This is a genomic window from Gardnerella swidsinskii (genome assembly GCF_003397705.1).
Lineage (GTDB): Bacteria > Actinomycetota > Actinomycetes > Actinomycetales > Bifidobacteriaceae > Bifidobacterium > Bifidobacterium swidsinskii.
In genome coordinates, this window is sequence record NZ_QJVB01000006.1 from 1 (window position 1) to 57,671 (window position 57,671).

Sequence of the window (57,671 nt, forward strand, 5' to 3'; positions counted from 1 at the left end):
CGATATTAGTGAGTATGATGAGAAGCTGGTAAGAAAGTACATCAAGAAAATAAAAGTTTACGAGGACAGGTTCAGCGTAACTTTTAAATCAGAGATTAGTGTTGATGTTGAAAGGGCATCGTAAAAGTCAAAAGAATGTGAGCGTTTGAAATGTTACAAAAGTCAGCCTAGGGGGAATCATCTCTAGGCTGTTTTTTTGTTTTTATGCTAAAATCAAGTTATTAAGCCAATCTTAAACCTTTTAACGATAGCCTCCTCCTATCGTTAAAAAGTGCACCCACTATCAATGGTGTTCACTCAAAAAAGTGTAGATATACTACCCGTTCTCTCAATCCACGTCGAGACTGTCGTATTGATGTCAAAGGCTGATTAGGTGGGTGCAAATTTGCCTTTGTGTAGCAAGGCTTAGCGAGGTCTATCGTTAAAAGGTTTAATGCGTGGCGGCTTTAAGCTGGGTTCTTGTGGTTTTTGAGTGTGATTTTGCTGTTTGAGGAAACATGTCTACACTCTAGGGTTGAGTGCACAGGATGTTAACGTTAAAAAGTGCACCCACCCTGCACCCACCCTGCACCCACCTTGTGGAGTGGGAAAATAAGGTTTAGGCTAATTATCATGGAGGAGAAATCTAAGTTTCGTTAGTCTAAAAATAAGGAGAGATGGCTATGGATAAGATAGATGAGCTAAATAAAGATGTGATAGTCATCAAACCTAAGCGGGTTGTTAAGGATTATGCTGTGGGTATTTATGCTCGTGTGAGTACGAATCGTAAAGAGCAGCTGGATAGTCTTTCTACTCAAGTGTCTGGTCTTACTCGTCTTGCTGCTTCTCACATGACTTGGTTTGTTGCTGATATTTTTCTTGATGTTGCTTCAGCTAAGGTTGGATCTTCAAGAAACGAGTTTAATCGAATGATTGATGAGTGCGAGAAAGGTAATCTTGATATTATTCTTACTAAAAGTGTGAGCCGTTTTGGTCGTGATACGAAAGAAGGCTTAGAGGCTATTAGAAAGCTTAAAGCTTGTGGCACGAGAATTATTTTTGAGGCTGATAAGATTGATACGGAAACGCTTGATGATGAACTTTTAATTAGCGTGGTTCAGGCTTGTAGTCAAGCAGAGAATGATTGGCGAAGTGAAAATATACGCTTTGGCTTAAAACATAGAGCTGAAGATGGCACATTAGGTCTTTATAGCAGAGTTTGTTATGGTTATAAAAAAGATAAACATGGCATGCTGATTATTGATGAAGAGCAAGCGAAGGTAGTGAGAGCTATCTTTGATTGGTATCTAGAAGGTTTAAGCGTTGTTGGAATTATTGAAAGATTAAAAAGTAAAGGTGTTAAGTCTCCAAAGGGGAAAGACAGTTGGAGTAAACGGGCTGTTGAGAGCACTTTGACTAGGCGTAAATATACAGGCGATGTGGCTATAGCTGATTCAGGCGGTTCTGACAGGCAATATTTGTATTCGGATCATCATTCCGGAATTATTTCTAAAGAGAAGTTTGAAGCCGTTGAGCTTGAGATGGCGGCTCGGAGTAATGTGGAAGTTGGAGAGGACGGGACTATTGTTAGAAAGAAGAAAAAATATAGCTCGAAGAAATAGGAAGGAGTCGAGATATGGATTGCAGAGGACATGCAACAAGAGAAAAGATTGCTCAAGATTACGAAATTCATCCTAGAGCACATATAAAACTATTAAAAAATCAAAGTAAACATAGTGATGCAGGGCCTATTATTCAAAATGAATACTATATTTTTAATGCTAAGAGAAGAAATGATGGGGAGCTAGAAATAATTCAGTGTGGTATGGGTGCAGCAAGAGATTTTCTTGAATTAATTAAGCATCAAGGGCTACCAATTTTTAATCCCCTAAAAGTTAATTACAGAGATTCAAACGGTGATGAAAGTAATACTACTGGTACTAATAGCTTAAAAAATGTGACCTGGAATGAAACTGCAAAACAACTGTATAACGCAATCATGTGGCTAATTGTATTATGGGATGCCAAACCTGATACGCCTCTCTTTGATTTTATGGATGAAGTAATCAAATACAAAAAATGTGAGCCTTTTGATAGAAAAATCAGAAGAGTAAATACTGCTATACAACATGGAGGCAAAGGTAGGACTTTAACAGAGATGATTGATGATTATAGAAAGTACAATGATTTTAAGAATGATATTTGCAATTTTGAACTTCTTAGCGACAAAATTAATAATATGAGGGACAAAGACGGAAGTAAAATAAAATCCTATTTTTAAGGCTCGCTAGATGGAATAGAAATTATATGCTTGAAATAGCCTAATCAAGGATAGAAAGAGCTGAATGAAACAACCTCCTCTAATAGACGCAGCAACACAGGAAAAACAAGTACCTTAGCCAATTTCCAAATTTAACCTAACAATCTCACGTCGAGACTGTCGTATTGATGTCAAGGGCTTAATAGGTGGGTGCAATTTTGCCCTTGTGTAGCAAGGCTTAGCGAGTGCTATCGTTAAAAGGTTTAATGCGAAGCGGCTTTAAGCTGGGTTCTCGCGGTTTTTGAGCGTGATTTGGCTGTATGAGGAAACATGTCTACGGTCTGGGGTCGAGTGCACAGGATGTTAACGTTAAAAAGTGCACCCACTTTGCACCCACCTTGTGAAGTGGGGAAATGTTAATTAAGCACGATTCATGCACAGTATGATTAAATAATAGTTGAATCGTATGTGTCAACAAGGCACGCAACTTTAGAACAATTTTGATTTGCTTCGGAAAAGAAACGAGTTCATCTGCGTTTATATTCATTCATACTCCCTTTTGGTGAGGTCATAGTATGTGGTTCAAGATAAATAAATTCTATGCATTTCGAGAGCTAACTTTACATATGAATCAATCTTGTGCAACATGCATGTATGAGTTCACTATCGTGAGTTACTACAACAATTGTTGTATTCATTGACTTAAGTTTTGATAGTAGCTGTGCTAGTTCTTGCATATGCGCATAGTCTAATCCGCTCGTCGGTTCGTCTAACGTTAGAATTTTTCTACCTGTTGCCAGCGCGCATGCAATTGCTAATCGCTGTTTTTGCCCACCCGATAGACTCTGCGGATGACGGTGTGCCAAAAAGTCCAAATCAAATTGTCGTAATATATTCATCGCAACATCGTTCTTATTTTTGCTGCGCTTAGGCAAACTAATTAAAACTTCATCTAAAACGCTTTCTGTAAACAGCTGGTTGCCTGTATTTTGCATCACCATAAAACATAATTTTTTACGTTCTCGATTACTTACAATTCTATCCTCGTATTTAAAAATACCTTTGCAACTTTTTTCTAAACCGCAAAAACAATTGAGAAAACTGGTTTTGCCAGCTCCATTTTTTCCTACAATTGCTGTAATTTGATTACGCGCAATAGCGAGCGATTTAATATTGACTATTTTCTTCTTTACGTCATGATACGCAAAGTTGAAATTTTTTAATGCGATTATCTGATCGTCTTGTGTGACAGATGGCATTTTATTAATTTGTATGGGTGATTCCATAAGTCGCGTTCTCAGTCCCATTTTTTGCAAATCTAGGTCATTGAGCGTATTTTTTTGTTCGGATTTAATATCTTTAACGATCTCACCTTGTTTCATAACCACTAGGCGATCCATAATGTCCCAAAGATAAGCTATTCGATGCTCAGCTACAACAATTGTTCTTCCTTGTTTTTTCCAATGCAAAATCAACTTTTTAAGCATCAACGTTGAGTCGTAATCTAAATTTGCTGAAGGTTCATCTAACAAAATTATGTTTAATCCTGCTACTTCAATTGACGCACAAGCTATTTTTTGCTTTTCGCCGTCAGATAGATGAAAAATATTGCGATCCATCAAATTTTCCATGTGCAAATCAGCAACTGTTGTATCAATACGCTGATAAATATCAGATTTTGGTAGTCCTTGATTTTCACACGCAAACGCTAGTTCACTCGTTGTATCAACATTATAAAATTGTGACTTAGGATTTTGAAAAACTGTGCCTACAACACGTGCTAAATCATATAATTCATTATTCTTAAAAGATCGACCGTTTAATAATATATCGCCTTTTACATTTCCTTGATAGAAGCGTGGAATTAAACCATTTATCAGCCGTAACAGCGTTGTTTTACCACAACCCGAAGGCCCGGTTATCAAAATTAATTCGCCATCTTCTATGCGCAAGTTAATATCATTTAATTCACTTGTATGCTGGTCATCTTCAGTTCCATAATGGAAATAAACATGCCTAAATTCGATCATACGATTACTCCTAAGCTAAACAACAACCAAAAACATATGACCGACAAAGAAATGAGTAATAAAAACCAATCTTGTATTCGAAAACCAATTTGGCAAATATTGGTTCGCTTGATAGGGGAGCCTAATCCTCGAATTAACGCTGCTGCCGATAGTTCTTCGCCAATACGTACACTCGAACTAATCATAGGAATTAATTGGTACTCTAATATTTTTCCAATACCAACTGCTCCTATATGAATTTCACGCATATTCATAGCGCGACAAATTGATTTCCATTCTGTTGCAATCGTTGGAAACATTCTAAGCATAACTGACATTGGCACAATAATGGCTTGCGGCATATGTATTTTTTCCATTGCTGCAATAAATTCACTCACTGAAGTTGTTGCTATTACATATTCACCCATTGCAACTGTTACAACAAGACGAGTAAAAATATATCCGCACATTAAAGCGATAGGTTTTAGCATACTAGGTAGATATGGTATTGCTAAAAGACAGCTATATCCAATTACAAGCATCATGCTTACATGGAAAAATTTTTTCCATCTTTGTTCGATCAAAAGCAGCGCAAAGGGAATAATTGATAATGCAAATCTTACATAATGCAAACGCATACCACCCACGCCACCCATTACGAATATTGCTAATAGCAAAACAAGGACTATTTTTACGCGTGGATCTAGAAAACTGCGTTTGTTCTTTTGCGCTGCTAGAGATGAATATGCCATTAAACAAGACCAGCTTTTTCAAAATGCTTTTTCAAAACTTTCTGACCAAACAGGCCGCCTAAAATACCGCAGATAAAGCATGCAATTAGCAGAACGAACGCCATCCAATTTGGTAGGAGCTGAGCAACAGCCTCGGCATAAGCTTTACCAAAGCTTGCACGTTGTGCAAAATATTGTTCGCGATCAAGAAACAGTGACATATAGTTGCCATACATCCACAGGCTAAAAAATCCATATGTCAAAACAGCTTTTTTAGCACTGGCATAGTTGCCACTTTTGAACACAATTTCTGCAATCAAACCTGCAATCGCACTTGTTAACAACGACCACATTCCCATGCCCGTGAGCACCATCAATAGACCCATAATGATTGCCATAATAAAAATCATTCCTGGCTTTTTAACTTTGGTCAAAAAGAGCATAAAAGGAATACCGCCTATAATTGGCACTAATACCGCAAGGAGCGGCAAAAAGACGGGTACTATCCCAAGCATTGATATTACACATACAATAACAAAATAAATGGCTCCAAATATACCAATGTTTATCAGGTCATGACCACTTAATTTAGTTGCGCGTTCCATAACAAATTCCTCCTTTTTCTATCATGTGCGTTCTACACGCGCTCAAACTAATACGAAAACTCCTCTGCTGCACACGTTTTATCAATAAGATTTTGATAAGTAGGGCTTATCTGGATAAGCTCGGCATGTGTACCGCATGCTTCAACGTGACCATCTTTTAACACAACTATTCGATCAACATTTTCAATTGACTTCATGCGGTGAGAAATAATAATCACAGTTTTATTTTTTACCAATTCGGTAAGCGATTGTTGAATTTTAATCTCGTTGTCAACGTCTAAACTTGAAGCAATTTCATCAAGAATAAGAATTGGTGCGTTTTTCAAAAATGCGCGCGCTATTGATATACGCTGACGCTCGCCTCCAGAAAGCTGCTGTCCATTTTCGCCGATAATGGTGTTGATCCCATCGGGGAGTGCGTCAATAAAGTCACAGTGTGCAAGCTGAGCAGCGTGTTTTACTTCTTCGTCCGTTGCATCCTCGCGTCCAATGCGAATGTTTTCCAGAATGGTTGTGTTAAAAAGCGTAACATCTTGGAACACAATGGATATATTGCGATAAAGACTTTCGGTAGACACGCTTCTGATATCTTTGCCACCAATACGAATACTGCCCGACGTAAAATCATACAGTCGCGCTATAAGTCGAAGCAGAGTTGTTTTTCCGCAGCCTGACTGCCCAACAAGTGCGCAAACTGTTCCATGCGGCACAGTAAAACTTACGTCGTTTAGCACAGGAGTAGTGTCATCGTAAGAAAAGCTGAGCTTGTTTATCTCTATATCAAAATTAGCAAATTGAGTAGCGCGTTTATCTGTAGCGCGTACGTCTGTAGCAGCTTCCGTCTGCACATCTAATACCTTTGCGTCGCGAATTTCACGAATACGCTTCACAGCCGAATTGATATAGAAAACTTCCATAAGGAATTCCATATTCGAGTCCACAAATTCTTTGAGCTTCATGGCAGCAAGCACGTAGCCTAGCAGATATAGCACAGAAATTTCGCCAGTTTGCATAAGAAAAATGCCACCGATAATCGTGAATGCCAACGAAAAATGCGAGAAAATATCGGCAAATATCAGCAAGAACCCAGCGTTGCGTTCACTTTTCCAGTGGACGCGCAATGTGTCATCAAGCTTGGCATAAAGCTTTGTTTTTACGCTTTCTGCAAGATTAAAAGCTGTAATTTCTTTAGAAAGCTCAATGCGATCCTGGAAAGCTTGCGAGTTTTCGCGTAATCGTAGGTAATGTTTGTTGTGCTGCGCACGTACATAGCGCTTTGATACTACAATCAGCAAAAACGAAAGAAGCGTAGGGCCAACGGCACAAATCGCCATTTTCCAGTTTCCTATGAACATTAATACAGAAAGAAATGGTAAGAATAAACAAAACGCGAGCAGTTTCGGAACTGCGTGACTTTCTGCATGTTCAAGCGATGCTACGTCTGCCATAATACTTTGAGCGAGATCGGTAAGATCGTGTTTTGCGAAGTAAGACATTTCTAGTCGCGAAAGTTTCTCTGCGATATTAAGGCGCAAATGAGCTGCTTCTTTATATGTTTCGTTATATTGTGCTTCGTATTCAAAACTCAATAGCACTGCCATTACCACCAAGGTCACAATAGAACACACAAGATAGATGGCTGTACTATGTACATGGCATAGTAACAGATGATCTACCAACAATAGCAGCAACATTGAAGGAACCATATTGATAACAAATACCAAAAAACTAAGTACACTCGATTTAAAAGTGCCTCGTACACCTTGATCGGTAAGAGCAAACGTATTTTTTAAAAACTTAATCATTAACAACCCTCCACTCATTAGCTTTGGTGTAAATTGTGTACAAATGTGTATATTGGCCATTTTGCGCCATAAGCTGAGCATGTGAACCGCGCTCAACAATGTGTCCGTGGTCAACAAGCAAAATCTCATCCACACCCGTAATGGACGTCAGACGATGTGCAATCATAATAACCGTTTTTCCGCGCATCAGTCGCCTGAAGGCTTTTTGCAGCTCATACTCATTATCGGGGTCAATAGAAGCAGACGCTTCGTCCATAATTACGATGGGAGAATTTTTTAAAATTGCACGAGCAATCGCAACGCGTTGAGTTTCGCCACCTGAAAGATACACGCCTTTTGTTCCAATTATTGTGTTTTCTCGTTTATCTAATTTATCTAATACCGAATCAAGTCCTGCTGCAGAAATCGCAGACATTACTTCCTCGTGGCTTGCGTCATGTTTTACGCAGCTAACATTGTTATATAGTGTGTTACTAAACAACTTAGAATCTTGAAAAACAAAGGAAATTTCTTGCATGAGCGCTTCTTGAGAATATGTGTTAAGAGGTTTATTGCCAATTAAAATTTCTCCAGAACTTATGTTGTAATATGCGCACATCAGTTTAGCAATTGTAGATTTACCTGATCCAGATTTTCCTACTAGAGCATATATCTTATTTTCGGCTAAATTGAAGGACAGATTTTTCAAAACTTCTTTTTTGTCATACGAGAACGAAACGTTACGAAACTCAATGTTGTGATTTGCAAAATGATCTTCATTGCCAAAATGTATTTCTTCTTTCGACATTTGCGCATAAAGCTTCTCAAGCGAATCAACCGCATGATTACCCTGGAATGAGTACATGCCAATGTACATAACGCGCATAAATGCTGCAAACATTAATCCCGATACGAAAAACGTCATAATTAAATCGAGAGCCAAACGTTTGGGACTGCCCAAATCGTCAATAAAAAATACCAGCGGCAGTGTAAGTATTGCAATAATACCAAAGAAAAGGCATTCATACACAACGTATCCTGCTTTGCAATGCTTTGAATATTGGTAAGCGTATGTTGAATAATTGTGAATAAATTTGGAGAGCTTTTTCATGGAGCGAACCGAAACGCCAAAAATTTTAATGACCGCAATACCGCGAATATATTCGACTGTTTCTGCTGATAGATTATCAAGCGCATCTTGGTACATTTTCATGAATTGCTTGCCACCCATCATGCCGGCCATGATAGCGCCACCGATAAGTGTAAGTGCCAACATGCATACACCCACGCGCCAACTACTACAAAAGCTGAGCACAATAATAAAAATCGGCATAAGGATTGCGCGCGTAGCGTCTGGAATCATGTGTGCGACAATCGTGTGAGTGAGCGCCGCATTGTCGTCAATAGTTTTACGAATAGCTCCAGATGAATGTGTGTCAAAGAATGTAAAACTTGCATGATTTAAGCCTTCGACACCGCGTTTGCGCAACACGTTTTCTAAGTTGAATCCCACGTAATGTGCCATAAGCCCAGACGCTCCAAGACATAGACTTCCAGCAAGCAAAAGCAGTGCAATAACAAACGCAAGGCTTTGTGCGCGGGGCATATTTTGGTCCGCTATAAGCGCGTACAAAAAACAATTTATGGCATAATAGCCGCAGGTAGTAAGCACCGCCGATAAACCCGAGACAAGAACTGCCCCAAGAGCCAAAGCCCTAAACTGCGGAATATACGCAAACAGTTTGCGGTATGTATTGTATGTATTCATGAGCGCTCCTTTCCTGGTAAAGAAGTTGAAGATGCTGGAACAGACCCTTGCATGCTGCCGAACTGATTGCTTCCCTCGTCGCTGGTGCGAGCAGTGCCGTGGCTGTTACCCTCATTGTTGGGTTGAGCGCCATAGCTGTTATCCTCATCGAGGGTGTGAGCATTACCCTGCTTCAAAATATTCAAGAGCAGCTGCTTAATAAGCGCCTGATTATCTTGTACAAGTTTGTGTTCGTTGAGCACGCTCGCAGAAAGAATGATCGCGTTTACAAAAAAAGCCATAAGTTCAAAATTTGAAGGCTTAACAGAAAGCGTTTCGGCATCGATGTTATGTGCCCTAAACGTATCAAAAGCAGTGTGTTCAAGCTGTCTATACAGCTGTTCAAGCTGAGGGTTTCTCTTCTTAGCCAACAAAAGCTCTACGTAGACGGGCATAAGCGCATTGCTATCAACTACTTTTCTGGCCATTTCATCAGCAAGAAGATCAATGCTCCATTGCTTGCCATCCTCTATAGATTTCATCATGATGGTGTTGCGGTATGCAATGCCGTCGAGCATAATGTCGTGGAGTATGTCGGTTGTATTTTTATAGTAGTGATAAAACCCACCCTTTGATAAGCCCGTTTCTTTTACCAGGTCTTCCATGGTTGTGTTCTCAAAGCCTTGTTCGACAAAAATACGTATAGCAGCATGCTTTATTGCTTGCTTGCGTTCATCAAAACTAAGCCGCTTATTACGAGTCATGCAATTCACCTCACAATCTTGCAAAGGGTTAACGCGCCAAATGGTTGTCATGAGTCAACGCGTAAAAAGTCTTCGCGCCTTGGCTACATCTAAGGGGTCGTCATCCTATCGACGGATTCGTCGATACATGCAGTATAAGTTAGATAGTGTTTACTGTCAAGCTCTTGCTTGAAAGTAAAAATATTTGTCGATGCTGGTTAGAAGAGTGCCTGCTTGTGCTAATAAAATTTATAAGAAACTAGGCAATAGTTCAGCAAATCCATAAACACATACCGTATTTATAGTTTGCATATATGTACCACAGTACAAAAAAGTTCAATCGTTCGTGTATTTTGGGCTATATTGAGTGAATGAAAAGTTTTTAGTTGCACATAATTATTCCTTTACGATTTCAGCAATATCACTGATGTCACAATCTAAAACACCACATATTTTTACCAGTATTTCAGTAGTTACGTTTCCACCATTGCTAAGTTTTGCCATGGAAGAGGAACTTATTTTTGCCTCTTCACGGAGTTTGGATTTAGTCCAACCCTTGTCGATTAGTAATTTCCATAATTTGTTATAACTAAATTTCATTTTTATCACCTTTAATTTCTCTGTTCCAAGATTGTCCATATAGCTCGCCTCCGCCACTGTATAGTTGAAGGACTTTGTTGTCTTGTAGAATTTCATATGTTTCGTTACTGTATGAGCTTTGCTTATCAAATGCAATGAAGATTTGTTTATTCAAATTTGCTGTATCTTTGTATATTTTCATAATTCCGTCAATACCCTCGTCGTCAATATTCTTAAAGAATAATGAGTCATGCACCAAAGCTGGTAATGCCGAGGTGTAAAGTATAGCAAGATCTAGTAGGATTAAACCTTTGAAGTTTGTACCAGTCCCAGTATCTTTTGGCGTGGAGAATCTATAACTGTTATAGTTTCTTAGTTCTATCTTTGGTGAATTACGTTTTTCAACGTATAGTCTATCGTTAAATTCATGCATCTTTGTATTGAGGTTGTATTCTATTTCAGAAAGTATATGTTCGACATTTTTCTCTAAGTTTTGTGTAGCTGATTGCTTTGCCTCTTGTAGTTGTGTTTCTTCAAGATAGGCTTTGTTTTGTTCTTCTAGGGCTTCTATTTTTTTGTTAAGCTCAGAGTGTTTGTCAAGAAAATCTTTAGAAATAGAGTTAGTAATATTTAATTCTGACATTTGTTGTTCTACTTGTTCTATAGAATCTTTTATTTCAGCAGTCTTTGTATCAAGTGATTCTTTTTCTGATTTGAACTGATCTTCTAATATGGCTGAAAGTTTTTTATGGAACTGCTCGATTTCATAAATTTTCTTTAAGTTGATATCAGGGAAAAACTCGGCTAACGATTCAATGTCAGCTTCTGTCGGTAATAATCCAAACTCTATACTGATTTCTAATAGTTTAGATTGTCGTTGAAGTCGTTCAAGTTGGGTGTCTAAACTTAATTTGTTAGCTTTCAAATTTTCTCGAGCTTTATTGCTTTCGATTTCTTCACTGCTTGCATTTACCTCATAATTAAGTGTTAACGCATTAAGTTCAGCCCGTAGATTGGAAAGGGTTTTAATGTTTTCTTCATACTGTGTTTTGCCACCAACCAGATTGGATATGAAACTATATTTTCTAGCGTTTTTAAATGTTTTGAGCTTGTCTATTTGTACGTCTAATTGATTGTGATATGGTTCTATATCTTTGTAGAAATCAAATAAGCTCATGAGAATTTTGATGGATTCTTTTGTTGGTTGATTTCTATATCCTTGCAGAGGATAATTTTCATCGTGATTATTCTTTCCATAGATTCTAAAAAATGTACTGGTTAATTGTCTAAAGGAAAGATTGGTTTTATTGCTGACGTATCTTTCTTTCAACCACTCGATGAATTCTTTTCTGGACAGTGTTTTGTCTGTGGTTTTATATTTTTCATTACATACAGTAATCGTATCTGCATTAGCTGTGCTTCTACTAAAAAAGTATTTCTTGTCAAACTTGAAACAAAAATATATAACGTGGTTGCCTACGTATTTCACGCCATCGCTATCAAGGTAGGAGTTGCCACCGAAAGCAAAATCTATTGCTAATAGAGCAGATGATTTGCCTATTGAGTTGGATCCTGTTTGTGTCCCTTGAATAACATTAAGACCTTTTTTAAATTGAATGACTGGTCTAATATTGTTATTTTCTTTAAAGGCAGGAGAATAAATTTCTATAAGCATAGTTTCACCTCACCCTCATCTGTCATATCAATTGCATTAAGAGCGTAAAGACAGTCCATAACGGATAAAAAGTCTGTAGGTTCGTCTAAAGAGTTCAAAGTAGACTGAAAAATATCTTTTACATTCGTTTTTCCGCTTTTTATTATTTTTAGCACTACTGGTAGTGTTGCCAGAGTGCTTTTTTCATATGGGTATAGCTTATTTGGTAATTGCATCGAACACCTCGCACTTCTGCACAAAGTAGCTCACAACGATTTGACAATAAATCAATTGCTGAAGAGTTAGTTTATGCAGTTTCTCAGAAATTTCTTCAAAAATCTCCATGTCACTCCGTTCGGCTTTTTTAAGCTTTTTATAAATGGATCGCATTTGAGCTTGTAAATCTTCATAATCGATAACATTACTTTTATCTAAGTTAACAAGGATTTCTTGGACTTTCACGAAGTAACTAGTAACTTGTTGTTTTACTGTTAGATAAAGATGGAAATCATTGTTAGGATCTATTTTTTCCTTTAATTCTTTTGGATCTAGAGAAGAGCCAAATAAATCTTTTTGATTAAGTTTAGTAATTTTGTAAATAACGTCTGTAAGTCCCTTTTCCAGCTGTGAGGAACTAAGTAAGCCTATGTTTGCCATGTGGTTAGCTAGGGCTTTTTTTCTTTTGAACAAAAGACTTGTAACTTTTTTAGTGTTATCCATCTGATATGTTGCAAAACATTGAGGGCAAAGAGCTACAAGATTATCGATAGTTGGCTCCTTAGTCTTATCAATGCGACTTATTTCATAGACTTCTGAAACATTGGAATCATTAGAAAGTACGAGTGTTTTAGAACAACCGTTCATTACACAATGGTTTTCACATTCTTGCAATAAATATTTTCCGTATCTGGTTTTTAAATCAGAAGAGGATTGTAGTTGCTTTTTCTTTTCCAATACATCAGGTGCGATTATTCCTGCTGTTTCTCTAATAATATTGACGAATATATCAGCAAGTTTTTCAGCAACATTAGCAGTAGTAACATTCGGATCATACGGACGTAAATCTTGAGCTAATAATTTCAAAACTTCTGAAGGTCTTGAGTTCAGGCTTTCTATAAAAATTTCAGGGGTAAGCCTATAGCAAATTGCTCGAGCAACTTTTTTTGAAATACCTCTTTTAGCAAAATTACGATATGTATTCGTGCTTACGGATTCAGAGGGATCTTTTTTTGTGCCCCATTCACCTTCAGGCACGCTTGTAATCATGACAATTAAATCTTTCACAAATTGAGGAACATCATAATCGTCACTGATACGTTTGTATAGCATTGCACAAAACATTTTAAAGTCCAAAGATACCCCTCCTTTCTTTTTGAACCACATTGAACCACATTGATCCAAACAAGAACCAAATAAAAAATCCGATTTAATACAATCAAATCATCAAAGAAACAACTTTGCTGATGTGTAAATTATATCACGCAAAGATACCTTTGAGCAAAGCAAATATTCGATAAAAGGACAGTAGCTTTGCAAAGAGGCATATGCCTCAGCCTCTATGCGGAAATATCCCTTAGCTAAGGATTATTCGGAGTCCACATAGAACAACTAAATAAGTACAGCAGTCTTACCGAATAAGGCAGCTGCAAGTAAAGATGAAGGAATTCTTCATTCTAGCTTGTGGTGTTTTGTCATGCCTTATTTGAGCTGAATTCAAGGAAGTCCTTCATCAGAAATCAGATGGAGGATTTTTTATGAGAATTCAATTACGCTGTGACAATCATTTTACAACATTCGACCTCAAGCTTGATGAGGTTAAGGGCTGGCTTAATATCGACCTTCTTCCCGATGAAAGCGAAGAAGAGTTTGAGAAAAGAGCACAAGAAAAGGTAGATGCTGAGTTTAACCGTCCCGAGTATAACTCTCTGCATAAATATGAGAGACATAAAGGCTTTACTAGACCTTACAGCGGTGAAGACGGTGAGGAAACTGATGATTATGAGTCTTGCATGAGTGATGTTAGAGACTCTGGCATCTTTTTCAAAACAGTAAATCAGATTAAAGATTCAGAAGAATATAGGGCAGTTGAATCGTTTGTTTACTCGATTTTAAAGCCGGATGTGGCGGATCTTTTTATGGCTGTTCGTATTAGGAAGATGGCGATTAACGAAAAGGCTGCATCTATGCTTAGCCGTGATGCTTTTGAAACGGATGCTGATTATAAAAAAGCAGTGGATCGCTTGGCTAACAATATTACACATAAGCTGAAGCGGGCTGAGAAAAAATTAGTAAAGAATATTAAAAAAGCGTCAGATTTTGGCCTCTGCCGTGGCTACTTCATAGGAGGAGCCAGTTCCTCCAATAAAAATTAGGAGGTAGCTACTATGAAAGAGCTAATTACAGTAAACCAAGATAGTAAGAATTTAACGGTAAGTGGCAGAGACTTGCATACAGCACTTCAAATTAAAACCGCCTATAAGGACTGGTTTCCAAGGATGTGTGATTACGGTTTTATTGAAGGTAGGGACTTTTGCTCAATTTTGAGCGAAAGTACGGGAGGTCGTCCATTAACCAATCATCAGCTTACTATTGATATGGCAAAACAGCTATGTATGATTCAGCGTACAGAACTTGGCAGAAAATTCCGAGAATACTTTATTTCTGTTGAAGAGAAGTGGAACTCGCCTGATGCGGTAATGGCACGTGCGTTGCAAATAGCCAATAGGAAATTGAGCCTACTTGAATCACAAAATCTGAAACTTACCAATACTGTAGCGTTGCAAACACAGCAGATAGCAGAGCTTAAACCGAAAGCCAGCTATTACGATGTGGTGCTTAAATGCAAAGACATAATCTCCATGCGCGTGATTGCAAAAGATTATGGTAAATCGGCACAGTGGATGAACAACTATTTACATGAACTTGGTGTCCAATTTAAGCAATCTGATACTTGGCTTTTATATCAAAAATATGCTGAGAAAGGCTATACCAGCACAAAAACGCATGCTTATGAAGACGCTAAGGGTATTACTCATTCAAAGGTTCACACTTATTGGACTCAGAAAGGCAGGCTTTTCATCTATCACCTCATAACACAACACGGGATCTACCCATTGATTGAACAGGAGGCTAAAGATGAGTAAGACTTATAAAAAACATTTAGAAACAACACCGAACTTTAAGCCTATCGTCTACATCTGTGCTCCATACCGTGGAGATAAGGAGAAAAACGTGCAACATGCTATCCGGTGTGCGGCTTACGCGTATTTACACGGAGCAATCCCCATCACTCCACACCTGCTTTTCCCGTTTATGGATGATGAGAATCAAAAGCATAGAGGGGATGCGATGTTTATGGACATTATCCTCTTAGGTAAGTGCAACGAGCTGTGGGTGTTCGGAGAAAAAATCACAGGCGGCATGCAAGTAGAAATCAATCTGGCAGAGAAACGTAGGCAGCCGATTAAGTATTTTACGGATAAGGATTTGGAGGTGAATGTTGATGCGTAGTTTAGCTATCGCTTACGGTAACAACAGGCAGGCAAAGACGTGGGTTAATAAGACCATCACTTATGATGAGCTGAAAGACCGTCTTAAAGTGACGATTCGCACCTCAGAGTCAGCGGAAGAGTATGCAAAAATGAAAAAAGCAGACCGTGATCTTGCAAAAGACCACGGTGGTTTCGTTGCAGGAGCGTTGGCTTACGGTAGACGAAAAGTCGACAGTGTTGAATTTCGCTCCATGCTCGCCTTAGACGGGGATCATGTTGCTAAAGACTTTATTGCACTCTATGAGAGTGTTGCGCCTTACACGTCTTTTCTGTACACGACACACAGTCACACGCCTGATAATCCGAGGGTGAGAATTGTTTTTCCTTTAACGAGGAATGTAACACCTGACGAGTTTGTAGCAGTATCAAGGTATTTGGCTGACATGCTGGGTATTGACCAGTTTGATGAGTGCTCTTACTTGCCTAACCAGCTCATGTACTGGCCGTCCACGCCACGAAACGGCGTGTATGAGTATAAAGAGGTTGAAAAAGACTGGCTTAATCCAGATGATATTTTATTCGCTCACCCTGAGTGGACAGATCCAACCAGGCTTCCGACCTCATCTCGTGAGAGTAAAGCGAATCAGGTGCAAAAGCAGAAAGTGCAAGATCCACTCGCGAAAAATGGTGTAGTTGGATTGTTTAACCGAGTATTTAACCCAGTAACTCTTGCTTTAGAAAAGTTTTTAAGCGACATATATGAGCCGACGGATAACGAAAACCGCTGGCATCTTATAGCCTCACACAGTATGGCAGGAGTTGAGATTATCGAAGACAAGTTCGTTTACTCTCATCATGCTAAAGACCCGGCGTATTTGAAACTGTGTAATGCTTTTGATATTGTTCGCACGCACAAATTCGCTAGCTTGGACGAGAAAGAGTCGTTTAAGAAAATGAGCGAGTTTGCGATGAGCCTTGATGAAGTAAAACTTCAAGCGGCAAACGAGAGACTCTTGGAAGCAAAAGATGATTTTGTTGATAGTGAGGATTGGAAGAAAAAACTACGCTACACGTCTAAAGGCGCGGTTTTAGAAAACTCGCTTTATAATGCGAAACTCATTATTAAACATGATCCTTTGCTTAAAGGAATCGTTTTTAACCAGCTGGCTGATGGTCTTGAAATTAAAGGCGACGTGCCTTGGCAGCATCCTGCGAAGTTTTGGAGGGACGCGGACGACGCGCAGCTTATCTGCTACGTGGACGACCATTATGGCTCGTTTTCACAGAGAAACTATGATATTGCTGTCACGAAAGTATCAGATGATAGAAGTTATCATCCGATAAGACGCTATTTTGAGAGTCTTCCTCAATGGGATGGGGTTAAACGTGTAGACACGCTTTTTATCGACTATCTTGGTGCTGAAGACAACGCGTATATTCGTGCAGTGTGTAGAAAAACACTGTGTGCAGCATACATGCGTATCTACCATCCCGGTATTAAATTTGACTACCTTCCTGTTTTTAACGGTGCGCAAGGTATCGGCAAGTCAACGTTTATATCAAACCTTGGCATGGAATGGTTTTCAGACAGTCTCACGCTTTCAGACATGAACGATAAGACGGCGGCTGAAAAACTCCAAGGATATTGGATTCATGAAATCAGCGAGCTTGCGGGCATGAAAAAAGCTGATCTTGATAAGGTAAAGGCTTTTGTTTCAAGACGTGACGATAAGTATCGTGCTTCTTTTGGAAAACGTGTAGCACCACACCCGAGGCAGTGCGTGTTCTTCGGTACAACGAATAGTGAAAACGGTTATTTAAGGGATGTTACTGGTAACCGGCGTTTTTGGAATGTGAAAGTGTCGGGAAACGGTAAGTATAAGCCTTGGGAAATGACGCGAGAACTAGTTGACCAAATATGGGCGGAAACCATGGTTATTTCCAAGGCGGGTGAAGAACTGTTCCTTGACAAGAGCTTGGAGGCTTTCGCTCAAGAAGAACAGCGTGAAGCCATGCAGCAAGACGACCGTGAAGGCATTGTCAGAGAGTATCTTAACATGCTTCTACCCGATACTTGGGGTGAAATGGATATTTACAGGCGGCGAGATTACTTCCGTGACATGGAGGATCCGACACGACCTAAAGGCTCGATTAAACGCATGGAAGTATCCAACATTGAAATATGGTGCGAATGCTTCGGGAAAGCCAAAGAAGATATTAAGCCTATCGACAGTTACGCAATATCGGCGATTATGAAACGTTTGAAAGACTGGCAAAAAACAGGCACGCGAAAGCATGTGGGAATTTATGGTTTACAACGAGTCTATGAAAGACAAGATGTGTGACAACTTAGGTTGTTTAGTGACAAGCTGTTAAGGCTTGTCACATCATCTGATAGTTGTCACGCCTGATGTTACTGAGTTTAGACAACTTGTGACGGACAAGAGATGAAATTCTATATTAAATAAAATCTTTATTTATACTTATAGCGTACACGTAACACGTGTATTCGCGCGTAAAGGGATTTTTAGTCACTTGTCCGTCCTTGTCACAGCATAAAGGATAAGAAGCAGTGATAAGAAAACAAAAAATAATAGTAAGAGAACGAGAGGTTGAGCGAAAACTCGTCCGTGAAGTTAAAGCAATGGGAGGACTTTGTTTAAAGCTTACGAGTCCTTCCGTTGACGGGCTTCCTGACAGGCTGGTTTTACTTCATGGGGGCAAGATTGGTTTTGTAGAGCTTAAAGCACCAGGTAAAAAGCCTAGAGTCTTACAGGTGAAACGGATGAAAGACTTACAGGCTTTAGGTTTTAAGGTTTTCGTGGTTGATGACAAGAGTCAGATTGGAGGTGTGATTGATGCGATACGAGCCACATGAGTATCAAAAGTATGCGACTGATTTTATTATCACACACCCGGTTTCAGCGGTCTTGCTTGAAATGGGACTTGGTAAGAGTGTGATAAGTCTTACAGCAATTAACGACCTGATGCTTGACTCGTTTGATGTTTCCAGAACTCTTGTTATAGCTCCTCTTAGGGTTGCAAACACTACGTGGCCTTTAGAGTTAGAAAAGTGGGAGCATTTAAAACACCTGACTTATTCTGTGGTAACAGGCACTGAGAAGGAGCGGATTCAAGCACTAAAAACGCCTGCTCACGTTTATATTATTAACCGTGAAAACGTGGAGTGGCTGATAATGAAAAGCGGCCTGCCGTTTAATTTTGACATGGTTGTGATAGATGAGCTTTCAAGTTTTAAATCGTATCAGGCGAAACGTTTTAAAGCATTACTGAAGGCTAGGCCGAAAGTTAAAAGGATTGTTGGTCTTACAGGAACGCCTTCTTCTAACGGGCTTATGGATTTGTGGGCTGAGTTTAGGCTGCTTGATATGGGTGAAAGGCTTGGCCGCTATATTACGTATTATCGGCAGAACTTTTTTAATCCTGATAAGCGTAACCAGCACATGGTTTTTTCCTACAAGCCTAAAGAAGGTGCTGAAAGCTTAATCTATAAGCAGATAGCTGATATTACGATTTCGATGAAGTCAAAAGACTATTTGAAAATGCCAGCGTGTGTGATAAACGAGGTGAAAGTAGAGTTATCCGGTAAGGAGCGAAAACTCTACGATGAGCTGAAACAGGATATGGTGGTGTCGTTGGAGGGTAAAGAGATTGATGCGATTAACGCAGCGTCTCTTTCAAATAAGCTTCTTCAAATGGCAGGCGGCGCGGTTTATAACGAGAAAAAAGAAAGCGTTCATATTCATGATCGTAAGCTTGATGCTTTAGAGGATTTAATCGAGGCTGCTAACGGTAAACCGGTTCTTGTAGCTTACTGGTTTAAGCATGATCTTGAGCGGATTAAGAATCGTTTTAATGTGCGTGAGATTAAAACGAGTGCTGATATTGCTGACTGGAATGCCGGCATGATTCCTGTAGCGTTGATTCACCCGGCTTCTGCAGGTCATGGTCTTAACTTACAGGCTGGCGGTTCTACTCTTATCTGGTTTTCCCTGACTTGGAGTTTGGAACTTTACCAGCAGACGAACGCTAGGCTTAACCGTCAGGGTCAAACCGATACGGTTGTAATCCATCACATTATCACTAAGGACACGATTGATGAGGATGTGATGAGGGCTTTAAGCATGAAGGCTAAAGTGCAGGATGCTTTAATCGAGTCGGTTAAAGCAAGACTATCAATTAACGAAGTGAGGGAAAGGGGTTCTAGAGAGAACTTACCTCAAAATGGAGGTAAGAATGAACAAAAAAGAATACTTACGGCAAGCCTATCTTCTTGATAAGCGGATTAAGGCTGACATGGATGAAGTAGTAAGACTGCGTGAGCTTGCTACAAGTGTTTCATCATTAAGATACGACAGAGAGTATGTGCAGACGACTCGAAGCGTGGAAGCTCCGTTTGTGAAAGCTCTTATAAGGGTTATGGATTTAGAAGCAAAGATTAACATGGAGATTACGATGCTTACCAGTTTGAAAGAGCAGATTTTGGATGTGATTTCTAAACTTGAAAGCGTGGATGAGCAGATGATTTTACGTTACCGTTACATGAGTAACATGACGTGGGAGGATATTGGGAAAGAACTCCATGCTAGCAGAATGACGATTATAAGATGGCATGGTAAAGCGTTAGAGCACATGGTTTTACCAGATAATCTAATCCAAATCTGAAAAAATGGTACGGTTTGGTACGCTCTGATACGAGACGTTACAGCCTTCTATATGGTATTATAAACTTAGCAAAATTATAAATACTAAGCCTTGGAAGAGTAATCTTTCAGGGCTTTTTTCATGCCTAAAAGGAGGCACAACATGGATCAGATGGTATTGCAAACACAACAATGGTTAAACAAAACCTATGGTGATAAGCCTGGGTTTGGTTCAGTTATTACTGATGGGAATACTGGTTGGGATACAATCAATGGGCTTATTAGAGCTTTGCAGATTGAGCTTGGTATAACAGCAACAGCAAATAATTTTGGTGCTGGTACAACACGTAAATTTAATCAACGTTATCCGCACGGTGTTAAACAACAAGATGATAGTGATGAGTCGAAAAGTAATGTTTACTCTATTATTCAGGGTGCTTTATGGTGTAAGGGTTATTCGACAAGTAATAATATTACGCAACACTTTTATAGTGGAACGGGGCGTGCTGTTAAAGAGTTGAAGAATGATATGGGTATTGGTGGTGATTCTACAGTCACAATTGATATAATGAAAGCTCTTCTTTCTATGCAACAGTTTGTTTTACTAAATCGTTACGGTGGTACTGGCGTTGTTAGGATTATTCAACAAACTGTTAATCGAACCTATAAGGATTATACTGGTATCATTCCTTGTGACGGCTTGTATGGTCGAGAAATGAACACTGCACTTATTCAGATTTTACAGTCGTTAGAGGGTTATTCGCCTGATGATGCCACGGGCAATTTTGGACATGGTACACGACGTAATTTGAAAACTATTAGCAGGCAAAACGCTTCTTCCTATGGTAAGTGGGTGTGGTTAGCAAAAGCTGTACTTAATTGCATTAGATATGATTGTCTTCAAAATGAGAATTGGGATGATGATTTTGCTGAGCAACTCACTAAATTCCAAAAAGACTATAAGCTTCCAGTCAGCGGAGCACTTGATGTTAACACGTGGATGTCGTTGTTAACTAGTAAAGGCAATCCAGACAGAAAAGCAAAAGCATGCGACACACGTTTTGAAATTACTTCGGAATTACTCAATACTCTTAAACGCGACGGATATGAAATTGTTGGACGTTATTTAACAGGTGGCTCGTTTAAAGAAATCCGTGAAGGCGAGCTGAAACGTATTGTTGACGGAGGCTTGAAATATTTCCCTATTTTCCAAGAAAATGGTCGTAGCCTTAGCGACTTTACGTATCAAAAAGGTCTTGAACACGGTACGAAAGCTAGTGAAGCAGCATTATCTAAAGGTGTACCAGCAACAGTAATCTATTTTGCGGTAGACATGGATATTTATGATTATCAGATTGATAGTAACATTATTCCTTATTTTAAAGGTATTAATGAAACTATTGATTCTCGTTACTCAGTGGGCATTTATGCGTCGCGTAATGTGTGTACAAGGATATCTAATGTAGGGTTGTCTGTTTCTAGTTTCGTATCAGATATGTCTACTGCTTTTAGTGGCAATCTGGGATTCCCAATTCCTAAAAACTGGAACTATGATCAATTCCATGGAATCCCTGGCTATAAAGGTAAAGTGGACTTAGATAAGGTTGCTTACAATGGGAAGATACCAGCCTGTAATAGTGTTCTATCATCTCAGAAATATCAGCAAGATGAAACTCAATTTATTAAATGGGTGACTACAACAGAAAAAGAGTGTCTTAAAGCGTTTGAAGGTATTTTCAACCCATTGATTGCATATCGATTTGCAGTTGGCCAATATATTCTTGAATACCTGCGAAAACCAGAATATTGGGGTGACAAATACTTTGGATTGTGGAGGCTTTACACTCCAGAACCTAATATCGACAAAAACGATAGGGAGGCTCGGTCTGTATGTCATGCTGTATGTTCAAAACAGCCTTCTATTAGGGACAAAGTATCAACTATAGATATTGCTCATATGGCTGCTACTGCCTTAGGCTATATTTGCTGGGGAATACCAGAAAATAAAGGTGATTACAGCTTAGGTGATTTAGGTGGATGGTCGTTAGATTTACTACAAATGTTTGGAAATTATAGGAGGGTTGCCAAAGATCAAGATTTATCGGAGTGGTTAAAGGAGCATTTGGGTAGTAAAACTGATGGACAAGGATTTGGTTACGATGACGTGGTTGCAGACGCAGATGCCTATCTCATTGTTTCTTCCATGAAGAAAGATAATAGTGATACAAGGTTTTCAAAATCTATATCACAACTATATCAGCATAGTAAGCGTGAAAGAATCAAGATGTTTTATCAAGAACGATTTAATTCGTCTAAAGATAATGTCATTAGTGCCTTCAAGAAACTAGCTGATGGTATAGATTTTGGCCCGTTAAAAAATGTAAATAAAGACCTTTTGAAACAAGCTGCTAAAACTGATGTTTTGCCTACGGTGACGGAAGCCAAGATATTAGGTCAAATGTATGCGGAGTTTATGGCAAGCTAATTATCATATTTCTATAGTCAGAAGGAGTTCATAATATTTTAATGCTGTGAACTCCTTCTTATTTTGAGTTACTTATTGCGGAGTATTAAAATCAACAACTAAACCTAGGAAGGAAAAGAAAGCAAATAATAAGGATAAGGCAATTATGAGTAGTGTGAAAATGACTGCTACTACTTTTAACGAGATAAGTATGATCTTTATATATATTGGTTTGTCAGTTTGAGGTAGTTTCTTTGTTGATGTAGCAGTAATGATTTTAAGAACTAGAGAGATAGCCAGCAGAAGATAACCTGTACAGCAAATCGATATTGTTAATATGTCAGACAAATATATTTGGACTGTGGTTGTAGGTGTATGCGGGTCTAAATATATGGGAAGAAAATGCGTAATGTTTCTTTCTTCTAAAATCACTAAAAGTAATAAGAAAACGCCTAATGCCCAAAGGATATTTGCTACGGTTTTACATTTTTTCATAACAACTACCTGTAAACTATTTTATTTTAACAATTGTATCACAAGTGTAAGCTTCCCGAGGGAGGATGAGTCTTGCCAAGAAAACCTAAAAGACCGTGTTCTTATCAAGGCTGTCCGAACCTAACTGACGGCAGGTTTTGTGAGGAACACTTAAAACAAGAGAACCGGCGCTACGAAAAATACGAGCGTCCTTATGATGCTCACAAGCGTTACGGCAGAGCATGGCAGAAAGTGCGGGATTCTTATGTGAAAGAGCATCCTTTCTGTGAGTTTTGCTTTAAGAACCATATGCTTGTACCTGTTGAGCAGGTTCATCATATTAAACCGATTGCTGAAGGTGGAACGCATGAGAGGAATAATCTTATTTCTCTATGTAAATCCTGTCACTCTAAAATTCACGCTAAGCGTGGAGATCGCTGGCATAACAAATAACCCACCCCCTAGGGGGGTTTAAATCTCTACGAGCCTACCCCATGGGGAACGGGCGCAGGGTCTCGCGTGCAAAAACAGCGTATTCAAAAGGGTAATAGGCAAAATCAGACACAAAAATTTTTTAATAGTTAAAACTCGCGTGGGAAGGAGGTGGAAAGTTTGCCTACAAAATCAAATAATATCGGCGGTCGTGGCGGCAGACGCGTGGGTGCCGGGCGTAAAAAGAAAGCGGTTGTTGAAAAAGCGAGTGAAGGAAACCCAGGTGGCAGGCCTTTAAGTGTTCTTGATATTCCGGAGCTTGAAGGCGCTGAAATGCCTCAGCCTCACGAGTTTTTATCTGCCACGCAAAAAGACGGTACTCAGCTTCAGGCTAGAGAAATTTTCGCTGAAACATGGAAGTGGCTAAAAGACATTGGTGTTAGCAGTAAAGTCCCGTCTCCTCTTATTGAACGGTATGCGATGAGTTGTGCTCGTTGGATTCAATGCGAGGAAGTAACTAGTAAACTCGGGTTTCTTTCCAAGCATCCGACTACGGGTAAACCGATACCTTCGCCTTTTATAAATATTGGTATTAACTACATGAATCAGGCGGTCAGGCTTTGGAATGAGATTTTCCAGATTGTGAAAGAAAACTGTTCGACTGAGTTTGATGGTGTTTCACCTCAAAACGATTTAATGGAACGCCTGCTTATTACACGTAAAAACATTTAGGAGAAAAATTATGATAGAAAAAGTAAACCCGTCGCATGTTGACAAGATTGCGGATCGTATTGCTGGAGCAATTGTTGATCTGGCTTACAAGCTGGATGAGAATCCGAAGATTGCTGTTGAAGTGATGCTCGGGCATGGTAAGTGTGCCGTGTGTATTGAAAGCACGGTGATGTTTAAGTTTAAGGATATTAAAAATATTATCCACCGTTTAAGCCCTGGGAAAGTAAAGATTGATATTACGGTTGTGCCGCAGGATAAGCATTTAAGCCGAAACCAGGATGGTATGGTTCGCTGTGGTGATAACGGGATTTTTAAAGGCGTGCCACTAACAGGCGAGCAGAAGAAGCTTTCTACTATTGCTCGAAAGGTTTATGAAAAGTATCCGTATGATGGCAAGTATGTTCTTGATGGTGAAAAGCTTATCATCTGCCAGTCTCACGCTAAACGAGAAGACTTATTGAAAGAGTATCCGAGTGCGTTTGTTAATCCTTTAGGCGACTGGACGGGTGGTATCAGCGTGGATACGGGAGCGGTTAACCGAAAACTTGGGTCAGATATGGCTGATGCTGTTACGGGCGGCGGTCTTCATGGTAAGGATCTTACGAAAGCTGACGTGTCGGTTAACATTTACGCGTTTTTGAAAGCGCAGGAAACTGGTCGTGTGGTTGAGTTTTCTTGTGCTATCGGGGATGAAATGGTTGATGGTAAACCGTATGCGCAGATTGTGAAAATTGCGAAAGATTATATTGACTCGGTGGGTGGTTTTGAAAAGCTGGCTTGCTGGGGTCTTTTCTAATGGGAGGAAAGCTTATGGAAAAAGAAATGCAGTATTATTTGGCTGACGTAAGTGAGCTTATCCCGTATGTGAGAAACGCTCGCACACACTCTGAGGCACAAGTATCTCAGATAGCGGCAAGTATCCGCGAGTTTGGTTTTCTTTCCCCGATTCTAGTGGCGGAGGATAATACGATTCTCGCAGGGCACGGCAGGCTTGCCGCGGCACTAAAACTGGGTCTTAAAAAAGTTCCGTGCGTGAAAGAAAACCATTTAACTGAAACACAAAAGCGTGCGTATATTATTGCGGATAATAAGCTTTCACTTAACGCCGGCTGGGATAGTGAGCTTTTAGCTGTTGAATTGTCGGAGCTTGAAGGAGCTGATTTTAACCTTGATCTTCTCGGATTTGACGAGGCGGAGCTTTCCAGTATTTTTGATGCTGATAAAGACGTAAACGAAGATGATTTTGATGTTGAAAAAGAATTGGAAGAACCGTGTTTTTCTAAAACAGGTGACATATGGATGCTTGGTAAGCATCGTATTATTTGCGGTGATTCAACCGATTCTTCTACGTTTGAAAAACTACTCGGTGAAACAAAGGTAAATCTTGTTTGCACAGACGCACCTTATTTCGTAAACCTTGAAAACGCGTCAGGGAAAATTAAAAATGATGATTTAAGCGATAAAGAAGGCTACGAGTTTTTAATGAAAGTTTTTACCAACTTCAAAAACTCTATGGCAGCTGACGCGTCTATTTACGAGTTTTACGCAACGATGAAAGCGCGTGTTTTCTACGATGCTTTTGAGGACGCGGGGTTTAAGGTGGCAGCCGGTTTAATTTGGAAAAAGCCGAGAGCACCGCTGATGCGAACGGACTGGAAGTTTAATATGGAGCCGATTATTTACGGTTGGCGTAAAGACGGTAAACATAAGTGGTATGGTGATCAGAAACAGACAGCCGTGTTTGAATTTGACGGGATTAAAAACTCGAAGGAAGAAGGCTGTGGGCATCCTTCCAGTAAGCCCGTGGCACTGATTGCTTATCTTATTAAACAAAGCACGCAAACAAACAGTCTTGTGTTAGACGGGTTTTTAGGCTCGGCATCAACGCTTATAGCCTGTGAGCAGATTGGCAGAGTCTGCTTTGGAGTGGAGCTTGAACCTAAATTTATTGATGTTGCGGTTAAACGGTATATGAAGTTTCACGATGATAAAACAGAAGACGTGCTTCTTATACGAGATGGAAAACAGTATAGCTACGAGCAGGCAATTGAAATGATGAAAGAGGCTGACGATGAGTAAAACACTTACACTCGCCAGCCTTTTTGATGGCTCGGGCGGTTTTCCTTTAGCAGCTACGCTTACAGGGATTAAACCTTTATGGGCAAGTGAAATCGAGCCGTTTCCTATAAGAGTTACCACTAAAAGATTACCTGATGTTAAGCACTTAGGTGATGTATCAAAGATTAAAGGCGATACTGTGGAAGCGGTTGATATTATCACGTTTGGAAGCCCATGTCAGGACATGTCGATTGCAGGTAAACGGGCAGGTCTTAGCGGTTCTCGCTCGAACCTGTTTTTTGAAGCGATTCGGATTATTAAAGAGATGAGGAGGAAAACAGGTGGACAAAAACCAAGATATATCGTTTGGGAGAACGTTCCGGGAGCGTTTTCCTCAAATAAAGGAGAAGACTTCGAGAAAGTTATCAAAGAAATCTGTGCTGTCAAAGGACATACGTTTAATGCTCCTAGACCTGAAAAATGGAGCAGTGCAGGACTTGTCATGGCAGAAGATTTCTCACTCGCATGGAGGGTACTTGATGCTTCATACTTCGGAGTACCCCAGAGAAGAAAACGTATCTTTCTTGTCGCAGATTTTGATGGACAAAGTGCCGGAAAAATATTATTTGAGCAAGAAAGCATGCCTTGGGATTCTACGGCGAGCAGAAAGCCGTGGCAAGAAACTACCGGACATTTTGAAACAGGCACTGGTGATGCAATCGAAAGATACTGTTTAAACGATCAGGGCGGAAACAGAATGGACGTGTTTGAAAACAAAAGCGGCACGCTTACAGCAAGCGTGGGAAACCATCCACCACTCGTGTTTGAAAATCACGGACAGGACTCACGATATAAAGGGCCTATTAGCGTGTCTCAAACCGTGCTTTCCACGTTTGGAACAGGTGGGAATAATCAGCCTTTTGTGGTTTGTGATAAAACCTGTTTTGACGTTCGTTTAACATCACTCAACACGAAAAACAAGCGTGCTAAAGTGTATGAAACAAAACTGGCAAGAACAATTAACACAGGGCTAAACTCGCCTGAAGCTAATCAAGGCGGTCTTGCAATAGTGTATTCTACGAGTAAAAACTCGCATCACACGAATGCTCGGGCTGAAATGACAGACACGCTTGTGGCAAGTGACTATAAAGATCCTCCTGTCATAAACGATATGAATGAGGATAAACACTATGTGGTTAGACGTTTAACACCGAAAGAATGTGCAAGACTGCAGGGCTTTCCTGACTGTTGGTGTGATAATCTTCAAACAGAAAATCCAAGCGATGAAGAGCTTATCTTTTGGCAGGATGTGTTTGAAACACATCGAAAACTAGTCACGAACGCCTGTAAGTCAAAAAGTAAAAACCAGATAATCAAATGGCTTAAAAATCCTCACACTGATTCAGCGGAATACAAGATGTGGGGCAACGGCGTGGCGCTTCCCTGCGTGTATTTCGTTCTCAAAAATATCGCTTATTTTCAGGGAAAAGAAAGCACATAAGACTTGCTAAATATCTTCTTTAGAGTGATGTATATACACAAGGAAAAACCTAAAGGAGGTATTAAAATGAGCTTAGAATATGGTTTAAAAGGTTCTAAAAGAAAACCACTCATACAAGCAATAGAAAACTTAACAGGTCTTAAAGCCGTGTATCTTAAAACTCCCAGCATGGCTTACAAGATAGGCCCTTTCACAGTCGGTAAAACCGGAACAGTAACATCTGCGGATGATGAAGACCTAAAGGATCTAAAACAAATACTTGAGGGCGATTATGGTATACGCCTTCCGGAAAACCAGAGTGAAAGCACACGCATGCTTACAGTCGAGTTTCCAAAAGATAAGCTGGATGTGACTAAGCTTAGAAAAATCATCAAAAACAAGGGTGATTTAATTAAAAAAGCACTCGATGTGACAAGCATTGAAATAGAGGAAAACGATGAAACAGTTAGTTTTCCCTGGTTTAAAGATGTAAGCCAAGATCATATGGATACTTACATGAAGCTTATTTCTGCTCTTTGCAAAATGAGCTTGGAAGTAAAACATGTGAATGAAACTAAGCATAAGCCGGTTAACGATAAGTATGCCTTCAGATGTTTTCTTCTTAGACTCGGCTTTATAGGCGATGAGTTTAAAAAGGATAGAAAGATTCTGCTTTCCCATTTAGAAGGCTCATGTGCTTTTAGAAACGAAAGAGGTGAATGATGAGAGCATTCAGTAGAGAACAGGTTGAAAAGCTTAGAAAAACTTATCCTAAAGGTTGTTTGGTAGAGCTTATCTTAATGGATGATGTTCAGGCACCTCCTATCGGCACTAAAGGCAGAGTACGAGGTGTTGATGATATGGGTTCAATCATGGTTTCTTGGGAAACAGGAAGCGGGCTAAGCATTGTTTATGGCGTGGATAAGTGCCGAAAAATTAGCGACTTGTAAGAACAATAATTAGTGGAAATACCAGCGGTTTTATCCCGTTTATTGCTTGATAATATGTGCTTTTAGAGTGATATATAGTATCAGCAAAAGCACGTGCGCAAAGGAGAAGAACCTATGAAAAAAGAAACCTTACAAAGACTTACGAGCGAAGTTAAAGCCTGCAGACGCTACGCTCTAAACGCAATCAAAAAAGCTGAAGAAGGAAAAATCAGCTCGGCTATCAGCATGCTCGACATTGCACAAACAGCAAAAACCTGCGCCATGAAAGCCCACGAGGAGCTTTGGAAGGTAAGTGAAGGAAAACTAAACGATACGGAGTTTGAACTGTTTGCGGATGCTGAAACCTTGGACAAGGATATTCAGAAAGCCTACCAAGCGATTAAACAAGCAAGAAACTAAAAAGAAAAATTGGTTAAACCTAAAGAAAAATCGTGGAATTACCTGCGATTTTTTCTCATTTATGACTTGCTATTCTGTGCCTTTAGAGTGATATATAGTACTAACAAAAAGCATAGAAAAAGGAGCAAAACCATGTGGGAACAAGGCACGCTTAGAGTAGAAGATCAGGTTGTAAGCTACAGTATGAAGGTTTTTGAAGAGCCAAGCGAATATGGGATTAACCAGGGAAGAATTTCCAAGCTTACTTTGAAAAACAATAACAAGGTTATCGCAAACTACGATAGAGGCTGGGACATGATGCCAACAGATAAGCTTGCAAACGAGGCTTTAGAAATGATCCTTGACACCAGAAACTAGAAACTAAAGTTTTATTAAAAACAGCAGGGCTTTTAAGGCCCTGTTTCTCGTAAAAAAGAAAAACCAAGAAATGACGTGGACGCTGAAGGCGTCTTTTTTTATGCCTAAAGAAAGGAGGAGCTTAAGTTGCAAGCGTACGAGGTCACTAAGTTTAAAAAAGAAGATTCAACCTATAGTAAGGATTTAGCGGATTATGCTGTAAGTTTTATCGAATGTTTAACACACACGAAAGGCACGTGGGCTGGTAAGCCTTTTAAGCTCCTAGCCTGGCAGGAGCAGATTATCAGGGACTTGTTTGGCGTGGTTAAACCGAATGGTTACCGTCAGTTTAATACCGCTTATATTGAAATACCTAAGAAAATGGGTAAAAGTGAGCTTGCCGCTGCAGTAGCTTTGCTTTTATGCTGTGGGGATAATGAGGAGCGTGCCGAGGTTTATGGTTGTGCGGCGGACCGTCAACAGGCAACAATCGTGTTTGACGTGGCGGCGGACATGGTTAGAATGTGTCCGGCTCTTAATCGTAGGGTTAAAATTTTAGCTTCGCAAAAACGTATTATTTTCCTACCAACTAACAGTTTCTACCAAGTGTTGTCGGCTGAAGCTTACTCTAAACACGGGTTTAACATTCACGGTGTCGTGTTTGATGAGCTTCACACGCAGCCAAACCGTAAACTTTTTGACGTGATGACTAAAGGCTCCGGGGATGCTCGCATGCAGCCACTATATTTTCTGATTACCACGGCTGGTACGGATACGCATTCTATCTGCTATGAGACGCATCAGAAAGCAGTGGATATTCTCGAGGGTAGGAAAATTGATCCAACTTTTTACCCAGTGATTTATGGTGCAAAAGAAACGGACGATTGGACGGATCCTAAGGTGTGGAAGAAAGCTAATCCTTCTCTTGGGGTTACGGTGCAAATGGAGAAAGTTAAGGCTGCTTTCGAGTCAGCTCGGCAAAATCCTGGTGAAGAGAATGCTTTCCGTCAGCTTCGTCTTAACCAGTGGGTGAAACAGTCTATTCGTTGGATGCCGATGGAAAAATGGGATGCTTGCGGTTTTCAGGTGAACGAAGAAGAACTCGAGGGCAGGGTCTGCTACGGGGGTCTTGACCTTTCAAGCACCACTGATCTTACGGCTTTTTCGCTTGTGTTTCCGCCTTTAGATGAGTCGGATAAGTTTCGTATCCTACCATATTTTTGGGTGCCTGAAGAAACCTTGAGTTTACGAGTGAAACGAGACCACGTGCCTTATGACGTGTGGGAAAAACAAGGTTTTATTAAGACTACGGAAGGAAACGTTGTTCACTACGGGTTTATTGAAAAATTCATCGAAACTTTAGGTGAACGTTTCAATATTCGTGAGATTGCTTTCGACCGTTGGGGCGCGGTACAAATGGTGCAAAACCTTGAAAACATGGGGTTTACCGTGGTTCCCTTCGGACAGGGATTCAAGGATATGAGTCCGCCTACCAAGGAGCTTATGAAACTTGTGCTCGAGCAGAAAATCGCACACGCAGGGCATCCGGTGCTTCGCTGGAACATGGATAACATTTTCATTCGCACCGATCCTGCCGGAAACATTAAGGCAGATAAGGAAAAATCAACCGAGAAAATAGACGGTGCTATCGCAACCATCATGGCACTAGACCGAGCAATCAGGTGTGGCAACCAGAATACGGAAAGCGTGTATGACAATCGCGGGATTTTGTTTATGTAGGAGGTGACAATGAACATTTTTAGCAGACTATTTAAATCAAGGGATAAGCCTGAAAACAGGATGTTAGGCGGCGGTTATCGTTTCTTAATGGGCGCGTCCTCGTCCGGTAAGAGGGTGAATGAGCGTTCGGCGATGCAGATGACGGCTGTCTACTCGTGTGTGCGTATTTTGTCTGAGGCGGTGGCGAGTCTGCCGCTTCACGTGTATGAGCGGACGAGTACAGGTACGGCTAAAGCTGTTAAACATCCTTTGTATAAGGTGCTTCATGATGAGCCGAATCTTGAGATGACAAGCTTCGTGTTTAGAGAAACATTGATGACGCATCTATTGTTATGGGGTAATGCTTACGCGCAGATTATTCGAAACGGTAAAGGCGAGGTTTTAGGCTTATACCCTTTAATGCCTGATCGTATGAGAGTTGACCGTGATGATAGTGGTCAAATTTTTTACGAGTATACGTTAAATGATAGTGATGTTTTAGCGGGTAAAGAAACGAGTGTGAAACTTAAGCCCTTTGATGTGCTTCATATTCCCGGTCTTGGTTTTGACGGTCTTGTTGGCTATTCGCCTATTGCGATGGCAAAAAACGCTATCGGTATGGCGATAGCTACGGAAGAGTATGGCGCATCGTTTTTTGCTAACGGTGCTACACCAAGCGGCATTCTAGAATACCCAGGGACTGTAAAAGATCCGTCTGGTATGAGGGATAGTTGGAATAAGGGGTTCTCGGGTTCTAACTCGCATAAGATAGCGATTTTAGAGGAAGGCATGAAATATACGCCTATTTCTATTTCGCCTAACGAAGCACAGTTTCTTGAAACTCGTAAGTTTCAGATTAACGAAATCGCTCGTATTTTTAGAGTCCCACCACACATGGTTGGTGATTTAGAAAAATCAAGTTTTTCTAATATTGAACAGCAGTCGCTGGAGTTTGTGAAATACACGCTTGATCCTTGGGTGGCGCGTTTTGAACAGTCTATTACGAGACGGCTTTTTACTGATAAGGATAAAGAAACCTATTATGTGAAGTTTAACGTGGATGGTCTTCTTCGAGGAGACTATCAGAGTCGTATGAATGGTTATGCTACCGCTCGTCAAAACGGTTGGATGAGCGCAAACGATATTAGACAGTTAGAAAACCTGGATAAGATTCCTGCCTGTGAGGGTGGTGACTTGTATTTGATTAACGGTAACATGCTCCCACTTAACCGTGCTGGAGCATTCGCAAACAGTAGCGGAAAGGAGGAAAAAGGTAATGAGGAAGTTTTGGCAGTGGAAAAACCAGGCGGTCAACAGTGAGAATAATGAGATTTTTGAGAGGACACTGTTTCTTAACGGTACGATTGCTGAAGAATCATGGTTTGATGATGATATTACACCACAACTTTTTAAAGACGAGTTAAACGCTGGTAGTGGGAATATTACCGTGTGGATTAACTCTCCCGGCGGGGATTGTGTGACTGCGGCACAAATCTATAACATGCTCATGGATTACAAGGGTTGTGTGACGGTCAAGATTGACGGTATTGCGGCATCGGCTGCATCAGTGATTGCGATGGCCGGGACAAAGGTTTATATGAGCCCGGTGTCAATGCTCATGATTCATAATCCTATGACTGTTGCTTTTGGAAACAGAAACGAAATGGAAAAAGCAATATCAATGCTTGATGAGGTCAAAGAGTCCATTATTAACGCTTACGAGATTAAAACAGGGCTTAACCGTGTGAAACTCTCGCATTTAATGGATTCGGAAACGTGGATGGATGCTAACAAGGCGGTAGAACTCGGGTTCGCGGACGGTGTTTTAACTAGAGGTGAAACCACTGATATTGGCATACCACAAGTTTCAACATTGTATTCGAAGTTAATCGTGCAAAACACGTTATTGAAAAAAATATGTAAAGCCTGCCGGATAAGCGGTAAGGAAACAAACAATATTAGTGCAGACGATCTTATGGATCGTCTTTTTTTAATCAAAAATTGGAGGTAAACATGATGAACAGTATTTCAAACATGGTTGAGAAACGTAATAAGGCTTGGCAGGGTGCGAAAGCTTTCCTTGAGTCTAAACGTGACAAGGACGGGCTTATTTCAGAAGAAGACGCGAAAACTTACGATGAGATGGAAGCGAAAGTGAAAGCTTACAGTATGGAAATTGATCGTTTAGAGCAGATGGAAAAAATGGATAAGGAGCTTTCAAAACCAACATCAGAGGCGATTGTTGCAAAACCTATGAAAACAGGTGTGAAACTTGAAAAACAAGGTCGTGCGCGTGACGAGTATAAGCAGGCGATGCTTACAGCTCTTAGAAGTAATTTTAAACGAGTTGATAACGTGTTGCAGGAAGGCGTGGACGCTGACGGCGGGTATCTTGTGCCGGAAGAATACGATAATCGTTTGATTGAAACGTTGAAAGAAGAAAACATTATTCGCTCTCTTGCTACCACGATTACTACTAGTGGAGAGCATAAGATTAATGTTGCGATGAGTGATCCTGCAGCAGCTTGGATTGAAGAAGGCGCAAGCCTTAACTTTGGGGATTCCAAGTTTGCGCAAATACTGCTTGACGCTCATAAGCTTCACGTTGCGGTAAAAGTTACTGAAGAACTCTTGTATGATAATGCGTTTAACCTCGAGAATCATCTTCTCACATCCTTCGGCATGGCGTTGGCTAACGCGGAGGAAGACGCTTTTCTTAACGGGGATGGTATTGGAAAACCGACTGGTATTTTCAACAAGAAAGACGGTGGTACGTTCCTTAAAGAAACTGCCAGTATTAAAACTGATGATTTGATTGATCTTGTTCACGCTTTGAGGCGACCATACCGTAAAAACGCGAGTTTTATTATGAACGATAAAACGGTCGCGAGCATACGAAAACTTAAAGACAATAACGGCGCGTACGTTTGGCAGCCTTCATACCAGGATGATGAGCCGAACAGGATTCTCGGATACCCGGTATACACGTCTGCTTACGCGCCTGAAAACATGGTGGCTTTTGGTGACTACTCGTACTACAACATTGGCGACCGTGGTTCACGCTCGTTTAAAGAGCTTACTGAGCTTTTCGCTGGAAACGGCATGATAGGTTTCGTTGCTAAAGAGCGTGTAGACGGCAAACTCGTGCTTAAAGAAGCAGTACAGATTCTGCCTGTTAAAACAAGCGTAGCAGCCTAAAAAAAAGATGGTTTAAGGAGGGGTGTTGATGATAGTTACAGTCGAGGAAGCAAAAAACTATCTTAGGGTGGATAGTAAAGAAGATGATGAGCTTATCAACACCCTTATTCATTCTGCTGAAAAACTCTGCCAGGGAGTAGCTCGTAAAAACGATACTAGTTTGATTAGTGAAAACTTTGACGAGTATCGGCTCGCAGTCTTATACGCTACAGGCTACTTGTATGAGCATCGGGAAGAAGCAGACCATCACGCTCTAACTCTCACCTTACGTTCGATGCTTTTTACTGTTAGAAAAACGGGGTTTTAAATGAGAATAAGTTTATTAAACGAGCGTATTATGCTGCTTAAAAACAGTGTTGAAGTTGATGAGGTTGGTAACCATAAGATTAAGTGGAGTAAATATTACGAGTGTTACGCTACGGTGAGTGCTGAAAGCCCATCTGAGCAGACTTCGGCGGGAAACGTGTGGGATGAGTCAAAAATAGATTTTACTATCCGCTATTCGAAAGAAACCGCCGTAATCTCATCGCTTGGTTACAGGATTATTTTCCATGATACGGTTTATGAGATTTTAGGTGTTGACCACATGAATTATAAGAAGAAAAGCCTGAAACTTCACTGTAAGAGGTGTAAAAAGTGAGCAAAACAGGAGTAGATAATCTTTCAAACAGGATAATAAAAGAGCTTAAAACTTACGCGGATACTACGAGTGAGAAAGTAAAAGAAGCAGTTAAAAACGTGAGTAAAACCGTTAAAGAAGATATAGCAAACACTGCTCCGAAACACACAGGTAAGTATGCGAAAAGTTGGGCGGTTAAAACTGTTAAAGAAACAGAAAACGCTCTCACACTGGTAGTTCACTCAAAAAACAAGTATCAGCTTACACACTTGTTAGAGTACGGTCACGCTAAACGAGGCGGCGGACGCGTGGAAGCAAGAGCACACATTAAGCTTGCGGAAGAAAAAGCGGTTAAAAGTTTCGAAGAAAAAATAAGGGAGGCAATAGAACATGACTAAACTTTTAAACATCATAAGAGAGATAGGTTTTCCTTTCGCTTATCACCATTTTGCTGAAGGAGAATCACCTTCCCCACCGTTTCTTGTGTTTCTTACGCCTGCAAGCAGTAATTTCGCGGCAGACGGGAAAGCGTATTTTAAAGCAAACGAAGTTCATATTGAACTATACACAGATTATAAGAATCCAGAGGTGGAAGAAAAAGTTGAAGCCGTGCTTGATAGGCACGGCATTTTTTATAACAAAACAGAGACGTTCATAGAGTCGGAAAAGCTTTATGAAACACTCTACATTTTTGAAATGGAGGTAACAGAAAATGGGAAACAAGGTTAAATACAATCTTAAAAACGTGTACGCGGCAAAACTAAAAAAAGACGCAGGCGGAAGTTTTAACTATGATGCGCCTAAACCTATTCCGGGAGCTGTGAGCATAAGCCTTGATGCGGAAGGTGAATCCTCACCGTTTTACGCTGACGGGATTGTCTACTTCAGGTCGACTGCGAACAACGGTTACAGTGGCGACTTGGAAATGGCTCTTATACCTGAATGGTTTAGAACAGAAATATTAAAAGAAAAACTTGATAAAAACGGTGTGCTGGTAGAAAAAGCAACTACCGGCGAAGCAGAAAAATTCGCACTCCTTTTTGAGTTTGACGGCGATGTTAAAGCAATCCGCCACGTGCTTTACAACTGCTCGGCTTCCAGACCTTCTATCGCTTCGGAAACCAAGGAAGACACGATAGAACCGGGTACTGAAACACTCTCACTTACGGCTGATCCTAGAGAAGATGGGCTTGTGAAATCCCGTAGCGGAGATACGACATCTGATGAAATTTACGCTAACTGGTACAAGAGCGTGTACGTTCCTCAAAACACGACAGAGGTTAAACCTAAGTAAAAGGAGTTGTGAATATGATTGAAAAAACAGTAAAAATCGGTGGTAAAGACGTGAAGTTTCGTTCTTCAGCCACTATTCCAAGATTGTATCGTATTAAATTCAAGCGTGATATTTTCAAAGACCTGTCAAAATTAGAGCAGTCTTTCAAAAACAACGAGGGTGTTTTTGAAATATCGGATCTTGAAATTTTTGAAAACGTAGCCTATATCATGGCTTATCACGCGGATAATAGTATTCCAGCGAGTATTGATGAGTGGCTTGACGAGTTTGAAATGTTTTCTATCTACGAGATTCTTCCTGAAATTCTAGAACTTTGGGGAGCAAACTTGGAAACTGAAGTAAAATCTAAAAAAAATTTAAAACAACAACACGGCAAATGACAACCGCGTTGTTTCTTCTTAGATGCACAGAAATCGGGATTAGTATTTGCGAACTGGATCTTTTAACTATTGGCATGGTTTTAGACATGTGGACGGAGAAAGCAAACGATAGTGTGAAATACGATAAGCTCGCAAGCCAGGCAGAATTCGACAGATTCTAGACGAAAACCAAACACACATACGCGATATTAAACAGAAAATCTGAATTTTTTCACGCGTAAATTAAGAAAGAAAAGGGAGGTGAAGTTATGGCAAACAGGATTAAAGGTATTACTGTTGAAATTGGTGGGGATACTACAGGCTTAGATAAGTCTTTACAACAGGTGAATTCGACTATTCGCTCAACCGAGCAGTCGCTTCGTGATGTTAATAGGCTTTTGAAACTTGATCCGACAAGCACGCAGCTTTTAAGCCAAAAGCAGGCTTTTTTGCAGAAAGAAATCCAAGAAACGTCTAATAAGCTTAACGTTTTGAAACAGGCGGATAAGCAGGCTAAAGTACAGTTGGAAAACGGGGAGCTTGGTAAAGACAAGTATGATGCGTTGCAGCGTGAGATTGTTGAAACCGAGCAGAATCTTAAAAATTTAGAACAGCAGGCAAAGAAAGTCCCTTCAGCATTAGCAGTTTCTATGAAAGAAACCGGGGATAAAATTAAAAGTGTCGGTGAGAAAACAGCCCAAGTCGGCACAAGCCTATCCACGCATGTTACCGCACCAATTGTTGGTTTGGGAGCTGCGTCTTTAGCCGCGTTTAACGAAGTTGATGCGGGCATGGATACGATTGTTACTAAAACAGGCGCAACAGGAAAAGCACTGGAGGGTATGCAAGATAGTATGAAAAATCTTGCTACCAGTATTCCTACTGATTTTCAAACCGCAGGTGCAGCTATCGGCGAGGTGAACACAAGATTCGGTTTAACAGGTAAAAGCCTTGAAGACCTGTCAGGCAGGTTTATTAAATTTGCTCAAATTAACAACATGGACGTTTCCACGGCTGTTGATAACACGCAGAAAGTTGTGGCTGCTTTTGGGCTTAAAGCACAGGACGCCGGGGCTTTACTTGATACGATGAACGCAGTCGGTCAGCGTACCGGTGTCAGCATGGATACGCTTGCTAAAACCATGGTTACTAACAGTGCCTCCTTACAGCAGCTTGGGTTTAGCGCATCGGATGCTGCTAATTTCTTGGGCAATGTTGAAATGTCGGGTGCTGACACGTCACAGGTTATGACAGCTCTAACTAAAGCATTGGCTGCCGCTACAGCTAAAGGCACGCCTATGAAACAGGCTTTAGAGGATATTCAAAACAGTATGGTGAATGCGAAAAGCGACACTGAAGGTTTAAAAGTAGCTTATGAGCTGTTTGGTAAGCGTGCGGGCGCGGCTATTTATCAGGCGTGTAAAAACGGTTCGCTGTCTTTTGCTGAGCTTGGTACTTCCCTTAAAGATAATGCCGGTAGCGTGGAGAAAACGTTTAACGAAACGCTTGATCCGATAGATAAGTTTAAGACTTCAATGAATAGTCTGAAAATCGTGGGAGCAGATCTTGGCAGTTCTCTTGCAACGGTTTTACAGCCTATGCTTGAAAAGTTCGCTTCCTGCATGAAATCTTTAAGCGAAGCATGGAACGGCCTGTCTCCGGGAATGAAAGATGCGATAGTAAAAATCACGCTTATTGCGGCAACAGTCGGTCCTGTGCTCATTGTGATCGGGAAAATTATTAGTGCTGTTGGAACAATCACTTCTGCTCTGGGAGGGTTAATCGGACTTCTTGGAGGAACAGCCACAGCCACTACTGCGGTAGGTGTGGCAGGAGGAGCCAGTGCTGCAGGAACAGCGGCAGCAGGAACAGCAGCCGGAACAGCGGCTGTAGGGTTTGGAGCGTTAAACGTTTCACTTCTTCCTATTATCGGTATTATTGCGGCGATTATTGCCGCGGTTGTGGCGATTATTGCGATTATTAAAAACTGGGGTGCTATAAGCGAATGGTTTAAAAACCTGTGGCAGGGTGTTTGCCAGAGCGTGAGCAGTATTTGGCAAAACATCTCGGAGTTTTTCCAAAACGTGTGGCAAGGCTTAGTTCAGGTTTTTACCGGCGTGTGGGATACGATTAAAAACGTGCTCATGGTAGCTCTCATGTTTATCGTAGAGCTTATAAAAGGCTATTTTTCGCTTATCACACTACCGTTTAGGTTTATTTGGGAAAACTGTAAAGACGTGATTATAGGCGCATGGGATGCGATTAAAACCACGGTAAGCAGCGTGCTTGAAGCCATAAACAGTGTAATAACAAGTGTTATGAACACGATTATGTCGTTTATAACAAGCGTGCTAAACACTATAAGCAGCGTGTTTACGAGCGTGTTCAACGCGATTCTAAGTGTTGTAACCTCTGTTTTTAACAGTATAAAAACGGTGTCTGAAACGATATGGAATGGAATTTGCAGTGTTATAACCAACGTGGTAAACACGGTTAAAAATACGGTTTCTACAGTGTTTAACGCGGTGGCAGGCGTTGTAAGCAACGTTTTTAACGGTATTAAAAACACGGCCGTATCAATTTGGAATGGTATTAAAAACGCTATCATCACTCCGATTGAAGCGGCGAAAAACAAGGTTAAAGCGGTAGTTGACGCTATAACAGGCTTTTTTGCAGGTATTAGACTTAGTCTTCCTCATATTAAACTGCCTCATTTTAGTATTAGAGGACACTTCTCACTCGCACCACCGTCTGTACCGTATCTTGCTATCGACTGGTATAAGAAGGCAATGGATAAGCCGATGCTGTTAAACGGGGCTACTATCTTCGGTGAGAAAAACGGGCATTTGCTTGGCGGCGGCGAAAAAGGTCCTGAGGTGATTATGGGGCTTGATGCTTTGCAGAATATGAGTGCGGGAGCAAACACGCAAATGCTTAGTGTTATGAACCAGATTCTAGCGATTATGGACTCGTATTTCCCACAGTTTTCCAACCAGAGTATTGTGCTTGACTCAGGCGAGCTTGTAGGCGGTATTGTGAGCAAGATGGATAGTGAGCTTTTTAAGCTTCAAACAAGAAAAACAAGGGGGTGGTAAAAGTGTATGGCATGACAATAAACGGATTGCGCAGTTTTAAGGATTTAGGCTTAGTTCCAACACTTAAGCCACATGTTAATCTACCATCCCCAAGGTTTAGCTATCTGGAAGTGCCGGGAAGATTGGGAAGTTTTGATCTTACAGAAAGCTTGGCAGGTGAAGTTTTATACGAGATGCGTGAAGGCAGTTTTGAATTTATTGTCGCGGATAAAGGTGTGTGGCAGAAAGCTTATGAGAGACTTAAACGTGATGTTCACGGGCTTAAAACAACACTTGTGCTGGACGCTGAATCTTCCTTTTACTATCAGGGTCGAGTGTGGGTAAGTGATTTTAAATCGGATAAAAACTATGAAACGATTACGCTTAACTACAGGCTAAACCCTTATAAGCACAGTGTTTTAGACATGAAAACAGGTGGCGTGTACACGTTAAAAAACGTGCAGGTTAAAGACGGGAAAGAAATCAGGCTTACCCGTGATTTTGATATGACGCTTATACCTGAATTTACTAATAAAACACTAAACACGCTAAGCGTTGATTTTAACGGAAAAACCTACAGCCTAAAACAAGGCGTATCTCGTTTCCCTGAACTTAGAACACGCGAAAATACTATGACGCTTACGTTTCAAGGCACAGGCACACTTGATATTTCCTACCTAAGGGGGTGGTTATAAATTGTACAGAATAACTCTTGATGAAACAGCCTTGTATTATCCAGGCGACACTAAGAATGTTCTTCTTGACACGACACTTAACATGGAGCTTAACACTGCAGGCACGCTCGTGTTTACCTGCCCGAAAGAAAATCCCTGCTATGAGAAGTTTTTTAACAGAAAATCAGTAGTGAGCGTGTATCGCAATGAGAAAGAAATTTTTACAGGAGAGGTAAGAGAACAGGAGAAAGACTTAAACCAAAACAAGAAAGTAGTATGCGTAGGCCTTTTAACGTATCTTGCAGACAGTATTCAGCCGCAGAAAGAATACCACGATCATACACCTTACCAACTGTTGGAAAAATTCCTAAACATTCATAATGAGCAGGTGGATGATAGGAAGAAGATTCATATCGGAAAAGTCAGCGTGACAGATCCCAATAATTCCTTGTACAGGTTCACTAATTTTGAAACCACGCTTGAAGCAATTATGGGAAAAATGGTTGATAAGCTGGGCGGATACTTAAAGCTAAGACGAGAAAAAGACGGGCTGCACCTTGATTATCTTCGCTTGGAAGAAATGGGTAAAATGGTGAAACAGCCGGTTGAGTTTGGTCTTAATATGCTTGATTATACTGAAAACTTATCGGCAGAAGATGTTTCTACAGCGATTATCCCTTTAGGTAAAGAACTGGAAAGTGAAAACAGTAAAAACGAGGTTCTTAAAAAATACACGGATATTACAAGCGTTAATAACGGGAAGAATTATCTTGTTTCCACTCAGGCCAAGAGCGCGTTTGGTTGGGTTTGTAAAGTCGTTAGATGGGATGATGTTGCTGTTCCTGAAAACCTGTTACGTAAAGCCTCTCTTTGGCTTAAAGATAATCAGTTCGAACAGACAGAGCTTAACTTAAGCGCGGTTGACTTATCCGAGTTTGACCTTGATTTTGAAACTATTGAGTGTGGAGACAGATTAAGGTGCATAGCATCGCCTTTTGGCATGGATCGGGTATTCCCCGTGATGAGACAGTCTATTCCATTGCAAAAACCCGGTGAGATGAAAATCGTCCTGGGCAGTCAAACCAGACGAAGCTATGTGCAAAGCTCACATAATTCTGTGCAAAGCCTGCGTGAAGAAAGCCTTGCAACAAGAAAAATAGATAACGAGCGTGTGCAAAGTGAAATCAACAATATTAAAGCACAGATGAACATCACCTCAGGCGGCTACAAGGTAACAGAATATGATGATTCAGGCAGATGGTTAAGAGACCTTTATATGGATACGCCTGATAAGAATACTGCTACGAAAGTATTACAGGTTAATATGAACGGGATTGGCGGAAGCCATAACGGTTTTGCAGGACCTTACAATACGGCGATTACTTTAGACGGGCGTGTTTACGGAGATAGGATTATCGGGCATTCGATTGATGCTGAGAAACTTTCAGTTTCTTACACTTCGCAGGTTGAAAAGCAGATTAGTAACGCAAAACAGGAAGCTATTTCTGATAGTGATGAGAAGCTTAAAAGCTACTATACGATAAACGAGGTTAACACCAAGTTTTCTGTAACGGATCGAAAGATTGAATCAAGTGTTGAAACAGTTAATCAGAAACTGGAGCAGAAAAACGGTAACTATTACGGCACGTATACTCCCTACTCTTCTAATGCTCCGGCTAACTCTTGGACAAGCAGAAGTGAGAAGTTAAATCATGTGGGAGATTTTTTCTTCGATACTCAAACAGGCTACGCCTACAGGTATCGGGTTAGAAGAGACTGTTTAGAGGTTAAGTTTAACAGTAGTTCTCGTACGGAAAGCGCAAACTATGATTGGGTGGAAGTTTTCTATGAGTCTGAGGGTAAGATTCACGTTTTACCGAAACTTGGCGGTGCGGACATAGCAGGTAAAAGCATCTTTGTGCCAAGTGATACGTTTTGGCTTTATTTTAGAAGCGATGGTTCAAGCCATGATTATTACGGTTTTAAGATTGATGCGATAAGAAAAAGCGGTTCAAGAAAAGAAGTTGAAGATACTTTAGCGGTTTTACCTAACGATGCCGGAAACATAATAGAACTGTCAGGCAGCAATTATCCTGAGTCAGAGCATGATCCGTATCAGGATAATACGAGAAAACTCTGGCGGTATACGTCAAATGAGAGTCTTGACAGCTACTTGGAGTTTGACTGGGTTAGAGTTAGTGATAAAGACATTCAGGCTGCTAAAGATACAGCTGACAGGGCTATATCTAAAGTTTCTATTGTTGAAGACTCGATTACTTCCATGGTGAAAAAGGGTGAGTTTGGTTCGTTTATGCGGCAAAACTACAACAGTTTTCTGATTGGATTTAACGAGTCAAGCAACTATGTTCAAATCACTGCAGGGCAAATAGGTCTTTACAACGGGTCGATTGATTCTGATAGTAAGCGTGCCGTATTTGATCAAAACGGTAATCATTTTTATCGTGATGGCTACTATGTGGGAAAAATCGGAACGAATCAGTGGAATAAAGACGACTCTCATAAAGGGCTCGTGTTTGACCTCTCTCCTGAAGGAAAGTATATGGCTTTCGCGCAAAAAGAATCATCCTATTCTAATTCGTATAATACGATGCTTTGTTTTTCACGCTCAGGCAGTATATATGACGAGTATGGCTTGCATTTAGGCTGTAACTTTTATGCCCACGGTTTCAAGGTTATAAACCCGCAGTGGGAAGGAGGCTTTGGAACTACGGCCACCATTCATTATGTGCAGGTGCTTGATGTGGATGAGTACGGCAAAGTAAGAAGATGGGGTGAAAACGGGCGCATGGTATTTAAAAACGGTATCCTCATGGACCTGACTTTCTACAGCTAAGGAGATGAATATGGCAGAACTTATTATTAACACAAACGAGGTTGTGATAAACGAAGGTACTAAAAACAGTGACATAAAAGTCGCTAAAACTGTTGATGAGAGTATGGAAATAGAGCAGTTTATCAGCAACAGTAAGTACGCAAAGATGATAGAAGACATCAATCGCAAACTGGATATTCTAATCGAGGAAAAGGAGGTGGAAGATGGAAAAGCCGACCATTAATTATGCGATAGCTACACAGAAGTTTAGAGCGAAGTTAAGCGATGAGATAGTGTCTTTGCAAAAAAGTATCCCTATCCCGACCTATATGGTTGAAGGCATAATCGCGTCAATTTTAGCTGACATACGCTCAGCGGTGATAGCTGAAAACACGATGGAACATGTTGCTTTTAGTGAGGAAAACACAATGTATTACGAAGAACAGTTAGAAAAACTAAACGAGGAAATCCTAAAACTTAAAGCAGAAAAAGAAGAAAAACCATAAGGAGGAAAGCCTTATGTATAGAGGAACAACACCTACAAACGTGTTCAGGACAGATGTGGATTTAGAAAACGCATCTGTCCTTTTTGTTAGCTATAAGCAAAACGGAAAAGTTGTTTTAGAAAAAAGCTTAGAGGATGTGAGTGTTAAAAAGACGCTTGTAACAGTCAATCTCACGCAGAAAGAAACACTTTTGTTTCAAGACGGTATTGTCACGATTCAAATCAGAGCCAAGTTTCCCGACAACACGGCTATCGCTTCAAATCTGATACGAACAACAGCTGAAGAAATAGTAAAGGACGGTGAGATTTAATGGCAGAACTACAGGCAAGTTTTAAACACAATACAGATATGAGTGCATCTTTTGAAAGCATCATAAAAGTAACAGGCGAAGAAACAACGGATTACAACAGGCTTACTAACCTGCCGAAAATTAACCAAGTAAAGCTTATAGGCAATAAAACGCTTTTAGAGCTGGGACTTTGCTCTATCAGCAATATCGAACTCGAAGAACTACTTAAATAAGGAAGGAAATTATTATGCAAACCAAATTTTTAGACAATAACGGACTTTTATACGTTTGGAAGAAAATCAAGGAAAGCTTTGTGAAAAAAGAAGAGCTGACAAAAGCCTTGGAAACAGTGCCGAAGAAAGTTGCGGATTTAAGTGATGCGGCAAACTATGCGCAAGTATCTTCAGTGCCAACCAAGGTGGAAAACCTGCTGGATGCGTCAGAATACGCGAAGAAAACTGACATCGTGACAAACGTAGAAAATCTTCAAGGCATTGACGCGTATGCGAAAACAAGCGCGTTACCGACAAAAGTAGAACAGCTGGAAGACGCAGCGAATTATGTGAAAAAGACAGACCTTACTGAAGAGGTAAAACATCTTATCGGCAACATTCAATCAATTGATTTTAAGGTGGTTGACAGCCTGCCTCAGACAGGTGATAAGGCAACAATCTATCTTATAAGCGATAACAAGGGCGAAAACGATGCGTATGATGAATACATTTATGTAAACGACAGGTTTGAAAAAATCGGTACAACATCAGTTGATTTAAGCGACTATGTGAAAAAAGAAGATGTTAAAAGTATCAGCAATGAAGAAATCGATGCACTGTTTGTGTAGGTGAAGCTTATGACAGACAGGTTTTTAGGCAAAGAAGGTTTACTTAGGCTGATAGAAAAACTGAAAGGAAAATTTGCCACACTGGACAGTCCTGCTTTTACGGGAAAACCGACTGTTCAAACACCAAACTATATACCGGACACCAGAGGAAAAGAAATCGTTAACCGTGAATACGTGGATTTCGTAACAAAGCTGTTGATACATCAGGAAATGCCTAAGCTCCCTAAGCAGTTCAAATGGGTTATTACACCTGATTCTTGGCAGGAAGTACTAGATGGTTATGTGTATGGCTTTTTTTACGAAAAATATTACAAGCCACATAAAGAACAGTACTCCAACAATGCGCAGGAACAGAATGTAGCACTTGATATAAAAATCGACTTTGAAAGACTTCCGTCTATGAGGTTTTATGGCATGGGAGATATTAAGGAGGTTTGCAAACTAACTATGGCAATCGGCAGTGATTGGCGGATTTACTGTTATGGGGATAAACCTTCAAACGAAATACCGGTAATTATTACATTTATGCAGGTAGAAGATGTAACTGATCTTATTAAGGAGGCGGTAGAATGAAAGAATTTTGGAATACACTACAGTTGGCTTTCACAGTAGTAGGCGGCTGGCTGGGATACTTTTTAGGTGGGTGCGATGGTTTGATCCTCGCACTTCTTTTATTTGTGGTAACTGATTACATCACTGGCGTGATGTGTGCGGCGATTGATAAAAAGCTTTCAAGCAGCGTGGGTTTTAAGGGCATCTTTAGAAAGGTGCTCATTTTTATGCTTGTTGGCATAGCAAACATTATAGATTTTCAGGTTATTAAGCAAGGAAGTGTGATTAGAACTGCGGTAATTTTCTTTTACCTGTCTAACGAAGGACTTTCACTCATCGAAAACGCGGCTCACCTGGGGCTTCCAGTGCCTGAGAAATTAAAAAACGTTTTAGAACAATTACACGACAAAGACAGAAAGGACAATACTCATGAGTAAAAAAGGAATAGACGTATCAGTATGGCAGGGTGACATTGATTTCAATGCGGTGAAAGCATCCGGTGTTGAGTTTGTGATCATTCGAGCAGGATACGGTATCGGACACAAAGACAAGTGGTTTGAGGAAAACTATCGTAAAGCAAAAACAGCCGGTCTTGATGTGGGCTCTTACTGGTATTCTTACGCAAGCTCTGCAGGTGAGGCGGCTTTAGAGGCTCAAAGCTGCGTGAACATACTTTCAGGTAAGAGTTTCGAGTATCCTATTTACTTTGATTTGGAAGAAAAAAGCCAGCTTAACCGTGGACGGGATTTCTGTGATTCTTTGATTACAAGTTTTTGTAACAAGCTGGAAGCTTGCGGGTATTATGCAGGTTTTTACACTTCGCTTTCAGTAGCTAATAACCTTGTGTCCGCTCATGTTAGAGACCGTTACGCTTTGTGGATCGCACAGTGGAACACGCACTGTAGCTATCAAGGTTCGTATGGTCTTTGGCAATACTCGTCAAGTGGCAGTGTTGACGGTATAGCAGGCAGAGTTGACATGGATTATGCTTACGTAGATTATCCAAGCGTGATTAAAAACGCTGGGTTAAACGGGTATCAAAACGGTGGCTCTTACACTGCTCCTCAAACGTCAAGTATTGATGAAGTGGCAAGAGAAGTTATTAACGGTGATTGGGGTAACGGAAATGAGCGTAAAAACCGTTTAATTTCTGCCGGATACGATTATGCGAGCGTGCAAAATAAGGTTAATGAACTTCTTGGTGTTAAAGCTTATAGAAAGTCGGTTGATGAGCTTGCACGTGAAGTGATCCGAGGCACGTGGGGTAACGGTAACACACGAAAACAGCGTCTAACTCAAGCAGGATACGATTATAATGCAGTACAAAAACGAGTAAACGAACTCTTGTAAAACAGTTTGAAACACTTATAAAGCCCGAGGCTTGTTCCTACATTGGAGCAATCCTCGGGCTTTTTTTATTTTTGAAAACTTTTTTTAGAAAAACCGTCAGATTATCACCTTTCCCAAGGCTACCCCATAGAAGGGCACAAAGTCCTTTTAGAAAGGAGGCGGCACATGAAACAAAAACTTGTCGTAAGTGTTTCAAAAAAGCCTAAAGAAGATGGGCTTGCAAGTTGTAAACCTATCGGGCTGAGAGAAAAAATCATCCGATTCTTTCTCGGAAAGAAAGAAGACATCATGGTCTTTATTCCAAGTAACAGAATCGATGAAGTTGTGGTTCAAAACAAGAAAGGTGAATAAGAATGAACGAAAACACGGTAAAAAAGATAATTGGCGATCTTGAATCACTGATTTGTCACCTAAAAGAGATCACGGGTGAAACAACACATAAGACATTACCAAAACAAACGCCTGAAACTAAAAAGGTAAGTTTGGAGGATGTGCGAGCGGTTTTAGCAAAACTTAGCCAGCTGGGAAAGACAGCTGAGGTGAAGAAACTCATCGTAAAGCACGGTGCACAAAAGCTCTCAGATATTCCTGAAAGCGAATATGCGAGCCTGTTGCATGAAGCGGAGGGAATTAAAGGTGACTAAGCATGCTTTACTTTCCCCTTCTTCTGCTCACAGGTGGATTAAGTGCACTCCTAGCGCTGTTTTAGAAGAAAAGTTTGAAAACACTACTTCTGTGGCGGCTGAGGAAGGAACGGCGGCACACGCGTGGTGTGAGTATAAGCTGAATAAGCTTCTTAACCGTCCGTGTGAAAAACCGTCAACCGAGTATGACTCAAACGAGATGCAGGAATGCTCGGATGCTTACGTGGATTTCGTAATGGAAAAATACGAGCAGGCAAAACTTAACTGTCAAGATCCTATCCTTCTCATCGAGCAGAAGGTTGATTTTTCAGCTTACGTGCCTGATGGGTTTGGTACGGCGGACTGCATTATTGTAGGCGAAAAAACGCTGCAGGTTATCGACTTTAAGTACGGTCAAGGCGTGCTGGTTGATGCTTACGAGAATCCTCAGATGAAATGCTACGCGCTTGGAACTTTAACGCTTTTCGACAGCTTGTATGAGATACAAACTGTTGAGATGAGTATTTTTCAGCCAAGACGTGACAACGTATCCACTTTCACGCTACCTGTCGAAGAGCTTATCTCTTGGGCTGAAAAAGTGCTTAAACCTAAAGCAGGGCTTGCTATTAAAGGCGAAGGCGAATTTGAAGCCGGAGACTGGTGCAGGTTTTGCAGGGCAAAAGCCACGTGCCGTAAACGTGCGGAAGAAAACCTTAAGCTTGCAGAACTTGAGTTCAAACCGCCATCTGTTTTAACGGATAGTGAGATTGAGGAAGTACTCACGCTTATTCCACAGTTAACGAAGTGGGCTGATGATGTTTTAGCGTACGCCACAGATTCCGCTATTAACCACGGAAAAGAGTGGAGCGGTTTCAAGCTCGTAGAAGGCAGATCTGTTCGCAAGTTTAAGGACGAGACAGCTGTTATTGAGAAAGCAAAAGCTCACGGCTTTACCGACATTTTCAAAACTAGTCTTATTGGGTTAACGGAAATGCAAAAGCTGATGGGCAAGAAAAAATTTGAGGATATTCTGGGCGACCTCATTATAAAACCGTCTGGAAAACTTACGCTCGTACCAGACTCGGATAAGCGGGCAAAAGTCAATGTTTTAAACGCAAACCAAGAATTCAAAAAGGAGAATTAGTACTATGTCTAAATTAAATAACACGAAGGTTATCACCGGTAAGAACACGCGTCTTTCCTATTTCAACGGTTGGGAGCCAAAGTCTATTAACGGAGGCCCTGAAAAATACAGTGTTTCATTGCTTATCCCTAAAGATGATGTTGAAACAGTAAATGCTATTGAGAAAGCTATTGATGCTGCGATTGAGGAAGGTGTTGGCAAGTTTGGTGGTAAGAAACCAAACAAGCAAGCAATTAAACTCCCACTCAGGGACGGGGATATTGAGCGTGATGATGAAGCGTATAAAGGACATTACTTCATTAACGCAAACTCTACTACGCCTCCGCAGATTGTAGACAAGCAGGTAAAACCAATCATGGACCGTAGTGAAGTGTATTCAGGCTGCTATGCGAGAGTTTCCATCAACTTCTACGCGTTTAACTCTAACGGTAATAAGGGTATCGCTTGCGGTCTTGGCAACATTCAAAAAATTCGAGACGGTGAACCACTCGGCGGACGTAGCCTCGCAACCGATGATTTTACGACCTTAGAAGATGATGACTTTCTAGCATAAGGAGCATGTGAAGATGATTAGCTGGTTTGTTGGAGTATTTGCTGGCGTATTGCTTCTTGATTTCGTGGTAAGAAAACTTGTCAGTCTTTATATCGAAGTCAAAAACATGCTGAACAGAAAGTAAGAAAGTCGAGGAGGTGGCAGGTTTTCTGTCACCTCTTTTATTAACTTGGAGGTGAAATGAATGAAAAATAGATGCGAAATCTGGAAAGATATTCCAGGATATGAAGGTAAATATCAAGCAAGCACAGAAGGACGAATACGAAGTCTAAGTAGATACGTTCGTGGAAGGTGCCACTTTACTGGTCATTATTTCAAACGAAAAATTAAAGGGCGGATATTGAGGCCTGGGAAATTTTGCAAGACTGGTCATTTATCTGTTGTTTTAGGTCATGGAGAAAATGGAAGACCAGTTCATCAGCTAGTTCTTCTTACATTTAAAGGAAAACCTGATAAAGATCAAGAAGTACTTCATATCAACGGTGATCCGGCAGATAACAGATTATGCAACTTGAGATATGGGACTAGAACAGAAAATATATTAGACGTTTATAAACAGGGTGGAAAGTGGAGAAAGCTATCCATTGAAGACGTTTATATGATTAGGTTTTACCTGCTTTGCGGTTTTACAGGTTCTTCAATTGCAAAAAAATTTAATGTATCACCTTTCACAATAAGCTGTATAAAATTAAGGAGAACATACGGATGGCTAAAATAAGAGAATTGTCCGTGGATTTGGAGACGTTTTCCTCCGTTGACCTTAAAAAATGTGGTGTTTACAAGTACGCAGAATCGGATGATTTTGAGATACTGCTCTTTGGCTATAGTGTGGACGGTAGTGAAGTTCAGGTCGTTGACTTAGCACAAGGTGAAACCATACCCGAGGTTGTGCTTTCTGCTTTAACGGATAAAACGGTTATAAAGTGGGCGTTTAACGCTCAGTTTGAAAGAGTGTGCTTATCACGCTATTTGCGAGATAAAGGCATCAATGTTAACCCTAGTCAGACAGTGAAAAGTGAAAGCTTGTTTTTAAACCCAAGCTCCTGGCATTGCACAATGATCTGGTCAGCCACCCTGGGGCTTCCCATGTCTTTGGAAAGCGTGGGAGCAGTATTGGGGCTTGATAAGCAGAAACTCACTGAGGGTAAGAATCTTATTAAATATTTCTGCCTGCCGTGTAATCCTACGAAAGTAAACGGTGGAAGAACAAGAAACAAGTATTTTCACGATAAGGAAAAGTGGGAGCTTTTCAAATCGTATAACAAGCGTGATGTGGAAGTTGAAATGAGTATTCAAGAAAAACTCTCACGCTTTCCCGTACCAGACTTTGTATGGCAGGAGTTTTATCTCGACCAACAGATAAACGATCGTGGGATAGGAATAGATCCTCTTTTCGTTGAATCAGCCATAAAACTCGACCAGGAGGTGAAAACGCATCTCATGAGTGAGCTTAAGCATATTACAGGTTTAGAAAACCCGAACTCAGTGTTACAAATGCGCTCTTGGCTTAAAGAGCATGGTCTTGAAATGGAGTCGCTTGGTAAAAAAGAAGTCGCTAAAGAGCTTAAAACAGTGGGTAAAGAACTGGCGGAAGTTTTACGGCTTCGCCAGCAGCTTGCCAAATCCTCGGTGAAAAAGTATACGGCGATGAAAAACGCTGCCTGCATGGATTATCGGGAGCGTGGCATGTTTCGCTTCTATGGTGCAAACCGAACAGGAAGATTCGCAGGAAGACTCGTGCAATTACAAAACCTGCCACAAAACCATCTGCCTGACCTTGATGAGGCTAGAAGCCTTGTTAAACAGGGAAACGTTGAAGCATTAGAAATGCTTTATGAGGATATTCCGGATACTTTATCCCAGCTTATTCGAACCGCTTTTATTCCACGCACGGGATTTAAGTTTATTGTCGCGGACTTTTCAGCGATCGAAGCGAGAGTCTTGGCTTGGCTTGCTGGTGAAAAATGGCGTATGCAAGTATTCGAGGAAGGAAAAGACATCTACTGCTCGTCAGCCTCTCAAATGTTTGGCGTACCCGTTGAAAAACACGGAGTAAACGGTCACCTGCGGCAGAAAGGAAAGATCGCGGAACTCGCTCTTGGATACGGCGGCTCTGTTGGAGCGTTAAAAGCCATGGGAGCACTCGACATGGGTCTTAACGAGGATGAACTGCAGCCACTTGTTGACGCGTGGAGATCATCTAACCCAATGGTGACAACACTGTGGTGGGATGTGGACAGAGCGGTAAAACAGTGTGTACACGAACATGTATCTGTTCGAACACACAATATTGTGTTCACTTACAAGAGTGGGTTTCTTATCATCAAACTGCCTTCGAAAAGATGCCTTTACTATGTGAAACCGCGTGTGGAAGAAAACAAGTACGGTGGTGAATCGGTCACCTATGAGGGTGTGGGATCTACTAAAAAATGGGAGCGGCTGGAAAGCTACGGTCCTAAATTCGTGGAAAACATTACGCAAGCTATAGCTCGTGACATTCTACTTTACGCCATGCAAACGCTGAAAGAATATCGCATTGTCGCGCACGTGCATGATGAAGCCATTATCGAAACCGATAAGAATGTGAGTGTTCAAAGCGTGTGTGAGCTCATGGGAAGAACACCACCTTGGGCAGAAGGGCTTGTTTTACGAGCTGACGGCTACGAGTGTGAGTTTTACAAAAAAGATTAAAAAACCGTCAGATTTTATTCTTTCCCAAGGCTACCTCATAGGAGGTGGCCTTTTTATGAATATGGAAGAACAACGCAAGGTCAAATTACTAAGAGATGAAGGTCTTAGCTATACGCAGATTGCAAACCGTATGGATGTTTCCGTTAATACGATTAAAAGCTACTGCAAACGTAACAGTCTAGGCGTAATCCAGTCTACGAAAATACAGACGGCATTATGTGAATCTTGTTCAAAACCAATCAAGCAAAACAAAGGAAGAAAAGTTAAACGTTTCTGCTCTGACGCGTGTAGAAACACGTGGTGGAACAAGCATAAACAGTTGGTAAAAAGACAGGCAAACTATGAGTGCACTTGTCTTAACTGCAAAAATTCTTTTATCTCTTACGGTAATAAAACCAGAAAATACTGCTGCCACGCCTGCTACATAGAACATCGTTTTGGAGGTGAGCATCATGCAAATCAGTAAGGATGTTCACGGGCTAACGGATGTTAAAGCCAGAGCTTGGACAAAAGAGAGTATGCAGGCGGATTTTTGCTTTGAAATAGCCGAAAAACTTACCGTTTCACTCTTTAAAAAGGGGCTTATCAGCGAGCAAGAAAAAGAAAAAATAAGCCGTCTTAACAGGGAAAAATTTCACCCGTTTTACAAGGAATTATTGGGTTAAAAGCTTGATAAACACTGCTTTTAGAGTGATGTATATGACTGTAAGAAAGTGGGGTGAGATGATGAAAATGATAACAAAACTGGAAGCCAAACAGCCGGATAATTCTCTTAGAAAAATACGGGTTGCAGCGTATGCGAGAGTTTCTACCGACAGTGATGAACAGCTTCTCAGTCTAGAGGTACAAAAGGAGCATTACGAAAACTATATTAAGTCTAATCCCTTCTGGGAGTATGCGGGGCTTTACTTTGACGAGGGTATTAGCGGCACGAAAATCGATAAGCGTGAAAGTCTTAAACAACTGCTTAAAGAGTGTGAGAGCGGTCAGATAGACAGGATTGTTACAAAGTCTATTAGTAGGCTTGCAAGAAACACGGTTGACTGTCTTGAAATAGTTAGAAAACTTACCGGTCTTGGTATTTATTTGTATTTTGAGAAAGAAAACATTGATACCGAGCATATGAGTTCGGAGCTTATGCTTTCTATCTTAAGTTCCATTGCGCAAAGCGAGTCAAGATCCATCTCGGAAAACAGCATGTGGTCAATTCAGAAACGGTTTGAAAACGGAAGCTATGTCATTTCTTCCCCATCGTATGGCTATAAAAACGAGAACGGGAAAATGATTATCGTTCCAAAGGAAGCTGAGGTTATAAAAGACATCTTTAGTATGGCACTTTTAGGTAAAGGCGGGCGTGTGATAGCTAATGAGCTGACGGCTAAAAAGATTCCTGCGAAAAGAGGTGCTAAATGGTCTTCGACTACCGTGAACGCTATTTTGAACAATAAAACATACACAGGGGATGTGATTTTTCAAAAGACATTTACAGACGATAATTTTAACCGTCATAAAAACTGTGGCGAGAAAAAACAGTATGTTATTGAAAACCATCACGAAGCTATCATCAGTCATGAAACTTTTAATCTTGTGCATGATCTTAGACAGAAGAGGAAATTAAAACTAAATATTACCGGCGGTAGTAATAAATACCTTGCTAGATATGTGTTTTCAGGGAAACTTTACTGCGGTAATTGTCATAGTAGGTTAAAGAAACACGACCGGCATAAAAAAGATGGAGCCTATGTTGTTTGGTGTTGTACCAAGCATATACGTGATATTAAATGCTGCCCTATGAAAGCTGTAAAAGAGGAGTATGTTAAATTAGCTTTTCTTCAAATGCTTAACAAGCTCAAAGCAACATACGCTCAAATATTAACGCCTTTCATAACAAGCTTAAGAAACGTGAATAGTAAAGACGGTTTGAACAAGGTTATCGAACTCGAAGAAAAAAAGCTTAAGCTGCAAGAACAAGAGCAAGTACTCAGTAAGCTTTTAGCCGGTGGCTACATTGAGATGGATTCCTACTATCTGGAAAGCAATCAGCTTAAAACGGAAATAGATACTTGTCTTAAGGAAAAACTTCAGCTTTCCAACAGCCTAAACGGTAACTTAACGCACTTAAACGAGGCGCAAAAACTTCAACGGTTCGTAAGCGTCACAGAAGTATTTAGCGAGTTTAAGAACGAGGATTTTCTGGATTTTGTAGACAATGTCGTAGTTAAAAGCAGAACAGAATTTATTTTTCATTTGAAATGCGGATTGGAATTAGAAGAAGAGGTGAAAGAAACATGGCACACATCCCATACGGTTACCGAATAGTAGACGGTAAAGCGGTTATAGACGAAAAAGAGGCTCTGAAAGTGAGAGAACTTTTCCGTAAATTCTTAGAATTTGGAACGATTTCTGAAACAGCTCGAGCGGTGAACATTAATAAAACACACTCTGTAATTAGCAATATTTTGAAAAATAAAACGTACTTAGGAACATCGCTTTATCCAAGTCTTTTAGATGAAGAAACTTTTAATAAAGTTCAACAGTTAAGAGCCAACAATTTTAGAAAAAAATCTCGTACAACAGAGCTAAAACCTTTAATAACAACAAATTTCACGTACGAAATAGGCGTTATAGAAAAGAAATACGATGATCCTTATCAGCAAGCAGCATACGCGTACAGTCAAATCAAGGGAGGTATGAAATGAGTGCCAACGTTACAATTATTCCACCAAGAAAAATAGCGGGGAATACGGTAGATAAGCATAAAGATAAGCCGAAGTTAAGAGTAGTAGCGTATTGTCGTGTCAGTACTGACAGTGAAGAACAGGCAACAAGTTATGACACGCAAGTGCAACATTATACGGATTATATTTCAAGAAATCCTCTCTGGGAGTTTGCCGGTATCTACGCTGATGACGGTATTTCAGGAACCAGCACGAAAAAACGTGTCGGTTTCAACGACATGATCCACGATTGCATGAGTGGCAAAGTAGACATGGTTATCACTAAGTCGATTAGCCGTTTTGCGAGAAACACTATCGACTGTTTAAAGTTTGTTAGACAGTTGAAAGACAAAAACATTCCGATCATTTTTGAAAAAGAAAACATCAACACCATGGAAGCAAGCGGAGAACTATTGCTTACTATCATGGCTTCTCTAGCTCAACAGGAATCCGCGTCGCTTTCTCAGAATGTGAAGCTTGGACTTAAGTTCCGCTACCAGGAAGGCAAAGTGCAAATCAACCATAACTGGTTTTTAGGATACACAAAAGACGATGAAGGGAATCTTGTAATTCTTGAGAAGGAAGCAAAAGTCGTAAGAAGAATCTATAGAGAATATTTAGAAGGAGCAAGCCTTAGAGATATAGCGGAGGGCCTTGAAAAAGACGGTATTAAAAACGGTGCCGGACATTTAAAATGGCACTTGTCTAATATTAAAACCATCTTGCAAAACGAAAAATATATTGGTGATGCTCTTTTACAAAAAACCATCACGACAGATTTTATTAACCATGTTCGTATAAAAAATGATGGAACAGAACCACAGTATTATGTAAAAGATAGCCACGCTTCGATTATTCCAAGAGATATTTTCTTTAAAGTTCAAGAAGAAATGGTAAGACGAGCCAACATGTTTAGTGGTGAGGAGAACAAAAAAAGGAGAGTTTATTCCAGTAAGTACGCTCTATCCAGCCTATGTGTTTGTTCTAAATGCGGGGATGTTTATAGAAGAATTGCTTGGAATAACCGAGGAGTGCATTCTGTTGTCTGGCGTTGTTGTACCAGATGGGAAAATGGTCCTAGTGCTTGTGATGCTCCGACAGTAAAAGAGAACGAACTGCAATCTGCCATAGTGAAAGCCATAAACAAGGTGTTTAGTATATCGGATGAAGTATTGGATACGTTGAAGAATAATATTAGAGAAATTATCGCGGGCAACAACTTAAGCGAGATTGAAACGGTTGATAAAAGAATTGCAGACAAACAAGCGATACTATTAACCTTGCTTAAAGCTAAAAAAGACTACACGAAAATAGCTGATGAGATTGATGAGCTTAAAGTTAAGAAACAGCAGCTTCTTATAGAAAAAGCAGGTCAAGAAGATGCTAAAAGACGAATCAGAGAAATGGAAGATTTTCTGAAAAGTGAGTGTCATGATATTAGTGAGTATGATGAGAAGCTGGTAAGAAAGTACATCAAGAAAATAAAAGTTTACGAGGACAGGTTCAGTATAACTTTTAAATCAGAGATTAGTGTGGATATTGAAAGGGCATCGTAAAAGCCAAAAGATTGTGAGCGTTTGAAATGTTACAAAAGTCAGCCTAGGGGTAATCCTCTCTAGGCTGTTTTTTATGCTCAAAAATCAAGCTATTAAGCCAATCTTAAACCTTTTAACGATAGCTTTTCCTATCGTTAAAAAGTGCACCCAATATCCATAGTGTGCACTCAAAAAGTGTAGCTATACTTGGAGTTCTCTCAATCCACGTCGAGAGTGTTGTCTTGATGTCAAAGATTGATTAGCTGGGTGCATTGAAAGCTTTGTGTAGCAGGGCTTAGCGAGGGCTATCGTTAAAAGGTTTAATGCGAAGCGGCTTCAAGCTGGGTTCTCGCGGTTTTTGAGTGCGATTTTGCTGTATCAGGGAAGATGTCGACGCTCTAGGGTTGAGTGCACAGGATGTTAACGTTAAAAGGTGCACCCACCTTGCACCCACCCTGCGCCCAGCTAGAAGTTAGGAAATAGGAGTTTAGAAACTTTCCTGTACCGTATGAGGGAGAAACTGAGTATGTGTTTAAGATGCAAACACGGCTAGCAGAAAAAGTAGCAAAACTACTACAAACACAAGCACAGCCAAAACGCGTGAAGATATAGGCAGTCAGATAAAAGAACGCGCCGAGGAACTTAGAAGAAGTGCGAAAATACTAAACCAAAACCGTCCCGCCAACCCGCACAGAGGACACGGAAGATGAAACTAGGATCTCTCCTGAAACAGCAGACCCTAAACGATTCGTTTTTGTCATGCTGTTAAAGATAAGTTAAACGTTTTCTTGAGTATGTGAAATAATTTCTGTAAAAAGCAGATGAAAGATTCCAATAGGTACTCCTGCGATATAAACTAATTAAAGGAGGCCGAAAAAATGGCAAGAAGCAAAAAAGAAAACATCCACAAAGTGAAAATGACTGAAGGGAAGCGGAAAATCATCCAAGGACTTCTCCAAGAATACGAAATTAAAACGGCAAAAGATATTCAAGATGCACTAAAAGATCTATTAGGCGGAACAATCAAAGAGATGCTGTAAGCTGAAATGGATAATCATCTAGGATACGAGAAATCGGAACGTAGCAACTCAGAAGATTATCGAAACGGCTACAAAGAAAAGACAGTGAACACAAGCTATGGTTCCATGTGCATAGAAGTTCCGCAGGATTGTAAATCCACATTTGAGCCACAGTTAGTAAAGAAACGCCAAAAAGACATATCAGAAATTGATCAAAAAATCATCTCAATGTACGCCAAAGGGATGACAACAAGGCAAATTTCAGATACATTGATGGATATTTATGGATTTGAAGTATCAGAAGGTTTCATATCTGACGTAACGGACAAGCTGCTACCACAAATAGAAGAATGGCAAAATCGACCATTAGATGAGATTTATCCGGTATTTTTTATTGATGCAATTCACTATTCTGTACGAGAAAATGGAATAATACGCAAACTTGCAGCCTACGTCATTTTAGGCATCGGCTGTAATGGCAAGAAAGATGTTCTAAGCATAGAAGTTGGT

At 40.5% G+C, this 57,671-nt stretch carries 62 protein-coding genes and 1 pseudogene (1 of these 63 running past the window's edge); 52 read left to right on the forward strand and 11 right to left on the reverse strand.

Going from position 1 to position 57,671, the window contains the following annotated elements; genetic code table 11:
* Window positions 1-662: 662 nt before the first annotated feature.
* The gene (locus D0T18_RS06400) at window positions 663-1,601 is read left to right on the forward strand and encodes a recombinase family protein (protein WP_116440742.1); all 939 of its coding nucleotides are present in this window, start codon (window positions 663-665) and stop codon (window positions 1,599-1,601) included.
* A 14-nt stretch (window positions 1,602-1,615) separates the two neighbouring features.
* Entirely contained in the window at window positions 1,616-2,260 is a 645-nt protein-coding gene (locus D0T18_RS06405) for a hypothetical protein (RefSeq protein ID WP_205411957.1), read from the forward strand.
* Window positions 2,261-2,859: 599 nt separating this feature from the next.
* Here D0T18_RS06405 and D0T18_RS06410 read toward each other — a convergent pair.
* The 10 genes from D0T18_RS06410 to D0T18_RS06455 form a co-directional block, all read right to left on the reverse strand.
* On the reverse strand, window positions 2,860-4,269 hold the full coding sequence (locus D0T18_RS06410) for an ABC transporter ATP-binding protein (RefSeq protein ID WP_116440699.1): 1,410 nt from the start codon (window positions 4,267-4,269) through the stop codon (window positions 2,860-2,862).
* Complete coding sequence (locus tag D0T18_RS06415) at window positions 4,266-5,000, reverse strand: energy-coupling factor transporter transmembrane component T (RefSeq protein WP_116440700.1); 735 nt, start codon at window positions 4,998-5,000, stop codon at window positions 4,266-4,268. Before D0T18_RS06415 ends, D0T18_RS06410 begins: the two co-directional genes overlap by 4 nt.
* On the reverse strand, window positions 5,000-5,584 hold the full coding sequence (locus D0T18_RS06420) for an MptD family putative ECF transporter S component (RefSeq protein ID WP_116440701.1): 585 nt from the start codon (window positions 5,582-5,584) through the stop codon (window positions 5,000-5,002). The genes D0T18_RS06415 and D0T18_RS06420 overlap by 1 nt, the downstream gene beginning before the upstream one ends.
* A gap of 47 nt (window positions 5,585-5,631) precedes the next feature.
* Window positions 5,632-7,389 (reverse strand): ABC transporter ATP-binding protein, encoded by a 1,758-nt coding sequence (locus D0T18_RS06425; protein WP_116440702.1) that lies wholly within the window; start codon window positions 7,387-7,389, stop codon window positions 5,632-5,634.
* Window positions 7,382-9,136 carry an ABC transporter ATP-binding protein gene (locus D0T18_RS06430; protein WP_116440703.1) on the reverse strand — a complete coding sequence of 585 codons (1,755 nt, stop codon included), beginning with the start codon at window positions 9,134-9,136 and terminating at the stop codon, window positions 7,382-7,384. The genes D0T18_RS06425 and D0T18_RS06430 overlap by 8 nt, the downstream gene beginning before the upstream one ends.
* Window positions 9,133-9,879: a TetR/AcrR family transcriptional regulator gene (locus tag D0T18_RS06435; protein WP_116440743.1), complete on the reverse strand. Its 747-nt coding sequence runs from the start codon at window positions 9,877-9,879 to the stop codon at window positions 9,133-9,135. Before D0T18_RS06435 ends, D0T18_RS06430 begins: the two co-directional genes overlap by 4 nt.
* A gap of 375 nt (window positions 9,880-10,254) precedes the next feature.
* Complete coding sequence (locus D0T18_RS06440) at window positions 10,255-10,458, reverse strand: helix-turn-helix domain-containing protein (RefSeq protein ID WP_116439679.1); 204 nt, start codon at window positions 10,456-10,458, stop codon at window positions 10,255-10,257.
* On the reverse strand, window positions 10,448-12,112 hold the full coding sequence (locus D0T18_RS06445) for a DUF2326 domain-containing protein (RefSeq protein WP_116440704.1): 1,665 nt from the start codon (window positions 12,110-12,112) through the stop codon (window positions 10,448-10,450). Before D0T18_RS06445 ends, D0T18_RS06440 begins: the two co-directional genes overlap by 11 nt.
* Entirely contained in the window at window positions 12,103-12,327 is a 225-nt protein-coding gene (locus tag D0T18_RS06450) for an ABC-three component system middle component 7 (RefSeq protein ID WP_116439681.1), read from the reverse strand. Before D0T18_RS06450 ends, D0T18_RS06445 begins: the two co-directional genes overlap by 10 nt.
* Window positions 12,311-13,444 carry an ABC-three component system protein gene (locus tag D0T18_RS06455; RefSeq protein ID WP_240318299.1) on the reverse strand — a complete coding sequence of 378 codons (1,134 nt, stop codon included), beginning with the start codon at window positions 13,442-13,444 and terminating at the stop codon, window positions 12,311-12,313. Before D0T18_RS06455 ends, D0T18_RS06450 begins: the two co-directional genes overlap by 17 nt.
* Before the next feature lie 401 nt (window positions 13,445-13,845).
* On the opposite strand from D0T18_RS06455, the gene D0T18_RS06460 reads away from it, so the two are divergent.
* From D0T18_RS06460 to D0T18_RS06495, 8 genes are all read left to right on the forward strand, one after another.
* Window positions 13,846-14,463 carry a hypothetical protein gene (locus D0T18_RS06460; RefSeq protein WP_116440706.1) on the forward strand — a complete coding sequence of 206 codons (618 nt, stop codon included), beginning with the start codon at window positions 13,846-13,848 and terminating at the stop codon, window positions 14,461-14,463.
* 12 nt (window positions 14,464-14,475) lie between these two features.
* Window positions 14,476-15,234, forward strand: a complete 759-nt coding sequence (locus tag D0T18_RS06465; protein WP_116440707.1) for a phage antirepressor KilAC domain-containing protein — start codon at window positions 14,476-14,478, stop codon at window positions 15,232-15,234.
* The gene (locus D0T18_RS06470; RefSeq protein ID WP_116440708.1) at window positions 15,227-15,601 is read left to right on the forward strand and encodes a DUF7768 domain-containing protein; all 375 of its coding nucleotides are present in this window, start codon (window positions 15,227-15,229) and stop codon (window positions 15,599-15,601) included. The genes D0T18_RS06465 and D0T18_RS06470 overlap by 8 nt, the downstream gene beginning before the upstream one ends.
* Entirely contained in the window at window positions 15,588-17,927 is a 2,340-nt protein-coding gene (locus D0T18_RS06475; protein ID WP_240318300.1) for a virulence-associated E family protein, read from the forward strand. The genes D0T18_RS06470 and D0T18_RS06475 overlap by 14 nt, the downstream gene beginning before the upstream one ends.
* Window positions 17,928-18,154: 227 nt before the next feature.
* Window positions 18,155-18,460 carry a PDDEXK family nuclease gene (locus D0T18_RS06480; RefSeq protein ID WP_240318301.1) on the forward strand — a complete coding sequence of 102 codons (306 nt, stop codon included), beginning with the start codon at window positions 18,155-18,157 and terminating at the stop codon, window positions 18,458-18,460.
* Window positions 18,441-19,880 (forward strand): SNF2-related protein, encoded by a 1,440-nt coding sequence (locus D0T18_RS06485; RefSeq protein ID WP_116440709.1) that lies wholly within the window; start codon window positions 18,441-18,443, stop codon window positions 19,878-19,880. Before D0T18_RS06480 ends, D0T18_RS06485 begins: the two co-directional genes overlap by 20 nt.
* Window positions 19,840-20,268, forward strand: a complete 429-nt coding sequence (locus tag D0T18_RS06490) for a sigma factor-like helix-turn-helix DNA-binding protein (RefSeq protein ID WP_101890245.1) — start codon at window positions 19,840-19,842, stop codon at window positions 20,266-20,268. Before D0T18_RS06485 ends, D0T18_RS06490 begins: the two co-directional genes overlap by 41 nt.
* Window positions 20,269-20,409: 141 nt before the next feature.
* On the forward strand, window positions 20,410-22,731 hold the full coding sequence (locus D0T18_RS06495; RefSeq protein ID WP_116440710.1) for a glycoside hydrolase domain-containing protein: 2,322 nt from the start codon (window positions 20,410-20,412) through the stop codon (window positions 22,729-22,731).
* A 72-nt stretch (window positions 22,732-22,803) separates the two neighbouring features.
* Here the strand turns inward: D0T18_RS06495 and D0T18_RS06500 are convergent, their stop codons facing one another.
* On the reverse strand, window positions 22,804-23,205 hold the full coding sequence (locus D0T18_RS06500) for a hypothetical protein (RefSeq protein ID WP_103013439.1): 402 nt from the start codon (window positions 23,203-23,205) through the stop codon (window positions 22,804-22,806).
* 72 nt (window positions 23,206-23,277) lie between these two features.
* On the opposite strand from D0T18_RS06500, the gene D0T18_RS06505 reads away from it, so the two are divergent.
* From D0T18_RS06505 to D0T18_RS06710, 42 genes and pseudogenes are all read left to right on the forward strand, one after another.
* Window positions 23,278-23,637 (forward strand): HNH endonuclease, encoded by a 360-nt coding sequence (locus tag D0T18_RS06505; protein ID WP_103013440.1) that lies wholly within the window; start codon window positions 23,278-23,280, stop codon window positions 23,635-23,637.
* A gap of 150 nt (window positions 23,638-23,787) precedes the next feature.
* Window positions 23,788-24,348, forward strand: coding sequence for a P27 family phage terminase small subunit (locus tag D0T18_RS06510; RefSeq protein WP_240318303.1), 561 nt, complete (start codon window positions 23,788-23,790; stop codon window positions 24,346-24,348).
* Between the two features lie 10 nt (window positions 24,349-24,358).
* On the forward strand, window positions 24,359-25,144 hold the full coding sequence (locus tag D0T18_RS06515; RefSeq protein WP_116440711.1) for an S-adenosylmethionine synthetase N-terminal domain-containing protein: 786 nt from the start codon (window positions 24,359-24,361) through the stop codon (window positions 25,142-25,144).
* Between the two features lie 14 nt (window positions 25,145-25,158).
* Window positions 25,159-26,427 carry a site-specific DNA-methyltransferase gene (locus D0T18_RS06520; protein WP_205411958.1) on the forward strand — a complete coding sequence of 423 codons (1,269 nt, stop codon included), beginning with the start codon at window positions 25,159-25,161 and terminating at the stop codon, window positions 26,425-26,427.
* Window positions 26,420-27,907: a DNA cytosine methyltransferase gene (locus D0T18_RS06525; RefSeq protein WP_116440713.1), complete on the forward strand. Its 1,488-nt coding sequence runs from the start codon at window positions 26,420-26,422 to the stop codon at window positions 27,905-27,907. Before D0T18_RS06520 ends, D0T18_RS06525 begins: the two co-directional genes overlap by 8 nt.
* A gap of 66 nt (window positions 27,908-27,973) precedes the next feature.
* A complete protein-coding gene (locus D0T18_RS06530; RefSeq protein WP_116440714.1) occupies window positions 27,974-28,609 on the forward strand; it encodes a virulence protein in 636 nt (211 codons plus the stop codon).
* The gene (locus D0T18_RS06535; protein ID WP_240318304.1) at window positions 28,606-28,836 is read left to right on the forward strand and encodes a DUF4314 domain-containing protein; all 231 of its coding nucleotides are present in this window, start codon (window positions 28,606-28,608) and stop codon (window positions 28,834-28,836) included. The genes D0T18_RS06530 and D0T18_RS06535 overlap by 4 nt, the downstream gene beginning before the upstream one ends.
* A gap of 114 nt (window positions 28,837-28,950) precedes the next feature.
* Entirely contained in the window at window positions 28,951-29,235 is a 285-nt protein-coding gene (locus D0T18_RS06540; RefSeq protein ID WP_116440715.1) for a transcriptional regulator, read from the forward strand.
* A 132-nt stretch (window positions 29,236-29,367) separates the two neighbouring features.
* A complete protein-coding gene (locus D0T18_RS06545; RefSeq protein ID WP_116440716.1) occupies window positions 29,368-29,592 on the forward strand; it encodes a DUF7678 domain-containing protein in 225 nt (74 codons plus the stop codon).
* A 126-nt stretch (window positions 29,593-29,718) separates the two neighbouring features.
* Window positions 29,719-31,311 (forward strand): terminase large subunit, encoded by a 1,593-nt coding sequence (locus D0T18_RS06550; RefSeq protein ID WP_116440717.1) that lies wholly within the window; start codon window positions 29,719-29,721, stop codon window positions 31,309-31,311.
* A 9-nt stretch (window positions 31,312-31,320) separates the two neighbouring features.
* The gene (locus D0T18_RS06555) at window positions 31,321-32,610 is read left to right on the forward strand and encodes a phage portal protein (protein WP_116440718.1); all 1,290 of its coding nucleotides are present in this window, start codon (window positions 31,321-31,323) and stop codon (window positions 32,608-32,610) included.
* On the forward strand, window positions 32,567-33,301 hold the full coding sequence (locus tag D0T18_RS06560) for a head maturation protease, ClpP-related (protein ID WP_116440719.1): 735 nt from the start codon (window positions 32,567-32,569) through the stop codon (window positions 33,299-33,301). The genes D0T18_RS06555 and D0T18_RS06560 overlap by 44 nt, the downstream gene beginning before the upstream one ends.
* Window positions 33,302-33,303: 2 nt before the next feature.
* A complete protein-coding gene (locus D0T18_RS06565; protein ID WP_116440720.1) occupies window positions 33,304-34,488 on the forward strand; it encodes a phage major capsid protein in 1,185 nt (394 codons plus the stop codon).
* 28 nt (window positions 34,489-34,516) lie between these two features.
* Entirely contained in the window at window positions 34,517-34,795 is a 279-nt protein-coding gene (locus D0T18_RS06570; RefSeq protein ID WP_016815967.1) for a head-tail connector protein, read from the forward strand.
* Window positions 34,796-35,128 carry a phage head closure protein gene (locus tag D0T18_RS06575; RefSeq protein WP_116440721.1) on the forward strand — a complete coding sequence of 111 codons (333 nt, stop codon included), beginning with the start codon at window positions 34,796-34,798 and terminating at the stop codon, window positions 35,126-35,128.
* Window positions 35,125-35,505 carry an HK97 gp10 family phage protein gene (locus tag D0T18_RS06580; protein WP_116440722.1) on the forward strand — a complete coding sequence of 127 codons (381 nt, stop codon included), beginning with the start codon at window positions 35,125-35,127 and terminating at the stop codon, window positions 35,503-35,505. Before D0T18_RS06575 ends, D0T18_RS06580 begins: the two co-directional genes overlap by 4 nt.
* Window positions 35,498-35,836: a hypothetical protein gene (locus D0T18_RS06585; protein ID WP_116440723.1), complete on the forward strand. Its 339-nt coding sequence runs from the start codon at window positions 35,498-35,500 to the stop codon at window positions 35,834-35,836. The genes D0T18_RS06580 and D0T18_RS06585 overlap by 8 nt, the downstream gene beginning before the upstream one ends.
* Window positions 35,820-36,401 carry a major tail protein gene (locus D0T18_RS06590; RefSeq protein WP_116440724.1) on the forward strand — a complete coding sequence of 194 codons (582 nt, stop codon included), beginning with the start codon at window positions 35,820-35,822 and terminating at the stop codon, window positions 36,399-36,401. The genes D0T18_RS06585 and D0T18_RS06590 overlap by 17 nt, the downstream gene beginning before the upstream one ends.
* Before the next feature lie 14 nt (window positions 36,402-36,415).
* Window positions 36,416-36,781 carry a hypothetical protein gene (locus D0T18_RS06595; RefSeq protein ID WP_116440725.1) on the forward strand — a complete coding sequence of 122 codons (366 nt, stop codon included), beginning with the start codon at window positions 36,416-36,418 and terminating at the stop codon, window positions 36,779-36,781.
* Window positions 36,782-37,029: 248 nt separating this feature from the next.
* On the forward strand, window positions 37,030-39,855 hold the full coding sequence (locus D0T18_RS06600; RefSeq protein ID WP_116440726.1) for a phage tail tape measure protein: 2,826 nt from the start codon (window positions 37,030-37,032) through the stop codon (window positions 39,853-39,855).
* A gap of 11 nt (window positions 39,856-39,866) precedes the next feature.
* Window positions 39,867-40,529, forward strand: a complete 663-nt coding sequence (locus D0T18_RS06605) for a hypothetical protein (protein ID WP_240318305.1) — start codon at window positions 39,867-39,869, stop codon at window positions 40,527-40,529.
* A 1-nt stretch (window position 40,530) separates the two neighbouring features.
* Window positions 40,531-43,362 carry a phage tail protein gene (locus D0T18_RS06610; protein WP_116440728.1) on the forward strand — a complete coding sequence of 944 codons (2,832 nt, stop codon included), beginning with the start codon at window positions 40,531-40,533 and terminating at the stop codon, window positions 43,360-43,362.
* A gap of 10 nt (window positions 43,363-43,372) precedes the next feature.
* Entirely contained in the window at window positions 43,373-43,585 is a 213-nt protein-coding gene (locus tag D0T18_RS06615) for a hypothetical protein (protein WP_230478329.1), read from the forward strand.
* Complete coding sequence (locus D0T18_RS06620; protein ID WP_116440729.1) at window positions 43,566-43,847, forward strand: toxin; 282 nt, start codon at window positions 43,566-43,568, stop codon at window positions 43,845-43,847. Before D0T18_RS06615 ends, D0T18_RS06620 begins: the two co-directional genes overlap by 20 nt.
* 13 nt (window positions 43,848-43,860) lie before the next feature.
* On the forward strand, window positions 43,861-44,157 hold the full coding sequence (locus tag D0T18_RS06625; protein ID WP_020757764.1) for a hypothetical protein: 297 nt from the start codon (window positions 43,861-43,863) through the stop codon (window positions 44,155-44,157).
* Window positions 44,157-44,369: a hypothetical protein gene (locus D0T18_RS06630; protein ID WP_020757763.1), complete on the forward strand. Its 213-nt coding sequence runs from the start codon at window positions 44,157-44,159 to the stop codon at window positions 44,367-44,369. The genes D0T18_RS06625 and D0T18_RS06630 overlap by 1 nt, the downstream gene beginning before the upstream one ends.
* A 14-nt stretch (window positions 44,370-44,383) precedes the next feature.
* A complete protein-coding gene (locus D0T18_RS06635) occupies window positions 44,384-44,977 on the forward strand; it encodes a hypothetical protein (protein ID WP_116440730.1) in 594 nt (197 codons plus the stop codon).
* A gap of 9 nt (window positions 44,978-44,986) precedes the next feature.
* Window positions 44,987-45,550 carry a hypothetical protein gene (locus D0T18_RS06640; RefSeq protein ID WP_240318306.1) on the forward strand — a complete coding sequence of 188 codons (564 nt, stop codon included), beginning with the start codon at window positions 44,987-44,989 and terminating at the stop codon, window positions 45,548-45,550.
* Window positions 45,547-45,966 (forward strand): phage holin family protein, encoded by a 420-nt coding sequence (locus D0T18_RS06645; protein ID WP_064340487.1) that lies wholly within the window; start codon window positions 45,547-45,549, stop codon window positions 45,964-45,966. Before D0T18_RS06640 ends, D0T18_RS06645 begins: the two co-directional genes overlap by 4 nt.
* Window positions 45,959-46,879 carry a GH25 family lysozyme gene (locus D0T18_RS06650; RefSeq protein WP_116440732.1) on the forward strand — a complete coding sequence of 307 codons (921 nt, stop codon included), beginning with the start codon at window positions 45,959-45,961 and terminating at the stop codon, window positions 46,877-46,879. Before D0T18_RS06645 ends, D0T18_RS06650 begins: the two co-directional genes overlap by 8 nt.
* Window positions 46,880-47,044: 165 nt before the next feature.
* Window positions 47,045-47,230 carry a hypothetical protein gene (locus tag D0T18_RS06655; protein WP_020757758.1) on the forward strand — a complete coding sequence of 62 codons (186 nt, stop codon included), beginning with the start codon at window positions 47,045-47,047 and terminating at the stop codon, window positions 47,228-47,230.
* A gap of 2 nt (window positions 47,231-47,232) precedes the next feature.
* Window positions 47,233-47,523, forward strand: coding sequence for a hypothetical protein (locus D0T18_RS06660; RefSeq protein ID WP_116440733.1), 291 nt, complete (start codon window positions 47,233-47,235; stop codon window positions 47,521-47,523).
* Entirely contained in the window at window positions 47,516-48,646 is a 1,131-nt protein-coding gene (locus D0T18_RS06665) for a DUF2800 domain-containing protein (protein ID WP_116440734.1), read from the forward strand. Before D0T18_RS06660 ends, D0T18_RS06665 begins: the two co-directional genes overlap by 8 nt.
* 4 nt (window positions 48,647-48,650) lie before the next feature.
* Window positions 48,651-49,199, forward strand: coding sequence for a DUF2815 family protein (locus D0T18_RS06670; RefSeq protein WP_004114717.1), 549 nt, complete (start codon window positions 48,651-48,653; stop codon window positions 49,197-49,199).
* Between the two features lie 184 nt (window positions 49,200-49,383).
* A complete protein-coding gene (locus D0T18_RS06675) occupies window positions 49,384-49,917 on the forward strand; it encodes an NUMOD4 motif-containing HNH endonuclease (RefSeq protein WP_048730013.1) in 534 nt (177 codons plus the stop codon).
* Window positions 49,914-51,890, forward strand: a complete 1,977-nt coding sequence (locus tag D0T18_RS06680) for a DNA polymerase (RefSeq protein ID WP_205411961.1) — start codon at window positions 49,914-49,916, stop codon at window positions 51,888-51,890. Before D0T18_RS06675 ends, D0T18_RS06680 begins: the two co-directional genes overlap by 4 nt.
* A 55-nt stretch (window positions 51,891-51,945) precedes the next feature.
* Complete coding sequence (locus D0T18_RS06685) at window positions 51,946-52,356, forward strand: sigma factor-like helix-turn-helix DNA-binding protein (RefSeq protein ID WP_116440747.1); 411 nt, start codon at window positions 51,946-51,948, stop codon at window positions 52,354-52,356.
* Complete coding sequence (locus D0T18_RS06690) at window positions 52,343-52,555, forward strand: SHOCT domain-containing protein (RefSeq protein ID WP_075038919.1); 213 nt, start codon at window positions 52,343-52,345, stop codon at window positions 52,553-52,555. Before D0T18_RS06685 ends, D0T18_RS06690 begins: the two co-directional genes overlap by 14 nt.
* Window positions 52,556-52,589: 34 nt before the next feature.
* On the forward strand, window positions 52,590-54,209 hold the full coding sequence (locus tag D0T18_RS06695; RefSeq protein ID WP_240318307.1) for a recombinase family protein: 1,620 nt from the start codon (window positions 52,590-52,592) through the stop codon (window positions 54,207-54,209).
* Window positions 54,179-54,589 carry a recombinase family protein gene (locus tag D0T18_RS06700; protein WP_116440736.1) on the forward strand — a complete coding sequence of 137 codons (411 nt, stop codon included), beginning with the start codon at window positions 54,179-54,181 and terminating at the stop codon, window positions 54,587-54,589. The genes D0T18_RS06695 and D0T18_RS06700 overlap by 31 nt, the downstream gene beginning before the upstream one ends.
* Complete coding sequence (locus D0T18_RS06705; protein WP_116440737.1) at window positions 54,586-56,163, forward strand: recombinase family protein; 1,578 nt, start codon at window positions 54,586-54,588, stop codon at window positions 56,161-56,163. Before D0T18_RS06700 ends, D0T18_RS06705 begins: the two co-directional genes overlap by 4 nt.
* An 896-nt stretch (window positions 56,164-57,059) precedes the next feature.
* Window positions 57,060-57,671 (forward strand): annotated as a pseudogene (locus D0T18_RS06710) (IS256 family transposase) (it continues 594 nt past the right edge of the window).

Coding starts and splice junctions, on each gene's coding strand:
- D0T18_RS06400 (WP_116440742.1), top strand. CDS start 663: ATGGATAAGATAGATGAGCTAAATAAAGATGTGATAGTCATCAAACCT.
- D0T18_RS06405 (WP_205411957.1), top strand. CDS start 1,616: ATGGATTGCAGAGGACATGCAACAAGAGAAAAGATTGCTCAAGATTAC.
- D0T18_RS06410 (WP_116440699.1), bottom strand. CDS start 4,269: ATGATCGAATTTAGGCATGTTTATTTCCATTATGGAACTGAAGATGAC.
- D0T18_RS06415 (WP_116440700.1), bottom strand. CDS start 5,000: ATGGCATATTCATCTCTAGCAGCGCAAAAGAACAAACGCAGTTTTCTA.
- D0T18_RS06420 (WP_116440701.1), bottom strand. CDS start 5,584: ATGGAACGCGCAACTAAATTAAGTGGTCATGACCTGATAAACATTGGT.
- D0T18_RS06425 (WP_116440702.1), bottom strand. CDS start 7,389: ATGATTAAGTTTTTAAAAAATACGTTTGCTCTTACCGATCAAGGTGTA.
- D0T18_RS06430 (WP_116440703.1), bottom strand. CDS start 9,136: ATGAATACATACAATACATACCGCAAACTGTTTGCGTATATTCCGCAG.
- D0T18_RS06435 (WP_116440743.1), bottom strand. CDS start 9,879: ATGACTCGTAATAAGCGGCTTAGTTTTGATGAACGCAAGCAAGCAATA.
- D0T18_RS06440 (WP_116439679.1), bottom strand. CDS start 10,458: ATGAAATTTAGTTATAACAAATTATGGAAATTACTAATCGACAAGGGT.
- D0T18_RS06445 (WP_116440704.1), bottom strand. CDS start 12,112: ATGCTTATAGAAATTTATTCTCCTGCCTTTAAAGAAAATAACAATATT.
- D0T18_RS06450 (WP_116439681.1), bottom strand. CDS start 12,327: ATGCAATTACCAAATAAGCTATACCCATATGAAAAAAGCACTCTGGCA.
- D0T18_RS06460 (WP_116440706.1), top strand. CDS start 13,846: ATGAGAATTCAATTACGCTGTGACAATCATTTTACAACATTCGACCTC.
- D0T18_RS06465 (WP_116440707.1), top strand. CDS start 14,476: ATGAAAGAGCTAATTACAGTAAACCAAGATAGTAAGAATTTAACGGTA.
- D0T18_RS06470 (WP_116440708.1), top strand. CDS start 15,227: ATGAGTAAGACTTATAAAAAACATTTAGAAACAACACCGAACTTTAAG.
- D0T18_RS06475 (WP_240318300.1), top strand. CDS start 15,588: ATGTTGATGCGTAGTTTAGCTATCGCTTACGGTAACAACAGGCAGGCA.
- D0T18_RS06485 (WP_116440709.1), top strand. CDS start 18,441: ATGCGATACGAGCCACATGAGTATCAAAAGTATGCGACTGATTTTATT.
- D0T18_RS06490 (WP_101890245.1), top strand. CDS start 19,840: ATGAACAAAAAAGAATACTTACGGCAAGCCTATCTTCTTGATAAGCGG.
- D0T18_RS06495 (WP_116440710.1), top strand. CDS start 20,410: ATGGATCAGATGGTATTGCAAACACAACAATGGTTAAACAAAACCTAT.
- D0T18_RS06500 (WP_103013439.1), bottom strand. CDS start 23,205: ATGAAAAAATGTAAAACCGTAGCAAATATCCTTTGGGCATTAGGCGTT.
- D0T18_RS06515 (WP_116440711.1), top strand. CDS start 24,359: ATGATAGAAAAAGTAAACCCGTCGCATGTTGACAAGATTGCGGATCGT.
- D0T18_RS06520 (WP_205411958.1), top strand. CDS start 25,159: ATGGAAAAAGAAATGCAGTATTATTTGGCTGACGTAAGTGAGCTTATC.
- D0T18_RS06525 (WP_116440713.1), top strand. CDS start 26,420: ATGAGTAAAACACTTACACTCGCCAGCCTTTTTGATGGCTCGGGCGGT.
- D0T18_RS06530 (WP_116440714.1), top strand. CDS start 27,974: ATGAGCTTAGAATATGGTTTAAAAGGTTCTAAAAGAAAACCACTCATA.
- D0T18_RS06535 (WP_240318304.1), top strand. CDS start 28,606: ATGATGAGAGCATTCAGTAGAGAACAGGTTGAAAAGCTTAGAAAAACT.
- D0T18_RS06540 (WP_116440715.1), top strand. CDS start 28,951: ATGAAAAAAGAAACCTTACAAAGACTTACGAGCGAAGTTAAAGCCTGC.
- D0T18_RS06545 (WP_116440716.1), top strand. CDS start 29,368: ATGTGGGAACAAGGCACGCTTAGAGTAGAAGATCAGGTTGTAAGCTAC.
- D0T18_RS06555 (WP_116440718.1), top strand. CDS start 31,321: ATGAACATTTTTAGCAGACTATTTAAATCAAGGGATAAGCCTGAAAAC.
- D0T18_RS06560 (WP_116440719.1), top strand. CDS start 32,567: ATGAGGAAGTTTTGGCAGTGGAAAAACCAGGCGGTCAACAGTGAGAAT.
- D0T18_RS06565 (WP_116440720.1), top strand. CDS start 33,304: ATGATGAACAGTATTTCAAACATGGTTGAGAAACGTAATAAGGCTTGG.
- D0T18_RS06570 (WP_016815967.1), top strand. CDS start 34,517: ATGATAGTTACAGTCGAGGAAGCAAAAAACTATCTTAGGGTGGATAGT.
- D0T18_RS06575 (WP_116440721.1), top strand. CDS start 34,796: ATGAGAATAAGTTTATTAAACGAGCGTATTATGCTGCTTAAAAACAGT.
- D0T18_RS06585 (WP_116440723.1), top strand. CDS start 35,498: ATGACTAAACTTTTAAACATCATAAGAGAGATAGGTTTTCCTTTCGCT.
- D0T18_RS06590 (WP_116440724.1), top strand. CDS start 35,820: ATGGGAAACAAGGTTAAATACAATCTTAAAAACGTGTACGCGGCAAAA.
- D0T18_RS06595 (WP_116440725.1), top strand. CDS start 36,416: ATGATTGAAAAAACAGTAAAAATCGGTGGTAAAGACGTGAAGTTTCGT.
- D0T18_RS06600 (WP_116440726.1), top strand. CDS start 37,030: ATGGCAAACAGGATTAAAGGTATTACTGTTGAAATTGGTGGGGATACT.
- D0T18_RS06605 (WP_240318305.1), top strand. CDS start 39,867: ATGACAATAAACGGATTGCGCAGTTTTAAGGATTTAGGCTTAGTTCCA.
- D0T18_RS06615 (WP_230478329.1), top strand. CDS start 43,373: ATGGCAGAACTTATTATTAACACAAACGAGGTTGTGATAAACGAAGGT.
- D0T18_RS06620 (WP_116440729.1), top strand. CDS start 43,566: ATGGAAAAGCCGACCATTAATTATGCGATAGCTACACAGAAGTTTAGA.
- D0T18_RS06625 (WP_020757764.1), top strand. CDS start 43,861: ATGTATAGAGGAACAACACCTACAAACGTGTTCAGGACAGATGTGGAT.
- D0T18_RS06630 (WP_020757763.1), top strand. CDS start 44,157: ATGGCAGAACTACAGGCAAGTTTTAAACACAATACAGATATGAGTGCA.
- D0T18_RS06635 (WP_116440730.1), top strand. CDS start 44,384: ATGCAAACCAAATTTTTAGACAATAACGGACTTTTATACGTTTGGAAG.
- D0T18_RS06640 (WP_240318306.1), top strand. CDS start 44,987: ATGACAGACAGGTTTTTAGGCAAAGAAGGTTTACTTAGGCTGATAGAA.
- D0T18_RS06645 (WP_064340487.1), top strand. CDS start 45,547: ATGAAAGAATTTTGGAATACACTACAGTTGGCTTTCACAGTAGTAGGC.
- D0T18_RS06650 (WP_116440732.1), top strand. CDS start 45,959: ATGAGTAAAAAAGGAATAGACGTATCAGTATGGCAGGGTGACATTGAT.
- D0T18_RS06655 (WP_020757758.1), top strand. CDS start 47,045: ATGAAACAAAAACTTGTCGTAAGTGTTTCAAAAAAGCCTAAAGAAGAT.
- D0T18_RS06660 (WP_116440733.1), top strand. CDS start 47,233: ATGAACGAAAACACGGTAAAAAAGATAATTGGCGATCTTGAATCACTG.
- D0T18_RS06670 (WP_004114717.1), top strand. CDS start 48,651: ATGTCTAAATTAAATAACACGAAGGTTATCACCGGTAAGAACACGCGT.
- D0T18_RS06675 (WP_048730013.1), top strand. CDS start 49,384: ATGAAAAATAGATGCGAAATCTGGAAAGATATTCCAGGATATGAAGGT.
- D0T18_RS06685 (WP_116440747.1), top strand. CDS start 51,946: ATGAATATGGAAGAACAACGCAAGGTCAAATTACTAAGAGATGAAGGT.
- D0T18_RS06690 (WP_075038919.1), top strand. CDS start 52,343: ATGCAAATCAGTAAGGATGTTCACGGGCTAACGGATGTTAAAGCCAGA.
- D0T18_RS06695 (WP_240318307.1), top strand. CDS start 52,590: ATGACTGTAAGAAAGTGGGGTGAGATGATGAAAATGATAACAAAACTG.
- D0T18_RS06700 (WP_116440736.1), top strand. CDS start 54,179: ATGGCACACATCCCATACGGTTACCGAATAGTAGACGGTAAAGCGGTT.
- D0T18_RS06705 (WP_116440737.1), top strand. CDS start 54,586: ATGAGTGCCAACGTTACAATTATTCCACCAAGAAAAATAGCGGGGAAT.